This is a genomic window from Chelatococcus sp. CO-6, assembly GCF_001271345.1.
Classification (GTDB): Bacteria; Pseudomonadota; Alphaproteobacteria; order Rhizobiales; family Beijerinckiaceae; genus Chelatococcus_A; species Chelatococcus_A caeni.
In genome coordinates this window covers 2,031,529-2,087,387 of the sequence record NZ_CP012398.1, presented here as the reverse complement: position 1 = coordinate 2,087,387, position 55,859 = coordinate 2,031,529, and the positions used below count along the sequence as shown (strand labels likewise).

At 70.2% G+C, this 55,859-nt stretch carries 49 protein-coding genes and 1 pseudogene (1 of these 50 running past the window's edge); 23 read left to right on the top strand and 27 right to left on the bottom strand.

What is annotated here, in order from left to right; translation table 11 throughout:
• The first annotated feature begins 226 nt into the window (after positions 1 to 226).
• On the top strand, positions 227 to 1,261 hold the full coding sequence (locus AL346_RS09790; RefSeq protein WP_019404461.1) for an aspartate-semialdehyde dehydrogenase: 1,035 nt from the start codon (positions 227 to 229) through the stop codon (positions 1,259 to 1,261).
• 73 nt (positions 1,262 to 1,334) lie between these two features.
• Here the strand turns inward: AL346_RS09790 and AL346_RS09785 are convergent, their stop codons facing one another.
• From AL346_RS09785 to AL346_RS09775, 3 genes are all read right to left on the bottom strand, one after another.
• Entirely contained in the window at positions 1,335 to 2,021 is a 687-nt protein-coding gene (locus AL346_RS09785; RefSeq protein WP_019404462.1) for a carbonic anhydrase, read from the bottom strand.
• A gap of 20 nt (positions 2,022 to 2,041) precedes the next feature.
• The gene (locus AL346_RS09780) at positions 2,042 to 3,007 is read right to left on the bottom strand and encodes a threonine/serine dehydratase (RefSeq protein ID WP_019404463.1); all 966 of its coding nucleotides are present in this window, start codon (positions 3,005 to 3,007) and stop codon (positions 2,042 to 2,044) included.
• Positions 3,008 to 3,078: 71 nt separating this feature from the next.
• Positions 3,079 to 3,801: a DUF429 domain-containing protein gene (locus AL346_RS09775; RefSeq protein WP_019404464.1), complete on the bottom strand. Its 723-nt coding sequence runs from the start codon at positions 3,799 to 3,801 to the stop codon at positions 3,079 to 3,081.
• Positions 3,802 to 3,911: 110 nt separating this feature from the next.
• Between AL346_RS09775 and AL346_RS09770 the strand changes: the two genes are divergently transcribed.
• Entirely contained in the window at positions 3,912 to 4,793 is an 882-nt protein-coding gene (locus AL346_RS09770) for a CoA ester lyase (RefSeq protein WP_019404465.1), read from the top strand.
• A 238-nt stretch (positions 4,794 to 5,031) separates the two neighbouring features.
• Here AL346_RS09770 and metW read toward each other — a convergent pair whose 3' ends face one another.
• Positions 5,032 to 5,667 (bottom strand): methionine biosynthesis protein MetW, encoded by a 636-nt coding sequence (gene metW / locus AL346_RS09765; RefSeq protein WP_050996764.1) that lies wholly within the window; start codon positions 5,665 to 5,667, stop codon positions 5,032 to 5,034.
• A 2-nt stretch (positions 5,668 to 5,669) separates the two neighbouring features.
• On the bottom strand, positions 5,670 to 6,839 hold the full coding sequence (locus tag AL346_RS09760) for a homoserine O-acetyltransferase (RefSeq protein WP_026015534.1): 1,170 nt from the start codon (positions 6,837 to 6,839) through the stop codon (positions 5,670 to 5,672).
• Positions 6,840 to 7,372: 533 nt separating this feature from the next.
• On the opposite strand from AL346_RS09760, the gene AL346_RS09755 reads away from it, so the two are divergent.
• From AL346_RS09755 to AL346_RS09745, 3 genes are read left to right on the top strand one after another with little or no spacing between them, the layout of a single operon-like run.
• Entirely contained in the window at positions 7,373 to 8,251 is an 879-nt protein-coding gene (locus AL346_RS09755; RefSeq protein WP_019400264.1) for a chorismate mutase, read from the top strand.
• Between the two features lie 14 nt (positions 8,252 to 8,265).
• A complete protein-coding gene (gene hisC / locus AL346_RS09750; RefSeq protein ID WP_019400263.1) occupies positions 8,266 to 9,378 on the top strand; it encodes a histidinol-phosphate transaminase in 1,113 nt (370 codons plus the stop codon).
• The gene (locus tag AL346_RS09745; protein WP_019400262.1) at positions 9,371 to 10,330 is read left to right on the top strand and encodes a prephenate/arogenate dehydrogenase family protein; all 960 of its coding nucleotides are present in this window, start codon (positions 9,371 to 9,373) and stop codon (positions 10,328 to 10,330) included. The genes hisC and AL346_RS09745 overlap by 8 nt, the downstream gene beginning before the upstream one ends.
• 12 nt (positions 10,331 to 10,342) lie before the next feature.
• Here AL346_RS09745 and AL346_RS09740 read toward each other — a convergent pair whose 3' ends face one another.
• Complete coding sequence (locus AL346_RS09740) at positions 10,343 to 11,425, bottom strand: DUF2125 domain-containing protein (RefSeq protein ID WP_019400261.1); 1,083 nt, start codon at positions 11,423 to 11,425, stop codon at positions 10,343 to 10,345.
• A 135-nt stretch (positions 11,426 to 11,560) separates the two neighbouring features.
• Here AL346_RS09740 and AL346_RS09735 point away from each other — a divergent pair, with 135 nt between their 5' ends.
• Positions 11,561 to 12,088, top strand: a complete 528-nt coding sequence (locus AL346_RS09735) for a gamma-glutamylcyclotransferase (RefSeq protein ID WP_019400260.1) — start codon at positions 11,561 to 11,563, stop codon at positions 12,086 to 12,088.
• 21 nt (positions 12,089 to 12,109) lie between these two features.
• Here the strand turns inward: AL346_RS09735 and AL346_RS09730 are convergent, their stop codons facing one another.
• The 5 genes from AL346_RS09730 to ftsE form a co-directional block, all read right to left on the bottom strand.
• Entirely contained in the window at positions 12,110 to 12,541 is a 432-nt protein-coding gene (locus AL346_RS09730; protein ID WP_156332727.1) for a hypothetical protein, read from the bottom strand.
• Positions 12,542 to 12,622: 81 nt separating this feature from the next.
• Positions 12,623 to 13,387, bottom strand: coding sequence for a 1-acyl-sn-glycerol-3-phosphate acyltransferase (locus tag AL346_RS09725; protein ID WP_019400258.1), 765 nt, complete (start codon positions 13,385 to 13,387; stop codon positions 12,623 to 12,625).
• A gap of 47 nt (positions 13,388 to 13,434) precedes the next feature.
• The gene (locus AL346_RS09720) at positions 13,435 to 14,187 is read right to left on the bottom strand and encodes a YdcF family protein (protein WP_019400257.1); all 753 of its coding nucleotides are present in this window, start codon (positions 14,185 to 14,187) and stop codon (positions 13,435 to 13,437) included.
• Between the two features lie 77 nt (positions 14,188 to 14,264).
• Positions 14,265 to 15,236: an ABC transporter permease gene (locus tag AL346_RS09715; protein ID WP_019400256.1), complete on the bottom strand. Its 972-nt coding sequence runs from the start codon at positions 15,234 to 15,236 to the stop codon at positions 14,265 to 14,267.
• 4 nt (positions 15,237 to 15,240) lie between these two features.
• The gene (gene ftsE / locus AL346_RS09710) at positions 15,241 to 15,864 is read right to left on the bottom strand and encodes a cell division ATP-binding protein FtsE (RefSeq protein WP_245258827.1); all 624 of its coding nucleotides are present in this window, start codon (positions 15,862 to 15,864) and stop codon (positions 15,241 to 15,243) included.
• A 337-nt stretch (positions 15,865 to 16,201) separates the two neighbouring features.
• On the opposite strand from ftsE, the gene hpt reads away from it, so the two are divergent.
• The 3 genes from hpt to AL346_RS09695 all read left to right on the top strand — a co-directional run bounded on the left by hpt (position 16,202) and on the right by AL346_RS09695 (position 18,407).
• Entirely contained in the window at positions 16,202 to 16,756 is a 555-nt protein-coding gene (gene hpt / locus AL346_RS09705; RefSeq protein ID WP_019400254.1) for a hypoxanthine phosphoribosyltransferase, read from the top strand.
• 2 nt (positions 16,757 to 16,758) lie between these two features.
• Positions 16,759 to 17,121, top strand: a complete 363-nt coding sequence (locus tag AL346_RS09700) for a response regulator (protein WP_019400253.1) — start codon at positions 16,759 to 16,761, stop codon at positions 17,119 to 17,121.
• 122 nt (positions 17,122 to 17,243) lie between these two features.
• Positions 17,244 to 18,407, top strand: coding sequence for a PLP-dependent aspartate aminotransferase family protein (locus tag AL346_RS09695; protein ID WP_019400252.1), 1,164 nt, complete (start codon positions 17,244 to 17,246; stop codon positions 18,405 to 18,407).
• A 14-nt stretch (positions 18,408 to 18,421) separates the two neighbouring features.
• On the opposite strand, the gene AL346_RS09690 is transcribed toward AL346_RS09695, so the two are convergent.
• From AL346_RS09690 to AL346_RS09675, 4 genes and pseudogenes are all read right to left on the bottom strand, one after another.
• A complete protein-coding gene (locus tag AL346_RS09690) occupies positions 18,422 to 18,889 on the bottom strand; it encodes a hypothetical protein (RefSeq protein WP_026014787.1) in 468 nt (155 codons plus the stop codon).
• Between the two features lie 154 nt (positions 18,890 to 19,043).
• A complete protein-coding gene (locus tag AL346_RS09685) occupies positions 19,044 to 19,493 on the bottom strand; it encodes a host attachment protein (RefSeq protein WP_019400250.1) in 450 nt (149 codons plus the stop codon).
• 101 nt (positions 19,494 to 19,594) lie between these two features.
• Positions 19,595 to 21,273: pseudogene (locus AL346_RS09680) on the bottom strand (acyl-CoA dehydrogenase family protein).
• A 37-nt stretch (positions 21,274 to 21,310) separates the two neighbouring features.
• Positions 21,311 to 23,308: a protein meaA gene (locus AL346_RS09675; protein WP_019400248.1), complete on the bottom strand. Its 1,998-nt coding sequence runs from the start codon at positions 23,306 to 23,308 to the stop codon at positions 21,311 to 21,313.
• A 251-nt stretch (positions 23,309 to 23,559) separates the two neighbouring features.
• Here AL346_RS09675 and ccrA point away from each other — a divergent pair, with 251 nt between their 5' ends.
• Positions 23,560 to 24,852: a crotonyl-CoA carboxylase/reductase gene (gene ccrA, locus AL346_RS09670; RefSeq protein ID WP_019400247.1), complete on the top strand. Its 1,293-nt coding sequence runs from the start codon at positions 23,560 to 23,562 to the stop codon at positions 24,850 to 24,852.
• A 441-nt stretch (positions 24,853 to 25,293) separates the two neighbouring features.
• On the opposite strand, the gene AL346_RS09665 is transcribed toward ccrA, so the two are convergent.
• Positions 25,294 to 26,145: a YihY/virulence factor BrkB family protein gene (locus AL346_RS09665; RefSeq protein WP_019400246.1), complete on the bottom strand. Its 852-nt coding sequence runs from the start codon at positions 26,143 to 26,145 to the stop codon at positions 25,294 to 25,296.
• A gap of 209 nt (positions 26,146 to 26,354) precedes the next feature.
• Between AL346_RS09665 and AL346_RS09660 the strand changes: the two genes are divergently transcribed.
• Positions 26,355 to 27,236: an EamA family transporter gene (locus tag AL346_RS09660; RefSeq protein ID WP_019400245.1), complete on the top strand. Its 882-nt coding sequence runs from the start codon at positions 26,355 to 26,357 to the stop codon at positions 27,234 to 27,236.
• On the opposite strand, the gene AL346_RS09655 is transcribed toward AL346_RS09660, so the two are convergent.
• Both AL346_RS09655 and ubiG read right to left on the bottom strand, forming a co-directional pair.
• Positions 27,233 to 27,754, bottom strand: coding sequence for a GNAT family N-acetyltransferase (locus AL346_RS09655; RefSeq protein WP_019400244.1), 522 nt, complete (start codon positions 27,752 to 27,754; stop codon positions 27,233 to 27,235). The two genes, AL346_RS09660 and AL346_RS09655, sit on opposite strands and share 4 nt — an antisense overlap.
• A 5-nt stretch (positions 27,755 to 27,759) precedes the next feature.
• Positions 27,760 to 28,545 carry a bifunctional 2-polyprenyl-6-hydroxyphenol methylase/3-demethylubiquinol 3-O-methyltransferase UbiG gene (ubiG, locus tag AL346_RS09650; RefSeq protein ID WP_040403373.1) on the bottom strand — a complete coding sequence of 262 codons (786 nt, stop codon included), beginning with the start codon at positions 28,543 to 28,545 and terminating at the stop codon, positions 27,760 to 27,762.
• 145 nt (positions 28,546 to 28,690) lie between these two features.
• Here ubiG and AL346_RS09645 point away from each other — a divergent pair, with 145 nt between their 5' ends.
• From AL346_RS09645 to prfA, 4 genes are all read left to right on the top strand, one after another.
• Positions 28,691 to 29,929: an aspartate kinase gene (locus tag AL346_RS09645; protein WP_019400242.1), complete on the top strand. Its 1,239-nt coding sequence runs from the start codon at positions 28,691 to 28,693 to the stop codon at positions 29,927 to 29,929.
• Between the two features lie 93 nt (positions 29,930 to 30,022).
• The gene (locus tag AL346_RS09640) at positions 30,023 to 30,952 is read left to right on the top strand and encodes a DMT family transporter (RefSeq protein ID WP_026014785.1); all 930 of its coding nucleotides are present in this window, start codon (positions 30,023 to 30,025) and stop codon (positions 30,950 to 30,952) included.
• Between the two features lie 164 nt (positions 30,953 to 31,116).
• Positions 31,117 to 33,381 (top strand): phosphoenolpyruvate--protein phosphotransferase, encoded by a 2,265-nt coding sequence (gene ptsP / locus AL346_RS09635; protein ID WP_026014784.1) that lies wholly within the window; start codon positions 31,117 to 31,119, stop codon positions 33,379 to 33,381.
• Positions 33,382 to 33,462: 81 nt separating this feature from the next.
• Entirely contained in the window at positions 33,463 to 34,554 is a 1,092-nt protein-coding gene (prfA, locus tag AL346_RS09630; RefSeq protein WP_019400238.1) for a peptide chain release factor 1, read from the top strand.
• A 209-nt stretch (positions 34,555 to 34,763) separates the two neighbouring features.
• On the opposite strand, the gene AL346_RS09625 is transcribed toward prfA, so the two are convergent.
• Complete coding sequence (locus AL346_RS09625; RefSeq protein WP_019402531.1) at positions 34,764 to 35,399, bottom strand: HD domain-containing protein; 636 nt, start codon at positions 35,397 to 35,399, stop codon at positions 34,764 to 34,766.
• 120 nt (positions 35,400 to 35,519) lie between these two features.
• Here AL346_RS09625 and prmC point away from each other — a divergent pair, with 120 nt between their 5' ends.
• The 3 genes from prmC to clpB all read left to right on the top strand — a co-directional run bounded on the left by prmC (position 35,520) and on the right by clpB (position 40,673).
• Complete coding sequence (prmC, locus tag AL346_RS09620) at positions 35,520 to 36,404, top strand: peptide chain release factor N(5)-glutamine methyltransferase (RefSeq protein ID WP_019402532.1); 885 nt, start codon at positions 35,520 to 35,522, stop codon at positions 36,402 to 36,404.
• Between the two features lie 440 nt (positions 36,405 to 36,844).
• Positions 36,845 to 37,759: a DUF4167 domain-containing protein gene (locus AL346_RS09615; protein ID WP_197286610.1), complete on the top strand. Its 915-nt coding sequence runs from the start codon at positions 36,845 to 36,847 to the stop codon at positions 37,757 to 37,759.
• 283 nt (positions 37,760 to 38,042) lie between these two features.
• Entirely contained in the window at positions 38,043 to 40,673 is a 2,631-nt protein-coding gene (gene clpB, locus AL346_RS09610; RefSeq protein WP_019402534.1) for an ATP-dependent chaperone ClpB, read from the top strand.
• A gap of 42 nt (positions 40,674 to 40,715) precedes the next feature.
• Here clpB and AL346_RS09605 read toward each other — a convergent pair whose 3' ends face one another.
• The 5 genes from AL346_RS09605 to AL346_RS09585 form a co-directional block, all read right to left on the bottom strand.
• Entirely contained in the window at positions 40,716 to 42,236 is a 1,521-nt protein-coding gene (locus tag AL346_RS09605; protein WP_210168027.1) for a hypothetical protein, read from the bottom strand.
• A 128-nt stretch (positions 42,237 to 42,364) separates the two neighbouring features.
• Entirely contained in the window at positions 42,365 to 43,528 is a 1,164-nt protein-coding gene (locus AL346_RS09600; protein ID WP_019402536.1) for a GGDEF domain-containing protein, read from the bottom strand.
• Between the two features lie 131 nt (positions 43,529 to 43,659).
• Entirely contained in the window at positions 43,660 to 44,619 is a 960-nt protein-coding gene (pip, locus tag AL346_RS09595) for a prolyl aminopeptidase (protein ID WP_019402537.1), read from the bottom strand.
• 43 nt (positions 44,620 to 44,662) lie between these two features.
• Positions 44,663 to 45,598: a site-specific tyrosine recombinase XerD gene (gene xerD / locus AL346_RS09590; protein ID WP_053193593.1), complete on the bottom strand. Its 936-nt coding sequence runs from the start codon at positions 45,596 to 45,598 to the stop codon at positions 44,663 to 44,665.
• A gap of 15 nt (positions 45,599 to 45,613) precedes the next feature.
• Entirely contained in the window at positions 45,614 to 45,757 is a 144-nt protein-coding gene (locus tag AL346_RS09585) for a hypothetical protein (RefSeq protein ID WP_019402539.1), read from the bottom strand.
• A 93-nt stretch (positions 45,758 to 45,850) separates the two neighbouring features.
• On the opposite strand from AL346_RS09585, the gene AL346_RS09580 reads away from it, so the two are divergent.
• The 3 genes from AL346_RS09580 to AL346_RS09570 all read left to right on the top strand — a co-directional run bounded on the left by AL346_RS09580 (position 45,851) and on the right by AL346_RS09570 (position 48,911).
• Positions 45,851 to 46,468, top strand: a complete 618-nt coding sequence (locus tag AL346_RS09580; RefSeq protein WP_019402540.1) for a shikimate kinase — start codon at positions 45,851 to 45,853, stop codon at positions 46,466 to 46,468.
• A gap of 65 nt (positions 46,469 to 46,533) precedes the next feature.
• Positions 46,534 to 47,625: a 3-dehydroquinate synthase gene (aroB, locus tag AL346_RS09575; protein ID WP_019402541.1), complete on the top strand. Its 1,092-nt coding sequence runs from the start codon at positions 46,534 to 46,536 to the stop codon at positions 47,623 to 47,625.
• Positions 47,622 to 48,911 carry an HlyC/CorC family transporter gene (locus AL346_RS09570; protein WP_019402542.1) on the top strand — a complete coding sequence of 430 codons (1,290 nt, stop codon included), beginning with the start codon at positions 47,622 to 47,624 and terminating at the stop codon, positions 48,909 to 48,911. The genes aroB and AL346_RS09570 overlap by 4 nt, the downstream gene beginning before the upstream one ends.
• A gap of 228 nt (positions 48,912 to 49,139) precedes the next feature.
• On the opposite strand, the gene AL346_RS09565 is transcribed toward AL346_RS09570, so the two are convergent.
• On the bottom strand, positions 49,140 to 50,930 hold the full coding sequence (locus tag AL346_RS09565) for a glucan ABC transporter ATP-binding protein/ permease (RefSeq protein WP_019402543.1): 1,791 nt from the start codon (positions 50,928 to 50,930) through the stop codon (positions 49,140 to 49,142).
• 210 nt (positions 50,931 to 51,140) lie between these two features.
• Here AL346_RS09565 and AL346_RS09560 point away from each other — a divergent pair, with 210 nt between their 5' ends.
• Together AL346_RS09560 and AL346_RS09555 are read left to right on the top strand one after the other, a co-directional pair.
• Complete coding sequence (locus AL346_RS09560; RefSeq protein WP_197286609.1) at positions 51,141 to 53,666, top strand: DUF3772 domain-containing protein; 2,526 nt, start codon at positions 51,141 to 51,143, stop codon at positions 53,664 to 53,666.
• Position 53,667: 1 nt separating this feature from the next.
• Entirely contained in the window at positions 53,668 to 54,186 is a 519-nt protein-coding gene (locus AL346_RS09555; RefSeq protein WP_019402545.1) for a CAP domain-containing protein, read from the top strand.
• 6 nt (positions 54,187 to 54,192) lie between these two features.
• On the opposite strand, the gene AL346_RS09550 is transcribed toward AL346_RS09555, so the two are convergent.
• Positions 54,193 to 55,695, bottom strand: a complete 1,503-nt coding sequence (locus AL346_RS09550) for a cobyrinate a,c-diamide synthase (RefSeq protein ID WP_053193590.1) — start codon at positions 55,693 to 55,695, stop codon at positions 54,193 to 54,195.
• Positions 55,692 to 55,859, bottom strand: the final stretch of a protein-coding gene (gene cobA / locus AL346_RS09545; protein ID WP_019401673.1) for a uroporphyrinogen-III C-methyltransferase. Its footprint extends 615 nt past the window's final position; 168 of the gene's 783 nt are visible here — the last part of the coding sequence; the start codon falls outside the window, past its right edge; the stop codon is at positions 55,692 to 55,694. Before cobA ends, AL346_RS09550 begins: the two co-directional genes overlap by 4 nt.

Genomic DNA, 55,859 nt, shown 5'->3' with positions numbered 1-55,859 from the left:
GGTGCGGCTCGCTCTCGTTCGGCCGCGACTGGAACCGACGGACTTTCCATGGCTTCGCCGCTTGCGCTCAGCACGCTGACGAAAACGAAAGCCACGCTGACGGCCAAAACGGCCGGCTGACAGTCCGCTCGTCCCCCCGGTCCTCTCCCCACGGGGCGAGAGGAGGCGCCCGAGACGGCGCACGACGCCCGAGGGGGAGACGCGAGAAGTTCGAGGAGACAACGTGATGGGTTTCAAGGTCGCTGTCGTCGGCGCCACAGGCAATGTGGGCCGGGAGATGCTCGACATCCTGGCCGAGCGCGCCTTTCCGGCCGACGAGGTCGTGCCGCTCGCCTCGCGCCGCAGCATCGGGCAGGAGGTCTCCTACGGCGACAAGACGCTGAAGGTGAAGGACCTCGCGACCTACGACTTCTCCGACGTCGACATCTGCCTGATGTCGGCCGGCGGCGACGTGGCGCGCGAATGGGCGCCGAAGATCGGCGCCCAGGGCGTCGTAGTCATCGATAATTCCTCGGCCTTCCGCTACGACGCCGACGTGCCGCTGATCGTGCCCGAGGTGAATGCCGACGCCGTCGCGGGCTTCACCAAGCGCAACATCATCGCCAATCCGAACTGCTCGACGGCGCAGCTCGTGGTGGCGCTGAAGCCGCTGCACGATGCCGCCGGCATCAAGCGCGTCGTCGTGTCGACCTACCAGTCGGTCTCCGGCGCCGGCAAGGAGGGCATGGACGAGCTCTTCGACCAGACGCGCGCCATCTTCTCGGCCGGCGAGGTGAAGAACAACAAGTTCACCAAGCGCATCGCCTTCAACCTCATCCCCCATATCGACGTGTTCATGGAGGACGGGTTCACGAAGGAAGAGTGGAAGATGACGGCCGAGACGAAGAAGATCCTCGACCCGAAGATCAAGCTCACCGCCACCTGCGTGCGCGTGCCGGTCTTCATCGGCCATTCGGAGGCCGTGAACATCGAGTTCGAGAAGCCGATCACGGCGGACGAGGCGCGCGACATCCTGCGCTCGGCCCCCGGCTGCCTCGTCGTCGACAAGCGCGAGCCCGGCGGCTACATGACGCCGCACGAAGCGGCGGGCGAGGACGCCACCTACATCAGCCGCATCCGCGAGGATGGCACGGTGGAGAACGGCCTCGCCATGTGGATCGTCTCCGACAACCTGCGCAAGGGCGCGGCCCTCAACGCGGTGCAGATCGCCGAATGCCTCGCCAACCGCAAGCTGATCACGGCCAAGAAGAAGGCGGCCTGAAGAAGGCAGTCGGGAATTGGCAATCGGCAGTCGCTGTCATCCGACTGCCTACTCCCGATTGCCGACTGCCTCGCTATGTGCAGCCGATCGCCGACACCCGCCCCGGCAGGTCCGCGATCACCGGTGCGAAGGCGCCCGTCGCAGGGTCGCGCACGAGCAGATGGCCCGTGGCGACGCCGAAGAAGGCGCCATGCAGCGCCAGCCGCCCCTTCTCCACGAGAATGCGCACGCAGGGGAAGGTCATGAGGTTGGCGAGGCTGTTCTCAATGGCCGCATATTCGAGCTTGCGCAGATAGTCCGTCTCGGTGTCGCCATCGCGACGCGGGCCGAGGCGCTCCGCCGCCGGGGCGATGAGATCCATCCACTTGCCGATGAAGTCGCCGGGCGAGAGCGGCTCGGATTCGCCGGCGAAGGCGCGAATGCCGCCACAATGGGCGTGGCCCAGGACGACGATGTGCTTCACCTTCAGCGCCTGGACGGCGAATTCCAGCGCCGCGCTGGTGCCGTGGTGGGAGACCTTGTCCGGCTCGTAGGGCGGCACGAGGTTGGCGACGTTGCGCACGACGAACATCTCGCCCGGCGCGGCGTCGAAGATGACCTCAGGCGAGACGCGCGAGTCGCAGCAGCCGATGATCATGATCTCCGGCCGCTGACCCTTCTCGGCGAGATGCTCGAAGCGATCACGCTCGCGCGGCAGGCGCTCGTTGACAAAGGACGTGTAGCCGTCGGTCAGCCGTTGCGGGAACTGGGCGCTTGCCATGTGCCGGTCCTCCTTCGATGTCACGCGGTAAGTGCCGCAAGGGTTGCGAGATCGACGTTGCTGCCGCAGGCGAGGATGCCGAGCCGCTCGCCGGGGGCCGGCACATAGGCGCCGGCGATGAGGGCGGCGAGCGCCGTCGCCCCGCCCGGCTCGGCCGCGATCCTGAGGCCGCGCCAGAGCCGGCGCTGCGCCTCGACGATCGCCTCGTCGGGCACGAGCACGACGCGCTCGACCGCGCGCTCCGAGATGCCGTGAACGAGCGGCCCGACGTTGCGGGCGCCAAGCGAATCGGCCGCCACCGATTCGACCGGCACGTCGACGGGCGCACCGGCTGCGAGCGCCGCGTGCAGCGCACATGAGCCCTCCGGCTCCACCCCGACGACCTTGACCTTGCTGCCGTGCCACCAGGAGGCGATGCCGGCGATGAGCCCACCGCCGCCGACGGCGACGAGAACCGTGTCGAGATCCGGCACATGCTCTTCCCACTCGCGGCCGACAGTGCCCTGGCCGGCGATCGTCTCGGCCGCGGAGAAGGGGTGGATGCGCAGCGCCCCGCTGTCGGCGACGTAGCTGTCGCAGGCGTCCTGGGCGTCGGCATAGCGGGCGCCGCCGATGACGATGTCGGCGCCGAAGGCGCGGATCGCCGCGATCTTCGGGGCGCTCGAGATCTCGGGCACGAAGATGCGCGCCTTCACGCCGAGCTCCATCGCGGCATAAGCCACCGCCGCGCCATGATTGCCGCCCGAGGCGGCGGCAACGCCCGCCGCCGGCACGGGCAGCGACAGGAGCGTGTTGAAGGCGCCGCGCGGCTTGAAGGAGCCGGCGTGCTGGAGGAGCTCCAGCTTGATATTGACGGGGACGTCGAGCCCGAGGTCGCCGGCGGCGAGGTCGATGACGGGCGTGCGGCGGATATGCGGGCGGATACGCTCATGGGCCGCCTCGATCGTCGCGCGCGAGAGCGGGCCATCGGCCAGGGTGCCGTGCATGGAATATCTCCTCGGTGGTCGCGCGGACCATAGCGGCAGGAAGCGGCGCCTCCAACCCTCCGCGGATTGTCTTATGTCCAGATGGCGACTGGTAAATTCGCCTCGTCACGGCCCGGCGGATCGGGGAAGCTGCGGGCTTCGCCACGGGCGATCCGCAGGGCGACGGTGAGATTGGCGAGGGCGTCGAGCACGTCGTCCGGGCCCGTACCGCGCGGGCGCAGGCCGAACGCGCCGTCGCCGAAGCCGGCGGCGCGCAGGAGGCGTTCACGAAGGGCGAGGCCCGCCGGCCAGGGGCGGCCCTTGACCTTCTTGGGCTGGGCGAGCGCCCGTTCGCCGTTGAGGCGCCAGAAGGCGACCTCGGGATGGGCCTCGAACACCCGGCCGGCGAGATCCGGCCGGCCGCGCAGCAGCGCGTCGAGCTCTCGGATCTTCGGAAAGAGATGGAAGCATTGTTTCGACACCCGCCGCGGCGGATCGGAGGTCGCGAGCGCGGCGGCGCAGGCCGCAGCGTAGTCACCGGCATGGACGGCCGCGCGGGACGGCACGGAAAAGACGCTCGACTGGCGCCCGCCGAGGAGCGGCCGCACCAGCGCCTCGGGGCCGCGTCCGCCATGGCCGACGCGCTCCGGCAGGCCGATGGGCATGTCGACGGCCACGATGGCCGGCACCTCCGCGAGGCCGAAGAGATCCTCGAGGCGCGGCACGACGAGGAGGCGGGCCGCGAAGGGTTCGACGGCCCGCGCCAGCGCCGCAACCCATCCGGCCGGACAACCGTCGACCCCCGCCAGCCACATGCCGCGTTCTCCGCACCCCCGCCTGTCCACAGGCAGCATTCACCTTTTGCATGAGTGGCGCGGCGGCGTCGAGGCGTTATGCTGCAGCGCGAAAAGGAGCATTCCCGCCCATGACCGAGATCCGCCCGCGCCGCAGCGCGCTCTACATGCCCGGCTCGAACGCCCGCGCCCTCGAGAAGGCGCGCAGCCTGCCGGCCGACGTCGTCATCCTCGACCTCGAGGATGCCGTGGCGCCGGATGCGAAGGAGACGGCGCGGGCCCAGGTGTCGGCAGCCGTCACGGCCGGCGGCTTCGGCCCGCGCGAGGTGATCGTGCGCGTCAACGGCCTCGACACGCCGTGGGGCGAGGAGGACCTGGCCGCCGCCATCGCCTGCGTGCCCGATGCCATCCTCCTGCCCAAGGTGTCGACCCCGGCGGTGCTCGCCACGGTCGGCCGCCGGCTGGCGACAGCGGGCGCCCCGCACAAGATCCGCATCTGGGCGATGGTGGAGACGCCGCTCGCCATCCTCAACATCGCGCAGATCGCCGCGGCGGCCGCCGACCAGGCGACGCGCCTCGAATGCTTCGTGATGGGCACCAACGATCTCGCCAAGGAGACGGGGGCGCGGCTGGTGCCCGGCCGGGCGCCCATGCTGCCCTGGCTCGCGACCAGCCTTGCGGCGGCGCGCGCGCACGGGCTCTCGATCCTCGACGGCGTCTACAACAATCTCTCCGATGCGGAGGGATTCGCGGCCGAATGTGCCGAAGGGCGCGACATGGGTTTCGACGGCAAGACGCTGATCCATCCGGGCCAGATCGCGGCGGCCAATGCCGCCTTCGCGCCCGACGAGGCCGAGGTGGCGCGCGCGCGCGCCATCATCGCGACCTTCGATGCACCCGAGAACGCCGGCAAGGGCGCCGTCAACCTCGACGGGCGCATGGTCGAGCGCCTGCACGCGGAGATGGCGCGGCGCACGGTGGGCCTCGCCGAAGCGATCGCAGTGCGGGGGTGACGTGAGCCGCCAGATCCTCCCCCGCACGGGGGAGGTGGCGCTGCCTAGCAGCGACGGAGGGGGCCGCGCGGCTCAGACTGTGAACGCCCTTCCCAGTCTTGACCCCACCCGTCTCGGTCCTGCGGACCGATCCACCCTCCGCGGAACTCGGGCTTGCTCGAGTTCCGCGCTCACATGCGCAAGTCGGGAACACCCGACTTGCGCATGTGAGGGATCAGAGGCGTGCCTCAGTGCATACTCACCGCCGGCGCAGCAGGAACACGCCGTTCTCGCCGAAGAGGTTCCACACCCACCAGGGCACGCTGACGCGCACCGGCTCGCCGCTGGCGTTGAGCGCCACGGCCCGCTCCATCTGCGCGCCCACCTCGTCGCACAGCGCCACGAAGTCGCGGATCGTGCAGAAGTGGATGTTGGGCGTGTCGTACCAGGAATAGGGCAGTTTCTCCGTCACCGGCATGCGGCCCTTGAGGCCGAGTTCGAGGCGGATGCGCCAGTGGCCGAAATTGGGGAAGGAGACGATGGCCCGGCGGCCGATGCGCAGCATGTGCTCCAGCACCTGCCGCGGCTGGCGCGTCGCCTGGATGGTCTGGGACAGGATGACGTAGTCGAAGGAATCGTCCGGGTAGTCGGCGAGGTCGGCGTCGGCGTCGCCCTGGATGACGGAGAGGCCGCGCGCCACGCTCTGGCTGACCCCCTCGCGCGAGATCTCGATGCCGCGCCCGTCGACGCCGCGCTCGCGCATGAGGAGCGCGAGCAGCGCCCCGTCGCCGCAGCCGACATCGAGCACCCGCGCGCCCGGCTCGACCATGTCGGCGACGAGCCGGTGGTCGGAGCGGACCGGCAGATGATCCGGGAAGGCCGTCGTCGCGTCCATGGTCACAGGCCCCGAGAGCGCGCCGCGGCGGCGAGGAAGCCGCCGGTGGTGGCGAAGAGTTCCGGCTCGTCGAGCAGGAAGGCGTCATGTCCCTTGTCGCTCTCGATCTCGACGAAGCTGACGGAGGCCCCCGCCGCATTGAGCGCATGGACCACGGCCCGCGAGCCGGAGGTGGGGAACAGCCAGTCCGAGGTGAAGGAGGCGACGCAGAAGCGCGTCTTCGTGCCGCGGAAGGCATTGGCCAACACGCCACCGTGATCGGCGGCGAGGTCGAAATAGTCCATCGCCCGCGTCACGTAGAGATAGCTGTTGGCGTCGAAGCGCTCGACGAAGGCCTCGCCCTGGTAGCGCAGATAGCTCTCCACCTGGAAATCGGCATCGAAGGAGAAGGTCGGTGCCTCCCTATCCTGCAGGCGCCGGCCGAACTTGCGATGCAGCGCCTTCTCCGAGAGATAGGTGATGTGCGCGCCCATGCGCGCCACGGCGAGGCCCTTGGCGGGCTTGACGCCCTCCTCCAGATAGCGGCCGTGGCGCCAGTCGGGATCGGCCATGACCGCCTGGCGGCCGACCTCGTGGAAGGCGATGTTCTGGGCCGAATGGATGGCGGCGGCGGCGATGGGCATGGCCGAGAAGACGCGCTCGGGATAGCTCGCCGCCCATTGCAGCACCTGCATGCCGCCCATGGAGCCGCCGGCCACGCAGAACAGGCTGTCGATGCCGAGGTGATCGACCAGCATGGCCTGGGCGCGGACCATGTCGCGGATGGTGACGACGGGAAAGTCGATGCCCCAGGGCCTGCCCGTCGCCGGGTTCAGCGAGGCCGGCCCCGTGGTGCCCATGCAGCCGCCGATGACATTGGCGCAGATGACGAAGAAGCGGTCGGTGTCGATGGGCCGGCCGGGCCCGACCATCGTTTCCCACCAGCCCGGCTTGCCCGTGACGGGGTGAAGGTTGGCGACGTGCTGGTCGCCCGTCAGGGCATGGCAGACGAGCACCGCGTTCGAGCGCGCCGCATTGAGCTCGCCGTAGGTCTGATAGGCGATCTGCCACGGCGCCAGGTCGACGCCGCAGTCCATGACGAGCGGCCTGTCCGGCCCGAAGCGGGCGACGAGACTCGCCGGCTCGTCCACCTGCGAAGCCCCCAGCTGGCGTGCGACTGCACTTTGGACCATCGCCTCACCCGACGCGTTCCGGAGCCGTCTGACCAGCGGCGCTCCGTTCGTTTTACCGAACCATTTTCCTAATGAACGAAAGGGCCGCTCGTCAACGGCAAAGGCGGATGGGGCGTTGCGTCACGGCCCCTCAGCCGGCCGCTGCGCGGACACCTTCTCCCCGCGGGCGGGGAGAGGACTATCGCATATGGGCATCGAGGTCGTGATCCTCCCCCGCAGGGGGGAGGTGGCGCTGCGATAGCAGCGACGGAGGGGGCCGCGCGGCTGAGATTGCGAACAGCGTCCCTGCCTTGACCCCACCCGTCTCGGTCCTGCGGACCGATCCACCCTCCCCTGGAGGGGAGGGATCAGTGCGCCTCCCCCAGGATATACGATTGCCCTGCCCCCTGGGAGGAGGGGGCTGGGGTGAGGGGCCGATGCGCAAGCAGGCAATCTTGCACCGATCTCTTTGCGTTCCGTCGCGCCGCGTTCTACAAGACCGGCTTTGCCGGACCGCGATGGCGTGCGGGGCGGCAGCTCATGCGGATGGGAACATGTCGGGGACCCTGCCAAACGTCGACCTCGCCGCCCTCAGGCAGGACATCGACCGCATCGACGAGGCGATGCACCGCCTGCTCATGGAGCGCGGCGAGATCATCGACCGGCTCATCGCGGTCAAGAAGACGTCGGAATCGGGCTCCGCCTTCCGCCCCGGGCGCGAGGCGGACATGATGCGCCGCCTGGCCGCGCGCCACGAAGGCATCCTGCCGCTCGACACGGCCGAGAGCATCCTGCGCGTCATCATCGCCACTTTTACCTATGTGCAGGCGCCCTACCGCGTGCATGCCGACATCTCCGGCGGCGATGCGCCGATGCGCGATTCCGCCCGCTTCCACTTCGGCTTCACGGTGCCCTACGTGCCGCATGCGAGCGCCGCGGAGGTGATCGCCGCCGTCGCCGCCTCGAAGGGCGATCTCGGCATCTTCCGCCCCGACCAGGGGACCGCCTCGGGCGCCTGGTGGGCGCGGCTCACGGGGGCCGGCGCGCCCAAGGTCATCGCGCGCCTGCCCTTCATCGAACGGCCGGACCATCCGGCGGCGACCCCGGTCTTCGTCGTGTCGAAGCCGGTGGCCGATGCCGCCGTGCGCGAGATCGTGCTCGTCTCGGCGCGGGTGGAGCGATGGCGTGACACCGTCCCTGCCGCCATTTCCGCCCTCGGTGCCGAGGTGCTCGGCTCGGCCGGCATCGCCGGCGGCCTCTCGCTTCTCCTCTCCATGCCCGGCACGGTGACGCTTGCCGCCCTCGAAGAGGCGCTGACCGGCGCCGGTGCCGGGCGCGCGCATCTTGCCGAGATCGGCAGCCATGCTGCCCGGTTCGTCGTTCCCGAGGCGCCCTCACAGGGCGGCGGCGCCTCTTCCTCCCCCGTCCGATAGCGGAGCCCATTGCAATGGCCATCGTCACGGCCCGTCCCGAGCCTCGTCCCGGCGTGCTCACCATCGACGCCTATGTTCCCGGCAAGAGCGCCGCGGCCGGTGTCGAGAAGGTCTACAAGCTCTCCTCCAACGAGACGCCGCTCGGCCCGAGCCCACATGCGATTGCCGCCGTCCATGCCGCTGCCGATCACATCGCCTATTATCCGGACGGATCGGCGACGCGCCTGCGCCATACGATCGCCGCCAAATACGGCCTCGACGCCGGCCGCATCGTCTGCGGCGCCGGCTCGGACGAGCTGCTCAGCCTCCTGACCCACGCCTATATCGGCCCGGGCGACGAGGGCCTGTTCAGCGAGCACGGCTTCCTCGTCTACCGTATCGCCATCCTGGCGGCCGGCGGCACGCCGGTGGTGGCGCCGGAGAAGAACCTGACGACCGATGTCGATGCCCTGCTCGCGCGGGTCACCGAGCGGACGAAGATCGTCTTCCTCGCCAATCCCAACAACCCGACGGGCACCTATATCCCCTTCGACGAGGTCAAGCGCCTGCACGCCGGGCTGCCGCCGCACGTGCTCCTGGTGCTCGACGCGGCTTACGCCGAATATGTGCGGCGCAACGACTATGCCTCCGGGCTCGAGCTGGTGGCGACGAGCGAGAACGTCGTCATGACGCGCACCTTCTCGAAGATCTACGGGCTTGCGGGCCTGCGCCTCGGCTGGGGCTACATGCCGGCGCATGTCGCCGATGCGCTCAACCGCATCCGCGGTCCCTTCAACATCGGCGCCCCGGCGCTGGAGGCCGGCATCGCCGCGCTTGCCGACGACGCGCATATCGCGGCCTCCGTGGCGCACAACGAGGAATGGCTGCCTTGGCTGACGCGGGAGATCGAGAAGCTCGGCCTTTCCGTCACCCCGAGCGTCGGCAACTTCCTGCTCATCCACTTCCCGGACGAGGCGAAGCGCGGCGCCAGGGCGGCCGATGCCTTCCTCTCGGCCCGCGGGCTGATCCTGCGCGGGGTCGGCGCCTATGGCCTGCCGAACGCGCTGCGCCTGACGATCGGCACGGCCGAGGCCAACCGCCTCGTCGTCGCGGCGCTCGCCGATTTCCTGCGAGGGGGCGATGCCTGACCGTCTCGGCCCGCCGCGCGACACGCCGCTCTTCGAGCGGATCACCCTCATCGGCCTCGGCCTCATCGGCTCCTCGATCGCGCGGGCGGCATGCCACCTGAAGCTCGCCGGCACGCTCGTCGCCGCCGATGCCTCGCCCGAGGTGACGGTGCGCGTGCGCGAGCTCGGCCTCGCCGATATCGCGACCACCGATGCCGCCGAAGCGGCAGCGGGGGCCGATCTCGTCGTGCTGTGCGTGCCGGTCGGCGCCTATGGCGCCGTCGCCGAGGCCATCGCGCCGCATCTCAAGCCCGGCGCCATCGTCTCCGACGTCGGCTCGGTCAAGGGCGCGGCCTTCGCCCAGCTCGCGCCGCACATGCCGGCGGGTGTGCATCTCGTCCCCGCTCATCCCGTCGCGGGCACGGAATATTCCGGCCCAGACGCGGGCTTTGCGACGCTGTTCATCGACCGCTGGTCGATCCTGACCCCGCCGGACGACGCCGATCCTGCGGCGGTCAACGCCGTGCGCGGCTTCTGGCGCGCGCTCGGCTCCAATGTCGAGGTGATGACGGCGCAGCACCACGACCTGGTGCTCGCCATCACCAGCCACGTGCCGCACCTCATCGCCTACAACATCGTCGGCACGGCGGCGGACCTCGAGGAGGTCACCCAGTCGGAGGTGATCAAGTTCTCGGCCGGCGGTTTTCGCGACTTCACGCGCATCGCCGCCTCCGACCCGACCATGTGGCGCGACGTCTTCCTCAACAACAAGGAGGCGGTGCTCGAGATGCTCGGCCGCTTCAACGAGGATCTCGCGGCGCTGCAGAGGGCCATCCGCTGGGGCGACGGCCAGGCGCTGTTCGATCTCTTCACGCGCACGCGCGCCATCCGCCGCAACATCATCGCCGTCGGCCAGGAGACGGCCGAGCCGGACTTCGGCCGCCGGCGAGGCGGAGACGGCGACGGGCAGTGACCGGCCCGCCGCTCAGCGCAGCGGCGAGACCGTGCCCACCTGGAAGGGACCGAGGAGGATCCGTCCGTCCGTGAACCGGATGGGCGGCAGCCTGGTCATGCCCGGGGCGCCCGCGCCCGGAGCCTCGGCTCCGGCCCTGCCGCCGCCGAGCACGGAGAGGCCGCCCGCGATGAGGCCGCCGAGCCCGTTGCCGCCGAGGCCGAAGCGCGAGAGCAGCCCCTCGAGGCCGGCCACCGACGCATCGACGGTGCCCTCCGGCCGATGCAGGGCATCGATCCCGAGCCTGCCGCTCGCCTCCAGCGATTGCGGCCCCTTGACGAGGGCAAGGCGCGTCAGCTCGACAGCGCCGTCGCGCTCCCGCCAAGCCTCCAGCCGCGCCGGAGTGGCACCGCGGGCCAGCATCTCGGCTTCCGTCACCGTTGCGCGCAGCGTCATGTCGGCCGCATCGGAGGTCGCGAGGAGTGCGTCGAGCTCGGGCACGCTCGCCTTGCGCAGGTCGAGCGCCAGGTCATAGGCGCCGGCGCGCTCGGGCGTACGCCGGGCATGGATCTCCACGGCCTCCGCCTTGAAGCTGCCCCCGGGCGAATCGGGCGCGCTCACCGTGAGCGTCGGCTCGGCGACGCTCACGGCGACGCGCTCCGGCAGATCGTTGGAGATGACGACGCTCGCATCGAAGCGGCGCCAGTCGAGCGTCAGGCTGGCATCGTTGGTCGCGCTGCGCGCCACGAGCGGCCCCTCGACCTCCAGGATGACGTGCTGCGGCCGATAGACCTGCGAGACCGCGAGGAAGCGCTTCAGCTCGCCCGTGGCGGGGCCGATGTCGGTGTCACCCGTGAAGGTGGCGTTCTCGCAACGCAGCTCGAAGCGGAAGGGAAAGCCGCCGACCGAGCGCTGCGGGCAGGACCAGCGGCGCCCCTCGGCCACCTCGCGCGCCAGCCACAATTCGACCGTATCGAGGGCCCGGGCGCGCGCGCTGAACCAGAAGACGGACCAGCCGGCGACGAGCAGCGCCAGCAGCACGACCGGCAGATAGAGCCCCCAGCGGCTGCGGCGCACGCCGGCCGCGCTGCTGTCGACCTGTTCGCTTTCGTTCAACGCCCTCTCCCTTGTTGCACCGCCCCTTCCTAGCTGTTACCCGGCTTGCGGCCAAGCGGCGGCGCGGGCAAGCTTTCGGCGTCGGCGGAAACGGCCTGTCATCGACGAGACGGTTCATCGACGAGACGGAAGGGCATGGGCCACGAATCAGGCGATCTGTGGGTCTTCGGCTACGGCTCGCTGATGTGGCGGCCCGGCTTTCCCTTCATCGACCGCTTTCCCGCCCGGCTCGCCGGCTACCGCCGCTCGCTGTGCGTCTATTCGCACGTCCATCGCGGCACGCCGGAGCGGCCGGGCCTCGTCCTCGGGCTCGACCGCGGCGGCGCCTGCAAGGGGGTGGCCTTCCGCGTGCCGCGGCCGGAGGTCGCGGAGACGATCGCTTATCTGAGGGCTCGGGAGCAGGCGACGGCCGTCTATCTGGAGCGCCACCTGCCCGTGCGCCTCGACGACGGCAGGCACGTGACCGCCCTCACCTATGTCGCGGACCGCCGGCATCACCAATATGCCGGGGAGCTGCCGCGCGAGGCGCTGCTCGCCATCGTCCGCCAGGGGGTGGGCCAGTCGGGCCCCAATCCCGAATATGTGCTGAACACCTACGAGCACCTCATGGCGCTCGACGTGCACGACGCGACGCTCGCCTGGCTCGCGGCGCAGCTGCGCTGACGCCAGCCCGACAAAGCCGGATCACTGGAAGGGGCGCAGGTCCCGCGCGACGGCCGCACGCTCCTCGGCGCTGATCGCGAGGAGGTGGACGTGGAGCTCCACCGCGCCGCAGGCGCGCATCTGCCCGAACCAGGCGCCGTCGAAGCCCTCGGGCGAGAGCGGGGAGGAATCGCGCACCCCGACGATGCGGCGCGCCTCACCGTCACGGGCGACGGCGATGAGCACGGCGTCGAGATGCGCCTCCTGCCACATGGCCGTCATCGGATAGACCGACACGACATAGCGGCGCCCCGAGCGCCCGCGCCAGGCACGCAGCGGCAGGAGATCGCCGCCCGAGGCGACGTGGAGGGCCTCGTCCTGCACGGCCCGGCGCCCCGCAACGAGCGGGCGGGCCAACGGGCGCGCGACGGGACGGCGCGCCATGTGCATGGGAAATTGGACGACTGCGCTCATATCCGGCTCCATGTTCCCTGTTTGTTCCGGACAAAGAGAGAACAAATTAACCATGTTGTCAAGCGCCGAGGCTTCAGCTGATCACGGGGCCTCCGCCCGCTCCGGTGCCGGCTGGATGGTCCCGCCGATCTCCGCAAGGCCATCGGCATGGAGGCGGCGGGCGACGGGCTCGATCGCCTCGACCAGCGCCGGCACCAGGCTGTCGCGCGGCAGGCCGGCCGGGATCGGCGGCAGGAACTCGACCACGATGGTGCCGGGCCGGCGGATGAAGCGCCGGCGCGGCCAGTAGAGGCCGGAGTTGAGGGCGACCGGCAGGCACGGCACGCCGAGCCGGCCGTAGAGATGGGCGATGCCATATTTGTAGGCGGGCTCGGCGCCCGGCGGCCGGCGCGTGCCCTCGGGGAAGATGATGATCTGGCGGCCGTCGCGCGCCTCCTCGGCCGCCTTCTCGGTCATGCGCACCATCGCCCGCGCGCCGCCGCGCCGGTTCACGGGCACCATGTCGGCCTTCCACAGGTACCAGCCGAAGAAGGGGATGAACATGAGCTCCCGCTTCAGGATGAAGGTGGGATCCGAGAAGAAGGGAACGAGCGCGAAGGTCTCCCACATCGACTGGTGCTTGCAGGCGACGAGGCAGCCCCCCTGCGGGATGTTGGCGAGGCCGCGCACCTCGAGACGCGTGCCGGCAATGACGCGCAGGAGCCACAGGGAGCTCCGGGCCCAGCCGCGCGCCACCGCCATCAGGGCGCGCCGCGGCAGGAGCATCGTCGGCAGGCAGATGACGAGCCACACGACGAGGTTGGCGTAGAAGGTGATGTTGAAGGCGAGGGAACGGAGAGCGAGCATGGCATCCGGCGGCATCTGCGCGCGCGGGCCGGCGCGCCGCTGACCGCCTAGCGCAGCACGGGAACGGTCGCAACCGGTTTGCGGCCGCCGACGAAGACCGCGACGCGCGAATCTTCCGGATCGCGCTCCACATAGGTGCGCGCCACCGCGACGAGATACTTCAGATATTCCATGAAGAGCAGCTTCGCGGCGACAGGGTCGCGCCACCACCGCTCGGTGTCGATGCGGTCGGCCGAGACGGCGTGCGGCACGAGCTCGGTCTCGGGCAGGACGTTGCCGAGCTCCACCAGCGAGCGCGGCATATGGTAGTTCGAAGTCACCACGATCAGCGAGCGGAAGGCGTGCTGCTGCACCCAGCGACGCGTCTCGATGGCGTTGCCGATGGTGTTGCGCGCCCGGTAGTCGAGATCGACGCAGCACTCGACCAGTTCGCCAAGCTCCGGGTTGAGCTCGGCGAGTTGGGCGGGCGTCGTGTGCTTGTTGACGCCGCTGATCAGGAGACGGCGGGCATAGCCCTGCTTCAGCAGGTCGGCCGCATCGGCGATGCGCTGGGCGCCGCCGGTCAGGGCCACCACGGCATCGGCGCTCGCGTTCACCCGCCGCTCCGCGCGCCCGACCATGTCGGTGAACACGAAGAAGCCGACGGCGAAGGCAAGGCAGGCGAGAAGGCCGGCCGCAGCCACGCCACGGCGCAGCACCAGCCATCCCCTGCCGCGCCGCGGGGGCACTGCCGTCGCCACGGCGGACGGCTCGCCTTCGGCAGGATCGACCGCGACCGGCTCGTTGCCCACGACGCTCATGCTTTCAACCTTTCGCCGCGCAGCATAACGACGAATGCGGCGGGCACTAGGCAGAAAGCGCGCACAGCCACGCGTTGTCAGCCCAGCCCACTCAGGTGACGGCGCACCGTGACGCGCGAGACGAGCGCCGTCACGGCGGCGACGATCGCCGTCACCACGACGACGGCGCCATAGCCGCGCCAGCCGATGTCGAAGGCCCCGAACAGCGCCTCGATCTGATCGCCGCCCGGGCTCGCGCGCCAGTAGCCGGCGAGGAAGCCGAGCGCCGCGATGAGCAGGATGGCCGCCAGGCAGCCGATGGCCCCGCCCTTGAGGCCGAGGCCGAGGAACCTCAGCTGGAACTCGCGGGCGATGAAGCGGTCATCCGCGCCCACGAAATGCAGCACCTCCAGGATCTCGCGGCTGCTCGCCACGGCCCCGCGCGTCGCGAAGGCGATGGCCAGCGCCGCCGCCGTGAGCACCAGGCCGACGATGGCGAGCGCGATGACGACGAGGGTGCCCGCCATGGTCGACAGGCGCGCGATCCACATGCGGTGATCGTCGAGGCTCGCGGTCGGCACCTGCTCGGCCAGTTGCTGCTTCATGCCGGCAAGGTCCGGCGTGATGCCGCCCTTGAGGCGGACGACGACGAGCCGCGGCACCGGCAGCTCGACCAGGTCGAGCCCCGTGCCGAGCCAGGGCGCCAGCAGCCGCTCCGCCTCCTCCTTCGAATAGACGGAGACGGAATCGACCTGCGGGTCGGCGCCGGCCACCGCGGTCGCGGTGGCGACATCGGCCTCGATGTCGCGCTGGGTGTTGGGCTTCACCTGGATGGTGACCTCGCGCGAGATCGAGGAGCGCCATTCGGCCGAGGCGCCGGCGACGAGCTCGGCGGCACCGGCGGCGAGCGCCGCGAGGAAGGTCAGGATGGCGATGACGGTGACGAGCGCCCGGCCGGCGACCGAATCGGCCGGGACGAGCGGCTGGTTGCGGCGCAACGTCTCGGGCAGCGGCCCGAGGTCGGGTTCTGCGGCCGGTGCGGCGTTGGTCTGTTCGGAGCGGCGCATCATGCGATCACTCGTAGATGTGCAGGCGGCCTTCGCCAAGCACCAGGCGACGGGCGTCCACCTGGTCCATGAGCGCAAGGTCGTGCGTGGCGATGATGACCGAGGTGCCGAGCCGGTTGAGCTCGATGAAGAGGCGCAGCAGGCGCTTGGCGAGGCTGGGGTCGACGTTGCCGGTCGGCTCGTCGGCCAGAAGCAGCTCCGGCCGGGCGATGAGGGCGCGGGCGATGGCGGCGCGCTGCTTCTCGCCGCCCGAGAGCACCGGCGGCAGCACGTGCATGCGCTCGCCGAGGCCGACCCAGCGCAGCAGCTCCACCACCTCGGCGCGGTAGCTCACCTCCTCCCGCCCCTGCACGCGCAGCGGCAATGCGACGTTCTCGTAGGTGGTGAGGTGGTCGAGCAGCCGGAAATCCTGGAAGACGACGCCCATGCGCCGGCGCAGGGCGGTCAGCGCGTCCCCGCCGATCTGCGAGACGTCCTCGCCGAAGAGGGTGATGAGGCCGCGCGTGGGCTTGAGCGCGAGGAGGACGAGGCGCAGCAGCGTCGTCTTGCCGGCGCCCGAGGGGCCGGTGAGGAACTGGAACGAGCGCGGCTCGATCGAGAACGTCAGGTCTCTCAGCACCTCCGGCCCCATGCCGTAGCGCAGTCCGACATTGTCGAAACGAACCACCAGTCACCTCCTCACGGCCGCGGCGCGTTCACGGTTCGTTAACCATGAGGGCCGACCAATTGGTGTTACGCGGATGCCTGTCCTAACCGGGGCGGGCCGCGCAAGCCAGCCTGATTCGCCATGTCCATTGTCTGTCCTTCCCGTGCCAACGCCTATAGGCTCATCCCAGTGCAGGCGCGGGCGCCCCGGACCCGGGCGTGCCCGTGCCTGTTCCTTCCCCGCCCGCCGCACTTGCGCCCATCGCCGGTGGCGGCTAAGCGGCAGCATGTGCTCCGCAGCGGGCAACGATAAAGGCCAGACCATGCAGACCAAGAGCATCCGGGTCCTGTTCGACGAGAGCAAGATCGCCGCCCGCAACGAGGACATCGCCCGGGCCGTGGCGGCCTCCAAGCCGCACGACCTGCTCGTCGTCGCCGTGCTGAAGGGCAGCTTCATGTTCGCGGCCGATCTCATCCGCGCGCTGCACAGGGCCGGGCTCGAGCCGCAGGTCGAGTTCGTGCACATGTCGAGCTATCGCGAGGCAACCGTCTCCTCCGGGCAGGTCGAGATCCTGAAGGATGTCGAGAGCGACGTGCGCGACCGCGACGTGCTGCTCGTCGACGACATTCTCGAATCGGGCCGTACCCTCGCCTTCGCAAAAGACCTTCTGATGGCGCGCGGCGCGCGCACCGTGAAATCCGCCGTCCTGCTCGAGAAGCCAGGCAAGCGCGCGGTGCAGATCGACGCCGACTACACCGGCTTCGAATGCCCCGACCTGTTCGTGGTCGGCTACGGCATGGACGTGGCCCACCGCTACCGGCAGTTGCCGTTCGTCGGCGTCGTGGAGACGGAAAACGAGGACCGCAAGGAACAGTGACGATGGCGCATATTCTGCTCGTCGACGACGAAGAAGGCGTCCGCGGCTTCCTGAAGCGCGGGCTGGAGATCGACGGCCATGCGGTCGTCACGGCCATCGACGGCGAGGACGGCCTTGCCCGCCTCGACCAGCACGAGGGCCGCTTCGACCTCCTGCTCACCGACATCCGCATGCCCATCATGGACGGCATCGCCCTCGCGCATGCGGCAAAGCGCACCTATCCCGAGCTCACCGTCATGCTCATGACCGGCTTCGCCGACCAGCGCGAGCGGGCGAGTTCGCTCGACGGCGTCGTCATCGACGTCCTGACGAAGCCCTTTTCGCTCGCCGACCTGCGCACGAGCGTGCGCGACGCGCTGAGCTAGGGGGCGTGCGACCTGCCGCCATGCGCCGCGCGCAGGCGGGCGCTCCGTAACTCCCCTTGCACGGCCCGCCGGCTCGCGTCATATGCACGCGTTCCCGTTTCCCGCGCCGCACGGAGCCGCCCATGACCGCGCCGAAGAAGCCCTGGTCCGCCCGCACCCTCGCCGCCCAGGCCATGGGTGTCACGGATCCGCTGACCAAGGCCGTGGTGCCGCCGATCCACGTGGCGACGACCTATATCCGGGACGAGGACAACGCCTATTCGTCCGGCTACGTCTACGGCCGGCCGGACAATGCCACGACGCGCGAGGCCGAGGACGTCCTCGCCATGCTGGAAGGGGGCAAGGCGGCGTTCCTCTTCGGCTCGGGCATGGCCGCGGCGACGGCCGTGTTCCAGGCGCTCGACCCCGGCGATCATGTCGTCGCGCCCACCGTGATGTATTGGGCGCTGCGCCACTGGCTGGCGAACGAGGCGAAGCGCTGGGGCCTCGTGGTCGACTTCGTCGACACGACCGACCTTAATGCGCTGCGCGCCGCCGTCACGCCCGGCCGCACCAGGCTCGTCTGGGTGGAGACGCCGTCGAACCCGCTGTGGACGATCACCGACATCGCCGCCGCCGCCGAGATCGCCCATGCCGCGGGCGCGCGCCTTGCGGTCGATTCCACCACCGCCTCGCCCTATCACAGCCAACCGCTGGCGCTTGGCGCCGACATCGTCATGCATGCGGCGACGAAGATCCTCAACGGCCATTCGGACGTCGTCGCCGGCGCCCTCGTCACCGGCGCAGAGGACGACTTCTGGGCGCGCATCGCGACCATCCGCAAGGGCCAGGGCGGCATTCTCGGCCCCTTCGAGGCCTATCTCCTGACGCGCGGCATGCGCACGTTCCACCTGCGCGCGGCGGCCCAGAGCGCCTCCGCGGCAAAGCTCGCCGAGCGGCTCGCGGCCCATCCCGCCGTCGCCAAGGTGCTCTATCCGGGCCTGCCGGACCATCCGGGCCATGCCATTGCGGCCCGGCAGATGGCGAACGGCTTCGGCTACATGCTGTCGATCCGGCTCGCGGCCGGCGAGCAGGCGGCCATCGCGACAGCCGCGAAGGTAGAGCTGTGGAAGCGGGCGACCTCCCTCGGCGGCGTGGAGAGCCTGATCGAGCATCGCGCCTCGATCGAGGGTGCGGGGTCGCCCTGCCCGACGGACCTCCTGCGCCTGTCGGTCGGCATCGAGGACCCGCAGGACCTCTATGACGATCTTTCGTCCGCCCTCGATCGGGCGACCGGGCGCGGCTGAGGCAGTCTCCTGAGTCAGCCGCCGACTGCAGGACGCAAAGCTTCCTCCGGGCACGCCGCGCCGCTCTCGTGCTGCGAAGCGTCCGCCCGGCCACCGAGGGCCGCGACGAGATTGCGCGCGGCGGAGCGTACCAGCCGGGCGAGGGCCGGCACGTCGCCGGCATCGACGGCCGGCACGCGGCGGGCGAGCCCTTCGGCAACCAGCGATTCGAGCCCCGCTTCCGACACCAGCATGTAGCGCGTGAAGGGCCGGAACGTGCCGGGACTCGTCTCCAGCCGGACCAGCATCTTGTCGTCCGGGCCGACGCTGGCGAGCGCCTGGGTGACGTTGATGGCGCCGGCGCGGTTCAGGGTGAAGCGCAGCGGGCGGCAGATGTCGGCCGCCACGAACCACAGCCCGCCGGCATGCTCCACGAAGCGCACCTCGTCACCGCTCTCGGGCCAGGGCAGGTGGTGAATGGCATCGGCTCCGAAACTTTCCAAGGCCCATCCCATCGCCGGCACGCTCCCCTCGCTCGTTGCGCCATCTCGATAGCTGACAACGCAACGCGCGGCGTGGCAACACCCGCCGGCGACCATGGGGCTTTTGCAAGGGCTTCCTGTGCATGACGCCGCCCATCGGGCGGCGCATGGAGTCTCAGGCCGTCAGGACCTTCTCGATATCGTAGACCGGATGGGAGGTAAGCGTCTTGTCCACCTCGGCGACGATGCGCTCGCTGACCTCCTTGTGGAAGGCCTTGCGCAGTTCCCCGAGCGTCTGCGGCGGTGCGACGACGACGAGCCGCTCGAAGCGCTTTTCATGCGCCGCCCGATAGAGTGTCTCCGCGACCTCGCTCGCGAAACGGTCCTTGGCGAGGCGGTGCCAGTCGGTCGGCTCGATGGCGCTCTTGTTGTTGCTCGGGCGCCCGCGGTTCATGCGGCCCGGCACGTCGGTGGCCTGCTCGCGATTGGGCGGATTTTCCTGCGCGAAGATATTCTCGACGACGAGGTTCGGATAGGAGGCGTCTCCCGCGTTGCGAAAGAAGAGCGCCTTCTCCCCGTCGCCAACGAGAACCCAGGTGTCGTGGGCAAGGCGTAATCCGCTCATCGTGGTCCTCCTTGGCTGCACTCACTTATGTGGGAAGCGCACACGCGCGATGCCAGACGCGCGTGCAGAAAGCCCCCTCCAGGAAGCGAACACACCAAGGGTCAGGACGGTTCCGCGATCAAGCGGCGGGCGATGACCTGGGCCTGGATCTCGGCCGCACCTTCGAAGATCGACAGGATGCGCGCATCGCACAACACGCGCGACACCGGATATTCGAGCGCGAAGCCGTTGCCGCCATGGATCTGCACCGCATTGTCCGCCGCCGCCCAGGCGACGCGGGCAGCCAGGAGCTTCGCCATGCCGGCCTCGAGATCGCAGCGCCGGCCCTCGTCCTTGGCGCGGGCGGCGAAATAGGTGAGCTGGCGGGCGAGCATGATCTCGACCGCCATCATGACGAGCTTGTCGGCGACGCGCGGGAAGTGGATGAGGCTCTTGCCGAACTGCACGCGCTCCTCTCCATAGCGCAGGCCGAGCTCGAAGGCCGATTGCGCGACGCCGATGGCACGCGCCGCCGTCTGGATGCGGGCCGCCTCGAAGGTCTGCATCAGTTGCTTGAAGCCCTGCCCCTCGCGCCCGCCGAGAAGGTTCGCCGCCGGCACCTCGAAACCGTCGAAGGCGAGCTCGTATTCCTTCATGCCGCGGTAGCCGAGCACCTCGATCTCGCCGCCCGTCAGCCCCGCCACCGGGAAAGGGTCTTCGTCCGTGCCGCGCGGCTTTTCGGCCAGCAGAATGGAGAGGCCGCGGTGGCCGGGCTCGGCCGGATCGGTTCGCACGAGCAGGGTCATGAGGTCGGCGCGTACGGGATGCGTGATCCAGGTCTTGTTGCCGTGGACCTTGTAGACATCGCCCTCGCGCTGGGCGCGGGCCTTCAGGGACGCGAGGTCCGAGCCGGTGTTCGGCTCCGTGAAGACCGCCGTCGGCAGGATCTCGCCGCTCGCGATCTTCGGCAGGAAATGCGCCTTCTGCTCCTCCGTGCCGCCGCCGAGGATCAGTTCGGCCGCGATCTCGGAACGGGTGCCGAGAGAACCGACGCCGATGTAGCCGCGCGACAGCTCCTCCGAGACGACGCACATGGAGACCTTGGAGAGGCCCATGCCGCCGTATTCTTCGGGGATGGTCAGGCCGAAGACGCCGAGCGCGGCCATGTCGGCGATGATCTCGAGCGGGATGTAGCTGTTGCTGCGATGCCAGTCCTGCGCATGCGGCACCACCTCGGCATCGGCGAAACGGCGCATCTCGGCGCGGATCGCCTCCAGCGTCTCGTCAAGGCCGGTGTCGCCGATGCTGGAGGCGCCGTCGCGCTGGCGCAGCAGCGTCGCGAGCCGGGCGCGGTTTTCGGCTGTGTTGCCCTCAGCGATGAGCGCCCGCAGCGCCGGCGTGCGCAGGGCCGCGCGCGCTGCATCGTCGAGGCCGAAGATATCCGGCCGCACGATCTCGCCCTGGCTCATGGGGATGCCGCCGAAGACCTGCGCACAATATTCGCCGGCGCCGACGGCGAGGATGAGCTCCTCCACCTCGCCGAAGCGGCCTTCCCCGGCGAGGCGGTCGGCCCAGGCGGCGAGTTCGCGCACGGCCGTGGCATAGGTCGCCACCCAGGCGAGGCCGTGCGCCATGTGCTGGGCGCGGTCGAGCCTCTCCGGCGCGATGCGCCCCCGACCATGACGGCGGCCCGTGCCGCCTCGGTCGCGGCCCCTGCCAGTGCGCCGAGCGCCTCCGCCGCCTCGCGGGCGAGGGTGCGCAGGTCGCTCGATGTCGTGCTCACGGCGGCGGCAGGGCTCATCGTTTCTCCCTCTCGTTATCGTTCTTTGGCGAAGCGCTCAGGCCTCGAGCCGGGCGCGGGCACGCTCGACGACCCGGACGATGCCGGCCATCACCTCGTCGAGCGCGTAGTCCTTCGGCGTGTAGACGGCGGAGACGCCGATGTTCTTCAGCACCAGCTCGTCCTCCGGCGGGATGATGCCGCCGACGACGACCGGGATGTGGTCGAGCCCCTCGGAGCGCAGCCGCGCCATGACGTCGCGCACCAGCGGCACGTGCGAGCCGGAGAGGATGGAGAGGCCGATGACATGGGCATCGACCGCGCGGGCGCGCGCCACGATGTCGGCCGGCGTCTGGCGGATGCCGTCGTAGGTCACGTCCATGCCGACGTCGCGGGCGCGCAGCGCCACCTGCTCGGCACCGTTGGAATGGCCGTCGAGACCCGGCTTGCCGACGACGAGGCGCGGCGGACCGCCGAGCTTCTCCGAAAGATCGGCCACCAGCAGGCGCACGTCGCGGTCGACCTCGGGCGAGCGTGTCTCGGTCGTCACGCCGGTCGGCGCACGGTATTCGCCGAAGACGCGGCGCAGGGTCTCGCCCCATTCGCCGGTGGTGACGCCGGCCCGGGCGCAGCGGATCGACGGCTCCATGACGTTGCGCGCCTCGCGCGCCGCCGCCTCGAGATCGGCAAGCGCCGCCGCGGCCTCGCTGCCGTCGCGCTTTGCCCGCCACTCCCTGAGCCGGGCCACGGCCTCCATCTCGACCGTCTCGGGCACGGTGAGGATGGCCCCTTCCCCGGCCAGAAGCGGGGAAGGCTCGCTCTCCGTCCAGCGGTTGACGCCGACGACGACCTGCTCGCCCGCCTCGATGGCGGCGAGGCGCGCCGCATTCGATTCGACGAGCGCGCGCTTGAGATAACCGGTCTCGACGGCGGCGACGGCCCCGCCGAGCGCCTCGATGCGGGCAAGCTCCGCCCGCGCCGCCTCCTTCAGCACCCCGACCCTCTCCTCGATCACGCGCGAGCCGTCGAAGATGTCGTCATATTCGAGCAGGTCCGTCTCATAGGCCATGATCTGCTGCATGCGCAGTGACCATTGCTGGTCGAAGGTGCGCGGCAGGCCGAGCGCCTCGTTCCAGGCCGGCAGCTGCACGGCCCGCGCCCGCGCCTTCTTGGAGAGCACGACGGCGAGCATCTCGATGAGGATGCGGTAGACGTTGTTCTCGGGCTGCTGCTCGGTGAGACCGAGGGAATTGACCTGCACGCCATAGCGGAAGAGGCGCTTCTTCGCGTCCGTGATGCCATAGCGATCGCGGCAGATCTCGTCCCACAGCTCGGCGAAGGCGCGCATCTTGCACAGCTCGGTGACGAAGCGCATGCCGGCGTTGACGAAGAAGGAGATGCGCCCCACCACCTCGGCGAAGGCGTCCTCGTCCACCTCGCCGCTGCCCCGCACCGTGTCGAGGATGGCGATGGCCGTGGCGAGCGCGAACGAAAGCTCCTGCACGGGCGTCGCCCCCGCCTCCTGCAGGTGGTAGGAGCAGACGTTCATCGGATTCCACTTCGGCACCTCCCGCGTCGTGAACAGCACGACGTCCTTGGTGAGGCGCATGGACGGCGCCGGCGGGAAGACATAGGTGCCGCGCGAGAGATATTCCTTGACGATGTCGTTCTGCGTCGTGCCCGTGAGGCGCCCGCGCGGAGCGCCCTGCTCGTCGGCCACGGCGATGTAGAGCGACAGCAGCCACGCCGCCGTCGCGTTGATCGTCATGGAGGTGTTCATCTCCGCGAGCGGGATGCCGTCGAAGAGCGTGCGCATGTCGCCGATGTGGGCGATGGAGACGCCGACCTTGCCCACCTCGCCGCGGGCGAGCGCGTGGTCCGGGTCGTAGCCCGTCTGCGTCGGCAGGTCGAAGGCGACCGACAGGCCCGTCTGGCCGCGCCCCAGATTGGTGCGGTAGAGCCGGTTCGATTCGGCCGCCGTCGAATGGCCCGCATAGGTGCGGAAGATCCAGGGCCTGTCCCGGTGCGGGCGCGCGCCACCGTCTCGCTCGCTCATGCCGTCTCCCCGTCATGCTGTCGCGGGTTCATTGCCCGCGCCGTCTGTTCTGCCGCCATGGTGCGGCGCAACAACCTGCGCTGCAAGCGCAAAATGCCGGATTGGCCAAAGGTCGAATGCAACCGGCGCCCGCCAACGGGCGTTTTCGCTTTCGCTGCATCGCAATATCATTCATTCTGTCCATGGCGCAGCGCAGCAGAGCCCCGTCATCAAGAGGGCGCGCCGGGGAAACACGAGCGACAGGAGGCCGCATGAACGCCGCAGCCACAGCGACCGCCGCAACCCGCACGGACGAACGCAAGGACCTTTACGCCATCGGGGAGATCCCGCCCCTCGGCCATGTGCCGGCGAAGATGCATGCCTGGGCCATCCGCAAGGAGCGGCACGGACCGCCGGAAGAGTCGATGCAGCTCGAGGTGGTGCCCACCTGGACCATCGGCGACGACGAGGTGCTGGTGCTCGTGATGGCGGCAGGCGTCAACTACAACGGCGTGTGGGCCGCGCTCGGCCAGCCGATCTCGGTGCTCGACGTCCACAAGCAGCCCTATCATGTCGCCGGCTCCGACGCGGCCGGCATCGTCTGGGCCGTCGGCTCCAAGGTGAAGCGCTGGAAGGTCGGCGACGAGGTCGTCGTGCACTGCAACCAGGACGACGGCGACGACGAGGAGTGCAACGGCGGCGATCCGATGTTCTCGCCCTCGCAGCGCATCTGGGGCTATGAGACGCCGGACGGCTCCTTCGGCCAGTTCTGCCGCGTGCAGTCGCGCCAGCTCATGGAGCGGCCGAAGCACCTGACGTGGGAGGAATGCGCCTCCTACACGCTGACCCTCGCCACCGCCTACCGCATGCTCTTCGGCCACGCGCCGCATACGCTGAAGCCCGGCGACAACGTGCTCGTCTGGGGCGCCTCGGGGGGGCTCGGCGTTTTCGGCGTGCAGCTGTGCGCCGCCGCCGGCGCCAATGCCATCGGCATCATCTCCGACGAGGACAAGCGCGACTACGTGCTAGGCCTCGGCGCCAAGGGCGTCATCAACCGCAGGGACTTCAACTGCTGGGGGCAATTGCCCAAGGTGAACTCACCCGAATATGCCGCCTGGACGCAGGAGGCGCGCAAGTTCGGCAAGGCCATCTGGGACATCACCGGCCGGCAGGACGTCGATATCGTCTTCGAGCACCCGGGCGAGCAGACCTTCCCGGTCTCGACCCTCGTCGTGAAGCGCGGCGGCATGGTGGTGTTCTGCGCCGGCACGACCGGCTTCAACCTCACCTTCGATGCCCGCTACGTCTGGATGCGGCAGAAACGCATCCAGGGCTCGCATTTCGCCCATCTCAAGCAGGCCTCCGCCGCCAACAAGTTCGTCGTCGACCGGCGCATCGACCCGTGCATGTCCGAGGTGTTCTCCTGGCAAGAGATCCCGGCTGCGCACACCAAGATGTGGAAGAACGAGCACAAGCCCGGCAACATGGCCGTGCTCGTCAACGCACCGCGCCCCGGCCTGCGCAGCTTCGACGACGTGCTGGAGGCCGCCGCGCAGGACGGGTGAGCGACGCCCGGGCGGTGCTGCGCCGATCCATCCGGAGCCCGACGGATCCCCCGTGGCGCCACTGCCGGGCCGGCCTCTCCGCCGTCATGGCCGGGCTTGTCCCGGCCATTCACGTCTCGGGCCTCGCACGCTCGTCGCGGCGTGGATGCCCGCGACGAGCGCGGGCATGACGGCGCGACGTGCTGGAGGCCGCCGCGCAGGACGGGTGAGCGACGCCCGGGCGGTGCTGCGGGCCGATCCATCCGGAGCCCGACGGATCGCCCCGTGGCGCCACTGCCGGGCTGGCCTCTCCGCCGTCATGGCCGGGCTTGTCCCGGCCATCCACGTCTCGGGCCTCGCACGATCGTCGCGGCGTGGATGCCCGTGACAAGCGCGGGCATGACGGCGGAACGCTAGCTTCTTGGTGGTTCAGGCTTCCGCAGCCCTGTGGGGCCGCTCCCGCTACAATCCGCCTGCGCCCACCTCGCGCTCGCGAATCAGCGCGGCATTGAGCTCGCCGCCGAAGATGAAGATGGCGGACAGGATGTAGAGGAAGACGAGCACGATCATGCCGGAGGCGAGGCCGGCATAGGTCGACACGTAATTGGTGGCGAAGCTGTCGAGATAGAGGCCGAAGGCGGTGCCGCCGATGAGCCAGAGCACCAGCGTCGCGCCGATGCCCGGCAGCACGGACGTCACGCTGCGCCGCCCGCCCGGCAGGAGGAGGTGGGCGATGAGCAGCGCCACGACGATGACGACCGTCGCCACGGCGAAGCGCGCCGTGACGATAAGCGGCCCGAGCGGGCGCAGCGCCGGCACCTCCGAGAGGACCGCCCGCCAGGCGAGCGGGCCGAAGACGACGAGCAGGGCGAAGACGATGAGCGCGATGGCTCCGACGAGGACGAAGGCGATCGCCTCGAGCCGCGTCAGCCACCAGGGCCGCCAGTCGTAGCAGTCATAGGCGCGGTTGAGGCCGATGCGCAGCGATTCGACGCCGTTCGACGAGAAATAGACCGCGAGCAGGGCGCCGACCGTCAGGAGGTCGCGCCGCTGCTCGGTCATGACCTTGCGCACCTCACCGGCGACCGAGCCGGCGACCTCGCTCGGCCAGGTCTCGAAGATGAGATCGGCAACCCCGCGGGCAAGGTCCGTCGAGCCGATGAAGCCGGCAAGCGCCGTGACGAGAATGAGGAAGGGAAAGAGCGACATCAGGCCGGACAGGGCGATGTGGCTCGAGATCGCCCAGCCGTCGTGGTCGTTGAACCGCTCGAAGGCCCGCCAGAGGACGCGCGCCGAAGTGCCGATCGCCTTCACGGCTGCCCCCCTTGCACGGCGGCCTTTCGCCTCGTGACCTGCATCGCTCTTCCCGTCGCTCGCCTGCCAAGGTCGGCATTCCGGCCGCCGCTGGCAAGTCGTATGGCGGCCGGGCACATGGTAGCGCGGCGGTGTGACCTTCCCGCCATTGCGGCCCGGCCGCCGCCATGGTTGGGTGCGGCCCCTTCTCGACAACGGATCGACCCGCCGTGCCGTTCCCGCCCTCCACGCTCGCCGAACGGCTGATGCCGGCACTTTTCGTCGTCATCTGGGCGACAGGCTTCGTCGTGGCGCGCCTCGTGGCGCCCCATGCCGAACCGTTCACCTTTCTCTTCATCCGCTATTGCCTCACCATAGCCGTGCTCGGCGGCCTGTGCCTCGCCATTGGCGCGCCCTGGCCGCGGACGGCGCGCGGCTGGCGCGACGGCCTCGTGGCCGGCGTGCTGCTGCACGGCATCTATCTCGGCGGCGTGTTCTGGTCGGTCAGCCACGGCCTGCCGGCCGGCATCGCCGCACTCATCGCCGGCATGCAGCCGCTGCTCACCGGGGCGCTCGCCGGGCCCCTCATCGGCGAAAGGGTGAGCCCGCGGCGCTGGCTCGGCATCGTCACCGGCTTTGCCGGCGCCCTCCTCGTGCTCGTGCCGAAGCTCGGCGGCGTCGACGGTCTCGCGCCGATGGCGGTGCTCGCCTGCACGCTCGGCATGGTGTCGATCACCATGGGCACCTTCTGGCAGAAGCGGACGGGCGCCGGCTCGGACCTGCGCACCAATGCCGTCGTGCAGTTCGTCGGGGCGGCGCTCGTGACCCTGCCGGCCATGCTGCTCGTCGGCGAGATGCGCTTCGCGCCCGTGCCGGCGGCGCTCGCCGGCCTCGCCTGGGCGGTCGTCATCCTGTCGATGGGCGGTATCCTCCTGCTGATGCACCTCATCCGCAAGGGCGCGGTGGCGGGCGTCGCCTCCCTGCTCTACCTGGTGCCGCCGGTGTCGGCCGTCATGGCCTTCCTCCTCTTCGGCGAGAGCCTCGCGCCCGTGCAGATGCTGGGCATGGCCATCGCCGCCGTCGGCGTCGCCATCGCGAGCCGCGGCGCTTAAGACGCGACCCTGCGCAGCATGTAGAGCGCGTCCCCGCCGTAGCTGGCGAGCTTGTCGGCAAGTCCCGGTGCGTCGGCCGCCACGAAGCCGTGGCGCTGCCAGAACGGAGCGGAATTGTTGACGGCGACGAGCGAGAGGTTATCGGCACCCACGATCCGCGCCTGCCGCACAAGGTGGGGCAGCGCGGCCCCGGCCGCGCCGGTGCCGCGACCGCGCGGCAACAGGGCGATGTCGTGCAGATAGAAGGTGGTCGCGGCCGGCGGCAGGCGGCCGAGCAGGCTGTCGAGCGGCGGCGGCGCGCCGGCGTGCCAGGGATGGCTGAGGAGATAGCCGGCCGCCTCGCCGTCCCGCTCCAGGATCAGGCAGCCGGCCGGGAAGAGCGCAAGGCGCTCGGTGAAGACCTCCGGCCGTTCGGGAAAGCCCGGATGCACCGCCCGCGCGATGGCATCGACATCCTGCAGGTCGGTCACCGTCATGGGCCGCCAGCCGGCGCCGGCGGCATCGCTGCCCTCGATCATCGTACCTAAGCGCCGGCCTCGCCCGGCCGGGCGGCGACCAGCATGTAGTTGACGTCGAGATCGCGCGACGGACGCCAGCTGTCGGCAAGCGGATTGTAGACCACGCCGGTGCGGTCGAGCACCGAGAGGCCGCCGTCCTCGATGGCGTCCGTGAGCTCGTCCGGCGTGACGAACTTCTCCCAGGAATGGGTGCCGCGCGGCAGCCAGCGCAGGACATATTCGGCGCCGACGATGGCGAGCGCGTAGGACTTCAGCGTGCGGTTGATGGTCGCCATGAAGAGCAGGCCGCCCGGCTTCACCACCGCGCAGCAGGCCGCGACGAAGGCGCCGACGTCCGCCACATGCTCCACCACCTCCATGGCGCAGACGACGTCGAAGCGCTCGCCGCGGGCGGCGAGGGCCTCCACCGTCTCGTCACGATAGGCGATGCCGAGGCCCGCGCGCTCCGCGTGCAGGCGCGCCACCTCCACATTGGTGGTGGCGGGGTCTAGCCCCGTGACCTCGGCCCCGAGGCGCGCGAGAGGCTCGCACAGCAGCCCGCCGCCGCAGCCGATGTCGACGACCGAGAGATCGTGCAGGCAGGTCAGGCTCGCCGGGTCGCGGCCGAAATGCCGGGACGCCTCGTCGCGGATGTAGCCGACGCGGACCGGGTTGAACTTGTGCAGCACGCGCATCGATCCGCGCGGGTCCCACCAGGTGTCGGCGAGCGCGGCGAAGCGCGCCACCTCCCGCTCATCCACCGTGCGGCGCTCACCCGTGCCGTGCCGCGGCTCGCTCCTCGTCCCAGCCATGTCCCTCACCCTTGTCCGGGGCCTTTCCCCGCCGTTGACACGGCGGGGGGCTCCCGTCATCTATACGCGCCTTTTGCGTGCTTGGCGCCAGGCTCCTGGTCGCTGTAGCACCTCCCGTCGTCCTGTAAATGGTGTCAGTCCTGCCATGGCCCGTCTGGTGATGAAGTTCGGCGGCACGTCCGTCGCCAATATCGAACGCATCCGCAACGTGGCCAGGCACGTCAAACGCGAGGTCGAGGCCGGCCACCAGGTGGCGGTCGTCGTCTCGGCCATGGCCGGCAAGACGAACGAGCTCGTCGGCTGGTGCCGCGAGGCCTCGGCCCTGCACGACGCGCGCGAATATGACGCGGTCGTCGCCTCCGGCGAGCAGGTGACGGCGGGCCTCCTCGCCATCGTGCTGCAGGACATGGGCATCTGGGCTCGCTCCTGGCAGGGCTGGCAGATCCCGATCCTGACCGACGGCGCCCACGGCGCGGCGCGAATCACGGGCGCCGACGGCTCGCGCATCATCCAGCATTTCGAGGAGCGCAACGAGGTCGCGGTCGTCACCGGCTTCCAGGGCATCCACCAGCCGACCAACCGCATCGCGACGCTCGGCCGCGGCGGCTCGGACACGAGCGCGGTGGCGCTCGCCGCCGCCATCCATGCCGACCGCTGCGACATCTACACCGACGTCGACGGGGTCTACACGACGGACCCGCGCATCGTGCCCCAGGCCCGGCGCCTCGACCGCGTCTCCTTCGAGGAGATGCTCGAGATGGCCTCGCTCGGCGCCAAGGTGCTGCAGGTGCGCTCGGTCGAGCTCGCCATGACCCACAATGTGAAGACTTTCGTGCGTTCCAGCTTCGACGATCCCGCCGATCCCAAGCCGGGCACGTTGATCTGTGACGAGGAGGATATCGTGGAACAGCAGATCGTCACCGGCATCGCCTATTCCAAGGACGAGGCCCAGATCACGCTCCGCCGCGTCGCCGACAAGCCGGGCGTCGCCGCCGCGATCTTCGTGCCGCTGGCCGATGCCAACATCAATGTCGACATGATCATCCAGGTCGTGTCCGACGACACGACGACGACCGACATCACCTTCACCGTGCCGGCCGCCGACTATGAGCGCGCCAAGACGATCCTCGAGAAAGCGCGCGGCGAGATCAACTATGCCACGCTGCAGGGCGCGACCGACGTCGTGAAGGTCTCCGCCATCGGCGTCGGCATGCGCAGCCACGCCGGCGTCGCCGCCAAGGCCTTCAAGGCGCTCGCCGACAAGGGCATCAACATCCGCGCCATCACGACGTCCGAGATCAAATTCTCGGTGCTGATCGACGCGGCCTATACCGAGCTCGCGGTGCGCACGCTGCACTCGCTCTACGGGCTCGACAAGGCCTAGAGCGCAGGTAAGACCGGCCCGTTTTCGGGTGGCCTCCTCCCCGCGCGCGGCTAACGTTCAGGCGGCTGCGACGGGCAGCGATCGAGGAGCACGATGACGGCCACCCCACGCACCCCCGCCATGGGACCAACCGAATGGGCGATGCTGATCGCCCTTTCGGTCCTGTGGGGCGGCTCGTTCCTCTTCATCGGCATCGCCGTCAAGGCCGTGCCGCCGCTCACTATCGTGCTGGCCCGCGTCGGCATCGCCGCCCTCGCCCTCAACCTCGTGCTGCGGCTCTCGGGACAGCGGCTGCCGATCGACGGCCGCTTCTGGGTCGCCTTCGCGATCATGGGCCTCCTCAACAACCTCATCCCCTTCAGCCTCATCGTCTGGGGACAGGCGCGCATCCCGAGCGGCGTCGCCTCCGTCCTCAACGCCATGACGCCCGTCTTCACCGTCATCGTCGCCCATTTCCTGACGAGCGACGAAAAACTGACCGGCAACCGGCTCGCCGGCGTCGCGCTGGGCTTTGCCGGCGTTGCGGTGATGATCGGGCCGGCGGCCGTCATGGGCCTGGGTGCCGACGTCATCGGCGCCGTCGCCGTTCTTCTCGCGGCGCTGTCCTACGCCTTCTCCGGCATCTTCGGGCGCCGCTTCCGCGGCTACGGGCTGAGCCCGCTCGTGGCCGCCACCGGCCAGCTCACGGCAACCACGGCGATGATGACGCCGCTCGCCCTTCTCGTGGAGCAGCCGTGGACATTGCCGGCGCCCGGCCTCGGCCCGGTGGCCGCGATCGTCGCGCTCGCGCTCGCCTCCACCGCGCTCGCCTATATCCTCTTCTTCCGCATCCTCACCGCGGCGGGGGCGGTCAATCTGTCGCTCGTGACGCTGCTCATCCCGGTGAGCGCCGTCTTCTTCGGCGCCATCTTCCTCAACGAGGCCATCGCGGCGAGGCATCTGGCCGGAATGGGCCTGATCGGCCTGGGTTTGCTCGCCATCGACGGGCGCCTGTTCGCCGCCCTGAGGCGCTCCCCCGCGTGAGGCGGACGGGGAGGAAATCCGCACCCTGATGCGCGCGGCGGCTTGCGGGTGCAGCAAGACCTTGGTTATACGGCTAGTTGAAGCTGTCGGCCGGAGTCGATCATCGGCGCCGGTCCGACGAAGAGGGAACGGGCTGCCAGCAGCCCGATGACGGGAACCGGCTGATGCGAGGCGCTCTCGGTGGCCCGCGCGTTCTCCTGCGCCGCCTCCGCGAGGTCATGGCGGAGCCGGTCCACGCGCAGGAGAAGCTCGACAGGATCGTCATCCAGATCGCCGCCAACATGGTGGCGGAGGTGTGCTCGGTCTATGTCATGCGCGCCGACGGCGTGCTGGAGCTCTATGCCACCGAAGGCCTGAAGCGCGAAGCCGTCCACCTGACGGCCATGCGCGCGGACGAGGGCCTCGTCGGCCTCATCGCCCGCGAGGCCGAGCCGCTCGCCCTCTCCGACGCCCAGTCGCACCCTGCCTTCAGCTACCGTCCGGAGACGGGCGAGGAGATCTACCACGCCTTCCTCGGCGTGCCGATCCTGCGCGCCGGCAACACCCTCGGCGTGCTCGTGGTGCAGAACCGGGCCCACCGCCTCTACAGCGAGGAGGAGATCGAGGCGCTGCAGACGACCGCGATGGTCCTGGCCGAGCTGATCGCCTCGGGCGAGCTGCAGGCCATCGCGACCCCCGGCGCCGACATCGCCATCCGCCGGCCGCTGCACCAGCGCGGCGTCTGCCTCGCCGACGGGGTGGGCCTCGGCCACGTGGTGCTGCACGAGCCGCGCGTCGTCGTGAAGAACCTCATCGCCGAGGACGTGCAGCGGGAGGTGCAGCGCCTCGAGGATGCGATCGCCGCCATGCGGGCCGCCATCGACAAGCTCATCGAGCGCGGCGACGTCGCCCACCACGGCGAGCACCGCGACGTGCTCGAGACCGTGCGCATGTTCGCCAACGACCAGGGCTGGCTGCGCCGCATCCGCGAGGCGGTGCTGACCGGCCTCACCGCGGAGGCGGCGGTCGAGCGCGTACAGTCCGACACCCGCGCCCGTCTCCTGCGCCAGACCGACCCCTATCTGCGCGAGCGCCTGCACGATCTCGACGACCTCGCCAACCGGCTGCTGCACACGCTGGCCGGCACGGACCTCGCTACCAGCCGGGAAGGCCTGCCGGAGAATGCCATCCTGGTGGCCCGCTCGATGGGGCCCGCGGCGCTGCTCGACTACGACCGGGCGCATCTCAGGGGCGTGATCCTCGAGGAAGGCGGCCCGACCAGCCATATCGCCATCGTCGCCAGGGCGCTCGGCATCCCCGCGGTCGGCGAGGTCGAGAACATCACGAGCCTCGTCGAGCAGGGCGACGCCATCATCGTCGACGGCGGCGCGGGCGAGGTGCAGATCCGCCCGGCGCCCGACGTCGAGGCGGCCTATGCGGAGAAGGCGCGGCTGCGCGCCCGCCGGCAGGAGCAGTACCGCAGCCTGCGCGACGTGCCCAGCCGCACGCGCGACGGCCTCGAGATCGACCTCAACATCAATGCCGGCCTCATCGTCGACATGCCGCACCTGGCGGAGACGAATGCCGCCGGGGTCGGCCTGTTCCGCACCGAAATCCAGTTCATGGTGGCGCAGCGCCTGCCGACCACCGGCGAACAGCTCGCGCTCTATGCGAGCGTGCTGGAAGCCGCGCAGGGCCTCCCCGTCACCTTCCGCACGCTCGATATCGGCGGCGACAAGGTGCTGCCCTACATGAAACAGGTGGAGGAGGAGAACCCCGCGCTCGGCTGGCGCGCCATCCGCATCGGCCTCGACAGGCCGGGGCTGCTGCGCTCGCAGGTGCGTGCCCTGCTGCGCGCCGGCGCCGGGCACCACCTCAGGATCATGTTCCCGATGGTCGCGACCGTCGAGGAATTCGAGATGGCGAAGGCCATCGTGGCGCGGGAAGAGGCGCATCTTGCCCGGCACGGCCACCCGCCACCGGCCTCGCTGTCGCTCGGCGTCATGGTCGAGGTGCCCTCGCTCCTCTTCCACATCGACGAGGTCGCGCGCCGGGTCGACTTCATGTCGGTCGGCTCCAACGACCTGATGCAGTTCCTCTTCGCCGCCGACCGGGAGAACCGCCAGGTCTCGGCGCGGTTCGACCCGCTGTGCCGGCCGGCGCTACGGGCCCTCAAGGTCGTCGCCGAGCGGGCCGACGCGCTCGGCTGCCCGGTCACCGTCTGCGGCGAGATCGGCGGCCGGCCGCTCGAGGCCATGGCGCTCATCGGCCTCGGCTACCGGCGGCTGTCGATGTCGCCGTCCGCCGTCGGGCCCGTGAAGGCCATGCTGCTCAAGCTCGATGCCGGCGCCATCACGGCCGAGATGGAGCGGCTGCTCGCAGGGGATGGTGACCTGTCCCTGCGCAAGGCGCTCCTGCGCTTCGCCGAGGCGAACGACATCCCGTTGTAGCGACGCTGCCGCGCATCCGGTTCCACGGCTGCGGGCGAGGCCCGGGCAGCCGCATCGAAGCAGCAGCATTTCGGAAAAGCCATGTCCGACCAGATCTTTACCCCACCGCGCGAGCGGCTCGACGCCATCAGGGCGCGGCGCGACATCCTGACCGCGACGCTAGCGGCCGGCGCCGGGGCGGACGATTTCGTCACCCTGTCGCGCGAACTCGCCGAGCTCGACCCCGTTGTCGTCGCCATCGACGCCTTCGAGGGCGCCCGGAAGAACCTCGAGGACATCGAGACCCTTCTCGACGATCCCGCGACCGATGCCGAGATGCGCGCCCTCGCCGAAGAGGAGCTGCCGCAGGCGCGCGAGGCGGTGGGCGAGGCGGCGCATGCCCTCAAGCTGATGCTGCTGCCGAAGGACGAGGCCGACGAGAAGAGCGCCATCCTCGAGATCCGCGCCGGCACGGGCGGGGACGAGGCGGCCCTCTTCGCCGGCGACCTCTTCCGCATGTACAGCCGCTACGCCGACCTCAAGGGCTGGAGCGTCGAGATCCTGTCGGAGAGCGAGGGCACCGTCGGCGGCTACAAGGAGATCATCGCCGAGGTGAAGGGGCGCGGCGTCTTCGCCCGCCTCAAGTTCGAATCCGGGGTCCACCGCGTGCAGCGCGTGCCGGAGACGGAGGCCTCGGGCCGCATCCACACCTCCGCCGCCACCGTCGCCGTGCTGCCGGAAGCGGCGGAGGTCGACTTCGCCATCGACGAAGGCGATCTCAGGGTCGACACCATGCGCGCCGGCGGCGCCGGCGGCCAGCACGTCAACAAGACCGAATCGGCTGTGCGCATCACGCATCTGCCGACCGGCATCGTCGTCCTGGTGCAGGACGAACGCTCGCAGCACCGCAATCGCGCCAAGGCCATGGCGCTCCTGCGCTCGCGGCTCTACGACGCCGAGCGCCAGCGCAAGGACGCGGAGCGCGCCGCCGACCGGCGGGCGCAGGTCGGCTCCGGCGACCGCTCCGAGCGCATCCGCACCTACAACTTCCCGCAGGGACGCCTCACCGATCACCGCATCGGCCTCACCCTCTACAAGCTCGAGGAGGTGATGATGGGCACGGCCCTCGACGAGGTGATCGACGCCCTGACGACCGAGCACCAGGCGGCGCAGCTCGCCGCGCAGGAGGGATAAAGGAGCGCAAGACACCGCCAAGCGCGGCCGTCCCCTCCCCCCGCCTACGGCGGGGAGGGGTTAGGGGGGCAGTGCCGCCCCACGACGCTGGTGCTTCTTGGCGGGCGACCGGTTTCGAACAGCCTGCCTGCTGACCCGCCCCCCACCCCGACCCTCCCCGCCACTTCGTGGGGGAGGGAGAAGGCACGTGTCGCCCAGCGAAGCTGCCTTCATATCTCCGCCCGGAATCCCTCCAGGAAGCCGCGCATCGCCGCCATGCGCTCCTGCGCGCGGCGGCGGCCGGCCGGGGTCTGAAAGCCGTCGCCGAGGCGCAGGAGCTTCTCCGGGAAGTGGTCGAGCGCGAAGCGCGTGCCGTCGAGCGGGCGGTGCGCCGCGTCGGGGTCGTCGAGATCGTAGAGCGCGGAGCCGAGGCGGCCGGCGATGTAGAAGCAGCGCGCGACGCCGATGAAGCCGATGGCGTCGAGCCTGTCGGCGTCCTGCACGATCTTCGCCTCCAGCGTGCGCGGCGCGATGCCGGCCGTGAAGCTGTGCGCCTCGATGGCATGGACGACGTCGGCGACCTCCTCCACCGGCCAGCCGAGCCCGGCGAGGATCGCGGCGGCGCGCTCGCCGGCGAGACGGGAGGCGCGGCTGCGCTGCGGCGCGTTCTTCTCCACATGGACGCAGTCGTGCAGCAGGACCGCCGCCGCGACGACCCTGGCCTCCCCGCCTTCCTCGGCCTGAATGGCGAAGGCGTTGTGCCACACCCGCCGCAGGTGGCCGAGGTCGTGCGAACCGTCGGACGAGACCGGCAGATGCGGCAGGAGGGCTTCGGCGAGCTGCTCGAAGGGAGAGAAGGCTTGCATGCGGAGGTTCCGAGGCGGATAAGACGGCGCCTTATGCAGGCCCAGCGGCCCGCGAACAAGCGGGCACCACATGTCCCCTCCTCCGTTTGCGATGGAGCGGGAGGAATCACCCCGACGACCATGCCCATTCCGGTTCCGCCCTTGATGCCGACCACGACGCGCCAGGAAGCCCTGCGGCATTTGCGCACGTCCTTCGCGGCAGCCGGCATCGACAGTCCGGCGCTCGACGCCCGCCTTCTCCTGCTGGCAGCACTCGACATCGCCGGCGCGGAGCTCGCCGCCACACCGGCGGAGCCACTTGGCGAGGACGGTGCAAAGCGCCTCGCCGCCTTCGCGGCGCGCCGGCTCGATCGCGAGCCGGTGGCGCGCATCCTCGGCGAGCGGGAGTTCTGGGGCCTGCCCTTCCGGCTGTCACCCGCGACTCTCGAGCCGCGGCCCGATACCGAGACGCTCGTCGAGGCGGTGTTGAAGACGCTCAGGGCGCAGGGCCGCGCCGATGCGCCGCTCGCCATCGTCGACGTCGGCACCGGCACCGGCTGCATCCTCCTCGCCCTGCTGCACGAACTGCCGCAGGCGACGGGCCTCGGCATCGACCGCGCCCTGGAGGCGGCGCAGACGGCCCGCGGCAACGCCGAGCGCCTCGGCCTTGCCGCCCGGGCGCATTTCATCGTCGGCAACTGGTCCACGGCCGCTGCAGGGCCGGTCGACGTCCTCGTCTCCAATCCGCCCTATATCGAGAGCGCCGTGATCCCCGGGCTCGCGCCGGAGGTGCGGCAGTACGACCCGCTCCTTGCCCTCGACGGCGGTCGCGATGGACTTGATGCCTATCGAGCCCTGGCGGCGGACGCGCCGCGTCTCCTCGCGCCGGGCGGTCTTGCGGCGCTCGAAGTCGGCGAGGGGCAGGACGGCGCCGTCGCAGGCCTCTTCGCCGGGCGCGGACGGATAACGGTCCATGCCGATCTCGGGGGCATCGCCCGCACGGTCCTCGTCGAGGCGGACGGCTGAGCCTGCCAGCGGAGGCCACCCGCCGGGCCGGAGCGCAAAAAAGGCTTGGCGGTCACGGTCAAAGCCGCTAGTGTCCGGTCAGGAATCGCGCTCCACGACAAATGATCTGGCTTCAGCAAGCCCGGTCGAGGTTGCGACAGCAAGCCTCCGGGTCGGCGCGAACATCAAGTCTTCGGAGTGCCGGGATGCGTCTGCGCCTGGCATGAAGCGTCGGACGACGAGGCGACGTCGGTTCGGCGCGGCCGGGGAAGTATCCGGAGAGCTCGCTCGCCCTCGGATCATTGCCGCTGTTACATGACGTTCTCGGCTGACAAGCCCCTTCGGTTCGGCATGCGATCCGAACCAACCGGCTCGCTCAATGCCTCTCGGCGGTCTTCCGCCCGGGATGGTCTGCGGCGTCGGGATGTCATGCGGTTCAGGAAGCTTCAAAGAGACAATAGATGAGACCAGGTCAGAACAGGCGTATGCGGGGGCGCAACCGCAAGGGTCCCAACCCGCTGACGAGAAGCTACGAGTCGAACGGTCCGGACGTGAAGGTGCGTGGCACCGCCCAACATATCGCCGAGAAATACAGCCAGTTGGCGCGCGACGCCCAGGCTTCCGGCGATCCGGTCGCGGCCGAGAATTATTTCCAGCACGCGGAACATTATTTCCGCATCATCGCGGCGGCGCAGTCGCAGCTGCAGCAGACCTACGGCGGCTTCCAGCGGCCGTATGACGACGAGCGCGACGATCTCGATGCCGAGGAAGGCAACGGCTTCGGCTACGGCCAGGGGCAGGGCCAGCCGGCCGTGCACGAGCTTGGCGCTCCCCAGCCGGACGTCCGCGGCGAGACTTTCGACGACGACGGCGAGGCCCGGCCCGAGCGCCCGCAGCGCTTCGAGCGTGGCCCGCGCGGCGACCGCCAGATGCGCCAGGACCGCGGCGAGCGGCAGGAGCGCGGTGATCGTCCGGAACGAGGCGACCGCCAGGACCGCAGCGACCGCCAAGAGCGCGGCGAGCGCCAAGAGCGCGGCGAGCGGCGCGAGCGCGGCCCCCGGCCGGCCTATGTGAACGGCAATGCCGCGGGCGAGGCGCGGCGCGCCGAGAGCGAGGAAAAGGCCGGCCTGCCGGCTTTCCTGACGACGCCCGTGCGCACGCCGATCGCCCCGGTCGACGAGGATGAGGCGCCCGCCTCGACGAATGAGCCGGCGGCTGCCGAAGAGGCAGCCCCCAAGCGCACGCGCCGCCGCAAGGCCGCCGCGCCGGCCGAGGAGGCTGCCGTCGAGAGCGCTCCGGCGGAGGAGAAGCCCCGCGCCACCCGCCGTCCCCGCGCCCGCAAGGCCGCCGACGACAAGGTGCCCGCCGGCGAGTGAGCCCGAGCCATCGTAACGACTTCGCAAAAGGCGGGCCACGAGCCCGCCTTTTTCGTTTTGGCGCGGCCGTGTCGGCCTTTTCGCGGATAAGCGGATTGCATCGGCGCCCGCCCTCTTGATGTGGCTACTGTGCAACACCTACATGATTGACGCGGCACAATGACCGATGCCGCAGCCGTACCGAGGATCGCCGCAACGGGGTCTTCCGGCCGGCAAATCCGTTGAATGGGGGGCGCCTTCCCGGGCATCATCTGGCGGGCGGCGTGGCCTCGAGGAGGTATTGATGAACGTCGACAAGTACACCGACCGCTCGAAGGGCTTCCTGCAGTCCGCGCAGGCGCTCGCCCTGCGCGAGGGCCATCAGCAGTTCTCGCCCGAACACCTCCTGAAGGTGCTGCTCGACGATCCCGAAGGGCTCGCGGCCGGCCTCATCGACCGCGCCGGCGGACGCTCGCGCGAGGCGCTGCAACTCGCCGAACAGGCGCTCGCCAAGCTGCCGAAGGTGGAGGGCGGCTCGGGCCAGCTCTATCTCTCGCCCGGTCTTGCCCGGGTGTTCGACACGGCCGAGAAGGCGGCTGAAAAGGCGGGTGACAGCTTCGTTACCGCCGAGCGGCTGCTCATCGCCCTCGCCATCGAGAAGGACACCGAGGCCGGCAAGGCGCTGGCGAAGGCCGGCGTCACCGCCCAGGGCCTCAATGCCGCCATCGAGGCCCTGCGCCAGGGCCGCAAGGCCGACACCGCCTCCGCCGAGGAAGGCTACGACGCCCTCAAGAAATATGCCCGCGACCTCACCCAGGCGGCGCGCGAGGGCAAGCTCGATCCCGTCATCGGCCGTGACGAGGAGATCCGCCGCACCATCCAGGTGCTGTCGCGGCGCACCAAGAACAACCCCGTGCTCATCGGCGAGCCCGGCGTCGGCAAGACGGCCATCGTCGAGGGCCTCGCCCTCAGGATCGTCGACGGCGACGTGCCCGAGAGCCTGAAGGACAAGCGCCTGCTCGCGCTCGACATGGGCTCGCTCATCGCCGGCGCGAAATATCGCGGCGAGTTCGAGGAGCGGCTGAAGGCCGTGCTGCAGGAGGTGCAGGCGGCCGAGGGCGGCATCATCCTGTTCATCGACGAGATGCACACGCTCGTCGGCGCCGGCAAGGCGGACGGGGCGATGGACGCCTCGAACCTGTTGAAGCCCGCGCTCGCCCGGGGCGAATTACACTGCGTCGGCGCCACCACCCTCGACGAATACCGCAAGCACGTGGAGAAGGACGCGGCGCTCGCCCGGCGCTTCCAGCCCGTCTTCGTCTCCGAGCCGACGGTGGAGGACACGGTTTCCATCCTGCGCGGCCTCAAGGAGAAGTACGAGCAGCACCACGGCGTGCGCATCCAGGACGCGGCGCTCGTCGCGGCCGCGACCTTGTCGAACCGCTACATCACCGACCGCTTCCTGCCCGACAAGGCCATCGACCTCGTCGACGAGGCGGCGGCGCGCCTCAGGATGCAGGTCGATTCCAAGCCGGAGGAGCTCGATTCGCTCGACCGCGAGATCGTGCGCCTCAAGATCGAAGCCGAGGCCCTGAAGAAGGAGAGCGATGCCGCCTCCAAGGACCGGCTCGTGCGCCTCGAGAAGGAGCTCGCCGAGCTCGAGGAGCAATCCTCGGTGCTGACGGCGGCCTGGCAGGCGGAGAAGGACAAGCTCGGCCGCGCCGCGGAGCTGAAGAAGAAGCTCGACGAGGCGCGCAACGACCTCGCCATCGCCCAGCGCAAGGGCGAGTACCAGCGCGCCGGTGAGCTCGCCTACGGCATCATTCCGCAACTCGAGCGCGAACTGGCCGAGACCGAGGCCAAGGCCGACGGCAAGGGGGACGGCGCCGGCGTGGTGCAGGAGGCGGTGACGCCCGACAACATCGCCCAGGTGGTGTCGCGCTGGACGGGCGTGCCCGTCGACAAGATGCTCGAGGGCGAGAAGGAGAAGCTCCTCAAGATGGAGGAGCAGCTGGCGCGCCGGGTCGTCGGCCAGAGCGAGGCGGTGGAGGCGGTGTCGACCGCCGTGCGCCGCGCGCGCGCCGGCCTGCAGGACCCGAACCGTCCGATCGGCTCTTTCATGTTCCTCGGCCCCACCGGCGTCGGCAAGACGGAGCTGACGAAGGCGCTCGCCGCCTTCCTCTTCGACGACGAGACGGCGTTGGTGCGCATCGACATGTCGGAATACATGGAGAAGCACTCGGTCGCCCGGCTCATCGGCGCCCCTCCCGGCTATGTCGGCTACGAGGAGGGCGGCGCGCTGACGGAGGCCGTGCGCCGGCGGCCCTACCAGGTCGTGCTCTTCGACGAGATCGAGAAGGCGCATCCGGACGTGTTCAACGTGCTCCTGCAGGTGCTCGACGACGGGCGGCTGACGGACGGGCAGGGCCGCACGGTCGACTTCCGCAACACGCTCATCATCATGACCTCGAACCTCGGGGCCGAATATCTCGTCGCGCAGAAGGCGGGCGAGGATTCGGAGGCCGTGCGCGAGGAGGTGATGGGGGTGGTCAAGGCCCACTTCCGGCCGGAGTTCCTCAACCGCGTGGACGAGATCATCCTCTTCCACCGCCTGAGGCCCGAGCAGATGGGCTCGATCGTCGACATCCAGCTCAAGCGCCTCGCCCGGCTGCTCGAGGACCGCAAGATCACGCTCGCGCTCGACGAGGCGGCGCGCGAATGGCTGGCGACCAAGGGCTACGACCCGGCCTACGGCGCACGCCCCCTGAAGCGCGTGATCCAGAAGAACGTGCAGGACCCGCTCGCCGAGATGATCCTCGCCGGCCGGGTGAAGGACGGCGAAACCGTTGCGGTCACGGCGGTGCCGGAGGGCCTCGTCATCGGCGACACGCCGGTGGTGCGCGAGCGCCGGCCGGCCGGCGTGCCGCTGAACTGATCGCGGGGAGAGGAGCCGCAGCTGGAGCTGCGGCTCCTTGCGTCAGGCGTGGGGCGGAGCGTCGGTCGCTGCCGCCGGCTCCGGGTCTCCCGTTCCCTCGCGCGGCACCACGACGACCGCTTCGGGCGCCTCCGCCTCGCCGGCGGGCCGGGCCGCTCCCCCGGCCCAGCCCTCCAGGGTGCGGGAAACGGTTCGCATCGCGCTTCCCGCCACGGTCCTGACCGCCTCCTTGATCGAGGCGTTGTCGTAGATGCCGGACAGCGGCACTCTCAGGGGAAAGGCTGCCAGCCTTCCGGCCGCATCGCCCCAGAGCCGGCTCGCCCCGGACCCCTCGACCGCATCCTTGACGGCCGTCCTCGTCACGGCATAGGCACTCAAGCCGCCGACGAGCCATCCACCCAGCGCGACATTCTCGACGGACACGGCATCCTTCAGGTTGTCGCCGAGGCTGCGCACGGCATCGTAGGGCAGCAATGCGACCTTGCGGCCGGCGTTGAGGGCAGGCTCGTAGGGCGGCGAGGCCTTCAGGGCGTCGTAAACTTCCTCCCAGTCGCGCCTGCCGAACAGCCACAACGGGCCATAACGGCCGGCCTGGTATTCGATGCCATAGCGGATGCCGTCCTTGATGGCGCCACCCGGCATGCGCAGCGCGTTGTTGACGATCTTGTCGACGACGCCGGCCGTCCTCGGCGAGGAGGCCGCCTCCACCGCGACGGCGATGGGGAGCAGCAGAAGGTTGCGCACCGATCCCGTCTGGTTGGTCAGGAACCGGTTGCGGAAGACCTGCCATTGCCCGAGCTCCATGGCCTTGTTGGCCTTGGCCGCCGGCTCGACCAGCTTTTCCACGTTCGGCGCCAGATAGAACCGGTCACCGACTGCGGGCACCACGCGCAACGACAGCAGATAGCAGCCAAGCACATCGGCCGCGTGCTCGAAGGCTCCCGCCTGCGCCGCCGTGGCGGCCGCCTTGCCAAGCGGATTGCCCAGTTTTTCCGCCTCGGCGAAGAAATTCGGCGTGAAATCGGCCGCCCATCCGGCCGTCATGGCGGGAACGGCATTGACCGCCCCGCACGCCGCGGCCGTCAGGACATCGCGCCGCAACGCCTTGAGCGCCAGCGCCCTGATGTCCTCGAGCCGCTCTCCTTTTTCGGTCAGGCGACGGCTCACGCCCTCGAGATGCAGGCCGAGGGCCGCGCGCACATCCTCGTCAAGCTCCTGCGGGACGGAGGACGCCAGCCAGGAACCGATGACCTGTTCCTCGGGAATGTCGATCGCGACCGACTGTGCACGGGAAGGCCCCTGCGATGCCGCCGCCCCGTTAATCGGCACCGGATCTCCGAGGTGGATGACCACCGAGCGGTCCGGCCGATAGCTGATCGTCACGCTGGGCGCACCCAAGGGGATCTCGGCCAACGCGGGCCCGCGGACCCGGCGCCCCGATCCCGCCTGCGCCGCGTCCCGGAACCGGGCAGCCGCCGCCCCCTCGCCCGCCCCAGAAGATGGAATTGTATTATTATCCACTTCCATACCCATAATGAAGTCCTCGCGAAATATCACGAACAAGCAAAACGGAACCACGCGGCATAGTACTATACATTCAATAAGTGATATTGGTATTATATATTATATAGTCGCCGACTTGGCATGATGGCATGCAGTCGCGCATCGCATTTGTCACGCGGCGAGCGTGTTCATGTGACCGCCAGCGCCTCGGCGGCCACGGAAAAGCCGTTGCGGCCGCGCTTCTTGGTGGCATAGAGCGCGGCATCGGCTTCCTCGATGATCCGCGCCGGTCCGGCCTCCATGTCAGGCCGCCATTCGGCGATGCCGACACTGATGGAGAGGAAGATCGTCTCGCCCCGCCACGGACAGGGGTTCGCCGCGACGAGACTGACGAGATCGCCGGCCACGGTCGCGGCCCTGGCGAGATCGGCGCCGGGCAGGCTGACGCAGAACTCGTCGCCGGAGAGACGGGCGAGCATGTCCCCCTTGCGCAGGCGCGAGGAGGCGAGCGCGGCAAAATGCACGAGGCAGGCATCACCGGCGGCGTGGCCGTAACGATCGTTGATCTCCTTGAAGCAATCGAGGTCGATCAGCATGAGCGAGAAGCCCTGGCCCGTGCGCCGGCCGATCGCCTCGAGGCGCTCGCTCGCCTGCATGAAGCGGCGACGGTTAGGCAGGCCGGTGAGGTCGTCCTCCTGTGCCAGGGCCGCGAGCTCTGAGCGCAGGCGGTCGACCGCCATCAGCACGAAGCCGAGATTCCAGACGCCTCCGCCGAAAATGACGGCGACGAGGAAGACGGCAGCGACCGCATAATACGCGTCAGTCGTCATCAGCCCGGCAAGGCGCAGGCCGTTCGTCGTGAATTCCGCCCCGTGGCCGAGGAGCGCGAGGCCCATGGCGGATGCGGCGACGAGCGCGCCGAGACGACGTCCGCCGTTCCTGAGAAGGGTGAACGCCGCCAGGCCGATGGCCACGATCTGCCCACCCGCTGTCGCCATGTTCAGGCCCGGCCGGCTGTCGAGGGACAGCGCCATGGCGAGGCTCGCGGCCACCGTGAGGGCGACGGCCACATCCCAGCGCGGCCTTGCCCCGTAGAACACACGCACACCGCCCCATGTAACGGCGAAGCCGAAGATGATGCAGGCGTTGCCCGCAACGATGAAGGCCTTGCCGAAGGGCAGCGCCTCGAGCGCCAGGAGGCAGCCGCCGAGCGTGGTGAGAATGCAGCTCGCCAGCCAGTAGCGCGCGGCCTCGAACGTCCGGTAGGCATGGCAGATGGCCGCCCAGACGATGGTCAGGGTCAGCGAGTTGAGGAGGATGATGACGTAGAGCGTGAAGAAATCGAGGTTCAATTCATGCCCGCCCGCTGTGGGTCGGGCGCCCCGCCCGATCAGGCACGACATCGGGGCCCTGGGCCCGCCGGTCGATCACCAGATCCTTGTACATGAGCGCTGCGGCGAGGCAAGTGCGGCTCCGGCACGGCTCACGCCGCCGGCATCTTGCCGACGGCCGCGGCGACCGCCTCGGCCATGCCGGGGTCACGGGCGTCGTGGCCGGCCCCGCCAACGAGGACGAGTTCGCTGCCGGGCCAGCGGCGCGCGAGGCGCCAGGGCGTCACAGGCGGCCCGCCGAAGTCAAGCCGGCCATGGACGAGGACGGCGGGGATCTCGCCGAAGCCCTCCGCCGCGGCGAGCAGTTCGCCCTCCCCGAGCCAGCCGGCATGGCGCCAATAGTGGGTGACAAGCCTCGCGAAGCCGAGGCGGAAGGCGGCATCGTTCCAGCGCGGATGCGGACGGTGGTCGGGATGGACGGCGAGGATCGCAGCCTCCCAGTCGCACCAGTCGCGGGCCGCCTTGCCGTGCACGGCTGGGTCGGGATCGACGAGCAGGCGGTGATAAGCCTCGACAAGGCTGCCGTCGCGCGCTTCGAGCGGCACGCCGCTGCAGAAGCGCTCCCACGCCTCGGGAAAGAACATGCCGACGCCGCGCGTGATCCAGTCGATCTCCGCGGCGCTCGTCAGGGCGATGCTGTAGAGCACCATGGCCGCGACGCGCGCGCGATGGCGCGCCGCATAGGCGAGCGCTAGCGTGGAGCCCCAGGAGCCGCCGAGGACGAGCCAGCGCGCGATGCCGAGATGGCATCTCAGCCGCTCGATATCGGCGACGAGATGGGCCGTCGTGTTCGCCGACAGGTCTGTGCCGGGGGCGCTCGCATGGGGCGTGCTGCGGCCGCAGCCGCGCTGGTCGAAGAGCACGATGCGCCAGCGCAGCGGATCGAAATAACGCAGCGCACCGACGGAGATGCCGGAGCCCGGCCCGCCGTGGAGAACGACCGCCGGCTCACCCTGCGGATTGCCGCAGGTCTCCCAATAGATGCGGTGCCCGTCGCCGACATCGAGCATGCCGGCGGCATGGGGCGTGGTTTCGGGCAGGAGGCCTGTCATCCTGCGGCCATACCGCAGGTGCCATGGCGGGCATATGACGCTCTCACCCCTCATCCGCCAGCGGATGCAGGTCGCGCACCATGGCCTTCAGCCGCTCGTCGAGCACATGGGTATAGATCTGGGTCGTGGCGATGTCGGCGTGGCCGAGCAGCTCCTGCACGATGCGCAGGTCCGCGCCGTTCTGCAGGAGATGGCTGGCGAAGGCATGCCGCAGAACGTGCGGGCTGACGCGCGCCGGGTCGAGGCCCACGGCAACGGCGAGGTCCTTCAGTTCGCGGGCGAAGGCCTGGCGGGTCAGGTGGCCGCTCTCGCTGTCGGCCGGGAAGAGCCAGGAAGACGGCCCGTCTGTGGCCTCGCCCGTGGCGGCGAGGTCGAGCCAGGTCCGCATCGCCCGGCGCGCTGCCTCGGTCAGCGGCACCAGCCGCTCCTTGCCGCCCTTGCCCTTGACGAGGAGGAAGCGCTCCTTCGTGCGCGCCGCGGCCACGGGCAGCGAGACGAGCTCCGACACGCGCAGCCCCGTGGCGTAGATGAGCTCGAGAAGGCAGGCGAGACGGGCGGCGCGGCGGCGCTCGCGCAGGGGGCGCTTCTCGTCGTCGATGCCCTCGTGCGCCGTGGCGATGAGCCGGTCGACCTCGGCGACGCTGAGAACCTTCGGCAGCGGACGGCCCTGCTTCGGCCCCTCGATGGCGCCGGTCGGGTCGTCGCCGCGGTAACCTTCCGCATAGAGGAACTTGTGCAGCTGCCTGACGGCCGACAGGCGGCGCGCCGCCGAGCTCGCCTTGAAGCCGCGGGCGTGGACGTCCTGCAGATAGGCGCGCACCGTCGCCGCATCCGCATCCGCCAGGCCCGTGCCCGCCGCGGCGAGGAAGCTGGTGTAGTCTTCGAGATCGCGCCCGTAGGCGGCGAGCGTATTGGCGGAGGCGCCGCGCTCGGCCGCGAGCATGTCGAGATAGAGGGCGATCAGCCGGTCGTCGCGCATGGTCAGCTGCCGGGGTCACTTGCCGAGGCGGGAATTGGGAATGGTCACCGTGATCTCGCGCTCCTGCGGCTCGACGAAGGTGGCGAGCGCGAACATGCCGGCATAGACGGCGCCGACGATGAACCCAACGACGAAAAGAAAGCGGAACAGGGTGGGCACGTGTCGTGAGCCTGCCGTCAAAATCCATGCCGCGGCCACCGTGGCGCGGCTTTCCCGTCCGTGATAGTGAAGCATCGAAGAGTGAATACCAAGATGACGAGCTATCAGGACATGGCGACCGTGGACGACGAGGCTCCACCGGCCGCCCTCGCGCCCGACGCGCTGCGCCGCAGCCTCGGCACGCGTTCGATCGTGCTCGTGGGCATGATGGGCGCGGGCAAGAGCACGGTCGGGCGGCGGCTCGCCGCAAGGCTCGGCCTCACTTTCGTCGATGCCGACAACGAGATCGAGGCGGCGGCCGGCATGACGATCCCCGAGATCTTCGCCGCCCACGGCGAGACCGCCTTCCGCGACGGCGAGCGGCGGGTGATCGAGCGGCTGCTCGGCGAGGGGCCGCAGGTGCTCGCCACCGGCGGCGGCGCCTACATGAACGCGGAGACGCGCGCGCGAATCGCCGAAGCCGGGATCTCGGTGTGGCTCAAGGCCGACCTCGACGTGCTGATCAGGCGCGTGCGCAAGCGCCCCAACCGGCCGCTACTGCAGACGCCCGATCCGGAAAAGACCCTGCGCGGGCTCATCGAGCTGCGCTACCCGGTCTATGCCGAGGCCGCCATCACCGTGATCTCGCGCGATGCCCCGCACGAGGCGGTGGTGGAGGACATCATCCGGCGCCTCTCCGCCTTCCTCCAATCGCCCGCCGGCCGCGCATAACGGGCCCTGCCGTGACAACATCCCCTTCCCCCGCCCGCTCCGCCACCCCTGCGCGCGTCGTCAGTGTGTCGCTCGGCGAGCGGTCCTACGACATCCGGATCGGCCGCGGCGTCCTCGCCGAGGCGGGCTCCGCCGTGGCGGCGCTCAAGCCCGCCGCCTGCGCCATCGTCAGCGACGAGACGGTCGCGCCGCTGCATGCGGCGGCGCTCGAGGCCTCCCTCGCAGCCGCCGGCCTCACGACGGCCCTCGTCACCGTGCCGGCCGGCGAGTCCTCGAAGAGCTACGCCCGGTTCGCCGAAGTGTGCGACGGCATCCTCGCGGCGCGCATCGAGCGCGGTGACCTCGTCATCGCGCTCGGCGGCGGCGTGGTCGGCGATCTTGCGGGCTTCGCCGCCGCGGTCGTGCGGCGCGGCGTGCGCTTCGTGCAGGTGCCGACGACGCTGCTCGCGCAGGTCGATTCCTCCGTCGGCGGCAAGACCGGTATCAACTCGCCCCACGGCAAGAACCTCGTCGGCGCCTTCCACCAGCCGAGCCTGGTGCTTGCCGATACGGCGCTGCTCGACACGCTGCCCGCGCGGGAGTTCCGCGCCGGCTATGCCGAGGTGGTGAAATACGGCCTCATCAACGATGCCGGCTTCTTCGACTGGTGCGAGGCGAACGGCACGCGCGTCTTCGCCCCCGGCGACGAGCGCGACCATGCGGTGGCGGTGAGCTGCGCCGCCAAGGCCGCCATCGTCTCGCGTGACGAGCGCGAGACGGGCGAGCGGGCGCTGCTCAACCTCGGCCACACCTTCGCCCATGCGCTCGAGCGCGCCTGCCGCTACGACGGCAGCCGCCTCGTGCACGGCGAGGCGGTGGCCATCGGCCTTGCCCTCGCCTTCCGCTTCTCGCAGCGGCTCGGCCTGTGCCCCGGCCAGGACGCGGTGCGCGTCGCCCGGCATCTGCAGGCCGTCGGCCTGCCGTCGCGGCTCCAGGACGTGCCCGGCGGCGTCGGTACGGCGGACAGCCTCATCGACGCCATGGGCCAGGACAAGAAGGTGGAGCGCGGGGCGCTCACCTTCATTCTGGCGCGCGGCATCGGCGAGAGCTTCGTCGCCAAGGGCATCGAGGCGGGCGCCGTGCGCGATTTTCTCACGGAGGAACTGCAGCCGTCATGACGGCCGACCTTTGGCTTGCGCTCGGGACCGTTTTCATCTGCCTCATTCTCTCGGCCTTCTTCTCCGGCTCCGAGACGGCGCTGACCGGCGCCTCGCGCGCACGCATGCATGCGCTGGAGAAGGGCGGCGATGCGAACGCCAGCATCGTCAACCGCCTGCTCGCCATGCGCGAGCGGCTGATCGGCGCCATCCTCATCGGCAACAACATCGTCAACATTCTCGCCTCGTCCCTGGCGACGAGCGTGCTGGTCGCACTCTTCGGCAGCGCCGGGGTGATCTATGCGACGGCGGCGATGACCGTGCTCGTGGTCGTCTTTTCCGAGGTGATGCCGAAGACCGTCGCCATCAACTCCCCTGACCGGGTGGCGCTCCTCGTCTCGCGGCCGGTCGCCTTCATCGTGGCCCTGTTCGGGCCGCTCGCCCTTGCCGTCGAGGCCGTCGTGCGGCTGACGCTCAGGCCCTTCGGCATCCGCATCGGCGAGAACCAGGCGATCCTCTCCGCCCACGAGGAGCTGCGCGGCACGGTCGACCTGCTGCACCGCGAGGGCGGCGTGGTGAAGGACGACCGCGACATGCTCGGCGGGCTCCTCGACCTGCAGGACCTCGAGGTCTCGGACGTGATGGTCCATCGCACCAAGATGCGCACCATCAACGCCGACCTGCCGCCACAGGAACTCGTCAGCGAGGTGCTCTCCTCGCCCTATACGCGCCTGCCCCTGTGGCGGGGCACGGGCGACAACATCATCGGCATCCTGCACGCCAAGGACCTGCTCCGGGCGCTCGCCGCCGCCGGCGGCGACGCGGAGAAGCTCGACATCGAGAAGATCGCCCTGCCGGCGTGGTTCGTGCCGGACACGACCGGCCTCGTCGACCAGCTGCGCGCCTTCCTGTCCAAGAAGACGCACTTTGCCCTCGTCGTCGACGAATACGGGGAGGTGATGGGCCTCATCACCCTCGAGGACATCATCGAGGAGATCGTCGGCGACATCAAAGACGAGCACGACATCATCGTGCAGGGCGTGCGGCCGCTGCCGGACGGCTCCATCAACGTCGACGGCTCGGTGCCGATCCGCGACCTCAACCGGGCCATGGACTGGGACCTGCCGGACGAGGAGGCGACGACCATCGCCGGCCTCGTCATCCACGAGGCGCAGACCATTCCCGAGCAGGGCCAGGCCTTCACCTTCCACAATTTCCGCTTTCAGGTGCTGCGCAAGACGCGCAACCGCATCACGCTGCTCCGCGTGACGCCGCTCATCCCACGTCGCAAGGCGGCGGGCGAGTAGGGCATCGAAGGTTCTGCCCACGGCGGTTCTGTCGACGTGAAGAGCATCGGCCCGGCAACGCGACCGGGCCGTCATGGCCGGGCTTGTCCCGGACATCCACGCCCTTTGAGGCAGCACGAGCGTCAGGGCGTGGATGCCCGCGACGAGCGCGGGCATGACGGCGGGTGGCCGTGCGGCGATTGCCTAGCCGCGGCCCCATGGCACACACCACCACGGCCCACCGAAACCTCACGTCTCGGCGATGCCGGCGCCCTCCGGCTGCGTCTCGGCCTCGGCCAGGAACTGCGCCCGGGCGAGGGCCGCGAAATGGCCGCCCTTGGCCACCAGCTCCGCGAAGCTGCCGCTCTCGATGATGCGGCCGTCGGAGAAGACGAGGATGCGGTCGGCGTTGCGGATGGTGGCGAGCCGGTGGGCGATGACGAAGGTGGTGCGCCCGGCCATGACCGCCTCGAGCGCCTTCTGCAGCTTCGCCTCCGTCGCCGCGTCGAGCGCGCTCGTCGCCTCGTCGAGGATGAGGATCGGCGGGTTCTTGAGAAGGACGCGGGCAATCGACAGGCGCTGGCGCTCGCCGCCCGAGAGCGTGCGCCCGCGCTCGCCGATGACGGTGGCGAGCCCGTCCGGCTGGCGGGCGAGAAACTCGCTCGCCTGAGCTTTCGCGAGCGCCGCCCGCATCTCGTCCTCGCTCGCGTCGGGCTTGCCGGCGGCGAGGTTCTCGGCGATCGAGCGGGCAAAGAGCATCGGCTCCTGGAAGACGACGCCGATATTGTGGCGCAGGCTCTCGAGTGTCAGCGAACGGATGTCGCGCCCGTCCACCGAGATCGTGCCCGATTGCGGATCGAAGGCCCGGTAGAGCAGGCCGAGCGTCGTCGACTTGCCCGAACCGGTGGCGCCGACGAGCGCCACCGTCTCGCCGGGGGAGACCGCGAAGGTCACATCCGCCACCGCGGACCGCTTGCCGTCGTAGGAGAAGCTCACCCCCTCGAAGGCGACGGCGCCGGAGAGCTGCCCGGCAGCGACCGCATCCGGCCGGTCGGCGACCGTGGGGGCAGTGTCCGCCACGGCGAAGAACTCGGCGATCTTCGGCGCCTGCATGAAGAGCACGTTGACGAAGCCGACCGCCTGCTCCAGCCGGCCGATGAGCAAGGTGGCGAGGCTCATGAAGGTGACGATCTCGCCGATACTGGCCTCGCCGCGCAGATGCAGCCAGGTGCCGAGGAGGAAGACGGCGAGGATGGTCAGCGTCGCCGCCGCACGCGTCGAGATGGTGGCGAGCGCCCACCAGGACAGGACGGGGGTCTGGGCCGCAAGCAGCCGATCTGTCGTCTCGCGCAGGGCGCGCGCCTCGGCCTCGATGCGCGTGAAGCTCTGGATGACGGGCACGTTGCCGAGGGCGTCCGAGGCCCGCTCGGCCAGCGCGCTGTGATAGCGCTCGACCGTGCCCTGCATGGTCTGCGTGCGCCTGAGGACGAAATTGATGAGCACCGCAAAGACGAGGACGAGGACGAGCAGCAGCGCGCCGAGGCGCAGGTTGATGACGAGCGACAGCGGCAGCAGCACGACGAGCATGACGAAGGCGGCGCAATGCTCGCGGAAGAAGGAGAGCCACAGGCTCGCCATGCCGTTCGCGCCTTCCAGCATCACCTTGAGGAGCCGGCCGGAATGGTTCTCGCCGTGGAAGGACAGGGGCAGGCCGAGGACGTGCTCGAAGAGCCGCGCCATGACCGCGAGACGCCGGCGGTGCGACAGCCGGTCGGCATGCAGCGCGACGACGACGCCCATGGCGATCGAGAACAGGCCGAAGGCGACCCACAGGCTGGCGAACAGGGTAAGACGGCGCGTGTCGAGCGGCACATCCGGCGCCTGGGCGCGGGCGAGCACGTCGATGAGCCGGCCGAAGAGCACGGGCTCGGCGAACAGCGCCGCCGCGAGCGCGACATTGGCGAGGGCGAGCGTGAGCGCCAGGCGCGCCTCGTCCCTCAGCAGGCCGAGGACACGGGCGTAGAGACGGATGATCGACATGGATGTCCGCGAGGGTGGACCGGGCCCGCAGCTTGCCCGCCAGCGCCTGCCGCCGCAACCCGCCCGCCGGGCATTAACGCTTCCTTCACCGATGGCCCGCTTGCTGCCCAAAGAGCGCAACTCCGCCGCCTTGTCTTTGCCGCAACAGCCGAAGAGGTTGCCGCGGGCGAAGCCGGGGGGCTGCGCCGAAGCAGCGGATGCCGCATGCGCATGACACGTCCTGTCCCGATCCTTCGCGTTGCGGCGGCCATCGCCCTCGCCATTGGCCTCGTCCTGCCCGCCGCCGCGCAGGACGCGCCACCACAGCAGCAGCCGGCGCCGGTGCAGGCTGCGCCGGCACCGACGGCCGAGACCGGCAACGGCCAGGATGCCGGCGTCCACCGGGCGCAGCTCGATGGCGTACGGGCCCAGCTCGACCAGATCGAGAACGCCCTGACGCGCCAGGATCTTTCGGACGACGACCTGCAGCGGCTGCGCCAGCTGCTGGAGGCGCCGGCCGCCCGCATCCAGGCGACGCTCACGGCGCTGACGCCGAAGGCCGACGCAGTGAAGGCGCGGCTGACGCAGCTCGGCGCGGCGCCGGAGGCGGGTGCCGCGCCCGAGACGGTGGAGATCAGCCGTGAGCGGGAGGAGCGCAGCCGGTCGCTGAAGGAACTCGAGGACACGATCCGCCTCGCCAGGGCGCTGCAGGTGCAGTCCGAGCAGATCCGCACCACGCTGACCGAACGGCGGCAGGCGGCCTTCACGCGCATGATCTTCCAGCGCACGCACGGCCTCCTCAGCCCCGACCTCTGGTCGCGCATGCTCTCGGCCCTGCCGGGCGAGTTCGCCGCGCTCTCCACGGTCACGCGCGACTGGCTGGCGACCTTCGAGCGGCGCGCCCGCAGCGGCGAGGTGCTGGCGCTGCTCGCCGCCCTCGGCATCGGCCTTGCCCTGCATTTCGCGCGCGTCCGGCTGCTGCCGCATGTCGCACGCCGCCCCGCGGAGGTGACGGACCCGAGCCGGCTGCGGCAGTCCGTGACAGCCCTCGGCATCGTGCTCGCCCAGACCGTGCCGGTCCTTGCCGGGGCGCTGGTGCTCTATCTTGCGCTCGAGAGCATCCAGCTGCTGCCGCCGCGGGTTGCGCCCATCGTCGGGACCTTCCTGACGAGCCTCGTCTTTCTCGCCTTCGTGCGCTCTCTCGCCCATGGCCTCATCGCGCCCGGCCTGCCGGCCTGGCGGCTGGTGCCGGTGCAGGAGGGGACGGCGCGCATCCTCGTCACGGCGGTCACGACCGGCTCGGGCCTCGTCCTCCTGTTCACGACGGTGGAGCGCATCGCCGAATCCATCGGCGCCGACTATGCCGTCCTCGTCTTCCTGCGCGGCGTCCATGCCGCGGCGATCGCGGCGCTGCTGGCGGTGACGCTGCACCGGACGCAATCGTCCGGCGCCAGCGAGGAAGCCTGCCTCGGCCCCTACGTGCCCGACAGCCGGGCTGGCGGGCCGCTCAAGGCCCTCGGCTGGCTGGTGACGGCGATCATCGTCATCGCCTGCCTCGCGGGCTACATCGCCCTCGCCACCTTCCTCGTCGAGCAGGTCGTCTGGGTGGCGACGCTCGCGGCGGTGCTCTTCCTGCTGCTCGTCCTGGTCGAGGAGACCTTCGAGCACGCGATCCGCCCCGACAGCCGCTTCGCGCTGTCGCTGCAGACGAGCCTCGGGCTGCGCCGCCGCGCGCTCGACCAGTTGTCGGTGCTCGTGGGCGGCACCATCCGGATCCTGCTCGCCATCGGCGCCGTCGTGCTGGTGCTCGCGCCCTGGGGCATCGAATCGTCCGACATCCTCGGCTCGCTGCGCAGCGGGCTCGCCGGCATCCAGCTCGGCGAGGTCAGGCTGTCGCCGACGGCGATCGCCATCTCCATCGTCACCTTCCTCATCGTGATCGTGGTGACGCGGGCCGTGCAGCGCTGGCTCGACCAGAAGTTCCTGCCAGCGACGGAGCTCGATTCCGGGCTGCGCAATTCCATCCGCACGGCGGCCGGCTACCTCGGCTTCTTCCTCGCGGTCGCGCTCGCGACCGCCCAGATGGGGCTCAGCCTCGAGAAGATCGCGATCGTCGCCGGTGCCCTCTCGGTCGGTATCGGTTTCGGCCTGCAGTCGGTCGTCAACAACTTCGTCTCGGGCCTCATCCTCCTGTGGGAGCGGCCGATCCGCGTCGGGGACTGGGTGGTCGTCGGCGACGAGCAGGGCTACGTGCGGCGCATCAACGTGCGCGCCACGGAGATCGAGACCTTCGACCGCGCCGCGGTCATCGTGCCGAATTCCAACCTCATCTCCGGCGTCGTCAAGAACTGGGTGCACAACAACCGCATCGGCCGCATCATCGTGCCCGTCGGCGTCTCCTACGAGGCGGACCCGGACGAGGTGGCGCGCATCCTCGAGGGCTGCGCCCGCGAGCATTCCGAGGTCCTCAGCGAGCCCGCCCCGTCGGTGCTGTTCATCCGCTTCGGCGAATCCTCGCTCGATTTCGAGCTGCGCTGCTTCGTCGGCAATGTCGAAGCGTCGCTCGGCGTGAAGAGCGCTCTGCTCTTCGCCATCTTCCGCAAGCTGCGCGAGGCGGGCATCGAGATCCCCTATCCGCAGCGCGACCTCCACGTGCGCGGCACCGAGCGGCTGGAACAGGCGCTCGAGCGGCTGACGGGCACCACACAGGCCACGCCGGCGCCGGCAGGCGCGGCCGAGACGTCCAAACCTTCATAGGATGACCATGGTGAACGACCTCCCCGTCCGGCGCCTGTTGCGCCGCGCGCTTGCCGCGGCCCCGCTCGCGCTCCTTGCGGCCTGCTCTTCCCCGCCGCCGGATACGCAGCAGCCGGCCTTCTACCGCTCACTCGCCTCGGCGGGGGCGAGCGTCGATGCCGCGAGCGCCGCGGGCATGATCTCGGCCTATCGCCGCAACCACGGCCTGCCGCCCGTCGCCGTCGACGCCGCCCTGCAGCGCGAGGCGCAGGCAGAGGCTGAGCGCATGGCGGCGGCCGACAGGCCGAGCTCGGCCGATGCGGTGAAGCAGCGCCTCGCCGCGGCCGGGGTCGCCTCCCCCGCCGTCAACCTCTCGGCCGGCTATCACACTGTGGCGGAGGCCTTCTCCGGCTGGCGCGAATCGCCCCAGCACGACCGCACCATGCTGGCACCCGGCGCGACGCGCCTCGGCATCGCCACGGCCTATGCGCCGGGGTCGAAATACAAGGTCTACTGGGCGCTCATCGTCGCCAGCCCCTGAGAGGGCTCAGCGCGGGGCGACGGCGTGGAAGAAGGTGCCGCTGACGCGCCCGCGCACGTGGCCCACGGGGCCGATGTCCGTTCCATGCGCATCGCGCACCTGCGCCAGGCAATCGACCTCGCCCGGGGCACCGGCCGTCACCGAGGCATAGTGGAACTCGTGGCCGACGAGCACCGCGCCGGCGGAGCCGAGGACGCTGTCGCGGGCCAGCGTCGCGATGCGATAGCCGAGGTGCAGGCGGCGCCTGGCGAAGGAGGTGACCACGGGCAGGAGGCCGGCCATGGCGTGCGTCACACCTTCGGCATCCTCCAGCGCCTCGCCCAGCACCATGTAGCCGCCGCATTCGCCGTGCACCAGCCGGCTGGCCGCGAACCCGCGGAGGCCGTCGAGGAAGCGCGCATTGCCGGCGAGCCGCCCGGCATGCAGTTCCGGATAGCCGCCCGGCAGCCAGCAGGCGTCGCAATCGTCCGCCGGCGGCTCGTCCTCCAGCGGCGAGAACGGCACGATCTCCGCCCCCGCCTGCCGCCAGCCGTCGAGCACGTGCGGATAGACGAAGGAGAAGGCGGCATCCTGCGCCAGCGCGATGCGCCGGCCGGGCGGTGGCAGGCGGAGCGATGGAAGGCCGGGCGGTCGAAGGCTGGGCGATGAAGGACTGGGCGCCGTTCCCCTCCCCCCGCCTTGCGGTGGGGAGGGGCTAGGGGTGGGGGGTGTTCCCGCTTGGATGGGCCGGCTGTCGATCGTCGCGCCGCTGCCCCCCACCCCAACCCTCCCCGCCGCAAAGCGGGGGGAGGGAGCCTGTCGCTCCCGGTCGTCGCCAGCGTTTTGCGATTGCCGCGCTGCGCGCAGCAAGGCGTCGAGATCGATCGACGCCTCCGCGAGGTCCGCCAGCGCGTCGAGGCGGGCGGCGAGGTCGGCCGTCTCGCCCGCCTGGACGAGGCCGAGGTGGCGCTCGGGCAGGATGATCTCCTTGCGGCGCATGACGACGCCGAGGACGGGCAGGTCGATGCGCGCCATGCCGTCGGCCGCGAGGCGCCGGTGGCGCTCGCTCGCGACGTTGTTGAGGATGACGCCGGCGATCGTCACGCGTGGATCGTAGCTGCGGAAGCCGAGGGCCGTCGCCGCCGCCGACTGCGCCTGGCCCGAGACGTCGAGCACCAGCACGACCGGCCAGCCGAAGCGGGCGGCGATGTCGGCGCTGGCGCCGGTCGCCCCCTCGCCGCCGGTCACGCCGTCGAAGAGCCCCATGGAGCCCTCGGCAATGACGAGGTCGGCCGCCGCATGGCCGGCGACGAGATCCTCCAGCAGGGCCGGCGGCATGGCGAAGCTGTCGAGGTTGAAGCTCGGCCGCCCGGTCGCCGCGGCATGGAAGGCGGGGTCGATATAGTCCGGCCCGCATTTGGCGCCCTGCACGGCAAAGCCGCGCCGGCTGAGCGCCCGCATCACCGCGAGCGTGATCGTCGTCTTGCCGGAGCCGGAGCGCGGGGCGGCGATGAGCAGGCCGGGGCTCACGAAGCCTCCCTCAGGCGGGCGGCGAGCGTGGCGCGGAACCGCGCGATGGCGCCCACGGCGATCACCGCCGGCGCGTTGAGGCCGCCGGCGGCGGCGAGCGCGGCAAGCTCGTCGAGCGTGCCCTCCACCAGCCGCTCGGCCGGGGTCGAGACCTGCTCCACTGC

Excerpts from the sequence above, each read along its gene's own strand:
- AL346_RS09570 (WP_019402542.1), top strand. The coding sequence starts at position 47,622 with ATGACGGCCGACCTTTGGCTTGCGCTCGGGACCGTTTTCATCTGCCTC.
- AL346_RS09780 (WP_019404463.1), bottom strand. The coding sequence starts at position 3,007 with ATGCACGGCACCCTGGCCGATGGCCCGCTCTCGCGCGCGACGATCGAG.
- AL346_RS09785 (WP_019404462.1), bottom strand. The coding sequence starts at position 2,021 with ATGGCAAGCGCCCAGTTCCCGCAACGGCTGACCGACGGCTACACGTCC.
- AL346_RS09625 (WP_019402531.1), bottom strand. The coding sequence starts at position 35,399 with ATGCAAGCCTTCTCTCCCTTCGAGCAGCTCGCCGAAGCCCTCCTGCCG.
- metW (WP_050996764.1), bottom strand. The coding sequence starts at position 5,667 with ATGGACGCGACGACGGCCTTCCCGGATCATCTGCCGGTCCGCTCCGAC.
- AL346_RS09565 (WP_019402543.1), bottom strand. The coding sequence starts at position 50,930 with ATGTCGATCATCCGTCTCTACGCCCGTGTCCTCGGCCTGCTGAGGGAC.
- AL346_RS09790 (WP_019404461.1), top strand. The coding sequence starts at position 227 with ATGGGTTTCAAGGTCGCTGTCGTCGGCGCCACAGGCAATGTGGGCCGG.
- AL346_RS09745 (WP_019400262.1), top strand. The coding sequence starts at position 9,371 with ATGCCTGACCGTCTCGGCCCGCCGCGCGACACGCCGCTCTTCGAGCGG.
- AL346_RS09700 (WP_019400253.1), top strand. The coding sequence starts at position 16,759 with ATGGCGCATATTCTGCTCGTCGACGACGAAGAAGGCGTCCGCGGCTTC.
- AL346_RS09725 (WP_019400258.1), bottom strand. The coding sequence starts at position 13,387 with ATGCTCGCTCTCCGTTCCCTCGCCTTCAACATCACCTTCTACGCCAAC.
- ptsP (WP_026014784.1), top strand. The coding sequence starts at position 31,117 with ATGCGAGGCGCTCTCGGTGGCCCGCGCGTTCTCCTGCGCCGCCTCCGC.
- AL346_RS09645 (WP_019400242.1), top strand. The coding sequence starts at position 28,691 with ATGGCCCGTCTGGTGATGAAGTTCGGCGGCACGTCCGTCGCCAATATC.
- AL346_RS09715 (WP_019400256.1), bottom strand. The coding sequence starts at position 15,236 with ATGATGCGCCGCTCCGAACAGACCAACGCCGCACCGGCCGCAGAACCC.
- pip (WP_019402537.1), bottom strand. The coding sequence starts at position 44,619 with ATGACAGGCCTCCTGCCCGAAACCACGCCCCATGCCGCCGGCATGCTC.
- prfA (WP_019400238.1), top strand. The coding sequence starts at position 33,463 with ATGTCCGACCAGATCTTTACCCCACCGCGCGAGCGGCTCGACGCCATC.
- AL346_RS09555 (WP_019402545.1), top strand. The coding sequence starts at position 53,668 with ATGACCATGGTGAACGACCTCCCCGTCCGGCGCCTGTTGCGCCGCGCG.
- AL346_RS09580 (WP_019402540.1), top strand. The coding sequence starts at position 45,851 with ATGACGAGCTATCAGGACATGGCGACCGTGGACGACGAGGCTCCACCG.
- AL346_RS09655 (WP_019400244.1), bottom strand. The coding sequence starts at position 27,754 with ATGATCGAGGGCAGCGATGCCGCCGGCGCCGGCTGGCGGCCCATGACG.
- ubiG (WP_040403373.1), bottom strand. The coding sequence starts at position 28,545 with ATGGCTGGGACGAGGAGCGAGCCGCGGCACGGCACGGGTGAGCGCCGC.
- AL346_RS09695 (WP_019400252.1), top strand. The coding sequence starts at position 17,244 with ATGACCGCGCCGAAGAAGCCCTGGTCCGCCCGCACCCTCGCCGCCCAG.
- AL346_RS09560 (WP_197286609.1), top strand. The coding sequence starts at position 51,141 with ATGACACGTCCTGTCCCGATCCTTCGCGTTGCGGCGGCCATCGCCCTC.
- AL346_RS09615 (WP_197286610.1), top strand. The coding sequence starts at position 36,845 with ATGAGACCAGGTCAGAACAGGCGTATGCGGGGGCGCAACCGCAAGGGT.
- ftsE (WP_245258827.1), bottom strand. The coding sequence starts at position 15,864 with ATGGGGCCGGAGGTGCTGAGAGACCTGACGTTCTCGATCGAGCCGCGC.
- hisC (WP_019400263.1), top strand. The coding sequence starts at position 8,266 with ATGGCCATCGTCACGGCCCGTCCCGAGCCTCGTCCCGGCGTGCTCACC.
- AL346_RS09770 (WP_019404465.1), top strand. The coding sequence starts at position 3,912 with ATGACCGAGATCCGCCCGCGCCGCAGCGCGCTCTACATGCCCGGCTCG.
- ccrA (WP_019400247.1), top strand. The coding sequence starts at position 23,560 with ATGAACGCCGCAGCCACAGCGACCGCCGCAACCCGCACGGACGAACGC.
- AL346_RS09735 (WP_019400260.1), top strand. The coding sequence starts at position 11,561 with ATGGGCCACGAATCAGGCGATCTGTGGGTCTTCGGCTACGGCTCGCTG.
- AL346_RS09685 (WP_019400250.1), bottom strand. The coding sequence starts at position 19,493 with ATGAGCGGATTACGCCTTGCCCACGACACCTGGGTTCTCGTTGGCGAC.
- AL346_RS09755 (WP_019400264.1), top strand. The coding sequence starts at position 7,373 with ATGTCGGGGACCCTGCCAAACGTCGACCTCGCCGCCCTCAGGCAGGAC.
- prmC (WP_019402532.1), top strand. The coding sequence starts at position 35,520 with ATGCCCATTCCGGTTCCGCCCTTGATGCCGACCACGACGCGCCAGGAA.
- AL346_RS09775 (WP_019404464.1), bottom strand. The coding sequence starts at position 3,801 with ATGTGGCTGGCGGGGGTCGACGGTTGTCCGGCCGGATGGGTTGCGGCG.
- AL346_RS09730 (WP_156332727.1), bottom strand. The coding sequence starts at position 12,541 with ATGAGCGCAGTCGTCCAATTTCCCATGCACATGGCGCGCCGTCCCGTC.
- clpB (WP_019402534.1), top strand. The coding sequence starts at position 38,043 with ATGAACGTCGACAAGTACACCGACCGCTCGAAGGGCTTCCTGCAGTCC.
- AL346_RS09675 (WP_019400248.1), bottom strand. The coding sequence starts at position 23,308 with ATGAGCGAGCGAGACGGTGGCGCGCGCCCGCACCGGGACAGGCCCTGG.
- hpt (WP_019400254.1), top strand. The coding sequence starts at position 16,202 with ATGCAGACCAAGAGCATCCGGGTCCTGTTCGACGAGAGCAAGATCGCC.
- AL346_RS09720 (WP_019400257.1), bottom strand. The coding sequence starts at position 14,187 with ATGAGCGTCGTGGGCAACGAGCCGGTCGCGGTCGATCCTGCCGAAGGC.
- AL346_RS09760 (WP_026015534.1), bottom strand. The coding sequence starts at position 6,839 with ATGGTCCAAAGTGCAGTCGCACGCCAGCTGGGGGCTTCGCAGGTGGAC.
- AL346_RS09640 (WP_026014785.1), top strand. The coding sequence starts at position 30,023 with ATGACGGCCACCCCACGCACCCCCGCCATGGGACCAACCGAATGGGCG.
- xerD (WP_053193593.1), bottom strand. The coding sequence starts at position 45,598 with ATGCGCGACGACCGGCTGATCGCCCTCTATCTCGACATGCTCGCGGCC.